Annotated in this window: 58 protein-coding genes and 1 tRNA gene; 24 read left to right on the plus strand and 35 right to left on the minus strand. The window is 41.0% G+C overall.

All coding sequences use genetic code 11. The features are described from left to right. Positions 1–643: 643 nt before the first annotated feature. Together AN395_RS17125 and AN395_RS17130 are read left to right on the plus strand one after the other, a co-directional pair. Positions 644–1,837: a hypothetical protein gene (locus AN395_RS17125; protein ID WP_054983734.1), complete on the plus strand. Its 1,194-nt coding sequence runs from the start codon at positions 644–646 to the stop codon at positions 1,835–1,837. Further along, positions 1,837–2,301: a hypothetical protein gene (locus AN395_RS17130; RefSeq protein ID WP_054983735.1), complete on the plus strand. Its 465-nt coding sequence runs from the start codon at positions 1,837–1,839 to the stop codon at positions 2,299–2,301. Before AN395_RS17125 ends, AN395_RS17130 begins: the two co-directional genes overlap by 1 nt. A gap of 25 nt (positions 2,302–2,326) precedes the next feature. Here AN395_RS17130 and AN395_RS17135 read toward each other — a convergent pair whose 3' ends face one another. Further along, complete coding sequence (locus tag AN395_RS17135) at positions 2,327–4,414, minus strand: bifunctional diguanylate cyclase/phosphodiesterase (protein WP_054983736.1); 2,088 nt, start codon at positions 4,412–4,414, stop codon at positions 2,327–2,329. A gap of 260 nt (positions 4,415–4,674) precedes the next feature. On the opposite strand from AN395_RS17135, the gene AN395_RS17140 reads away from it, so the two are divergent. From AN395_RS17140 to AN395_RS17175, 8 genes are all read left to right on the plus strand, one after another. Continuing rightward, positions 4,675–5,607, plus strand: coding sequence for a hypothetical protein (locus AN395_RS17140; protein WP_004589136.1), 933 nt, complete (start codon positions 4,675–4,677; stop codon positions 5,605–5,607). Between the two features lie 22 nt (positions 5,608–5,629). After that, positions 5,630–6,529: a DUF350 domain-containing protein gene (locus AN395_RS17145; RefSeq protein ID WP_004589137.1), complete on the plus strand. Its 900-nt coding sequence runs from the start codon at positions 5,630–5,632 to the stop codon at positions 6,527–6,529. Between the two features lie 3 nt (positions 6,530–6,532). Continuing rightward, a complete protein-coding gene (locus AN395_RS17150) occupies positions 6,533–8,254 on the plus strand; it encodes a polyamine aminopropyltransferase (protein ID WP_054983737.1) in 1,722 nt (573 codons plus the stop codon). 80 nt (positions 8,255–8,334) lie between these two features. After that, positions 8,335–8,748 carry a YjfI family protein gene (locus tag AN395_RS17155; RefSeq protein WP_004589139.1) on the plus strand — a complete coding sequence of 138 codons (414 nt, stop codon included), beginning with the start codon at positions 8,335–8,337 and terminating at the stop codon, positions 8,746–8,748. Positions 8,749–8,772: 24 nt separating this feature from the next. Continuing rightward, a complete protein-coding gene (locus AN395_RS17160; RefSeq protein WP_029772224.1) occupies positions 8,773–9,465 on the plus strand; it encodes a PspA/IM30 family protein in 693 nt (230 codons plus the stop codon). A gap of 73 nt (positions 9,466–9,538) precedes the next feature. Then, complete coding sequence (locus AN395_RS17165) at positions 9,539–10,177, plus strand: DUF4178 domain-containing protein (RefSeq protein ID WP_054983738.1); 639 nt, start codon at positions 9,539–9,541, stop codon at positions 10,175–10,177. Beyond that, positions 10,174–10,497 carry a hypothetical protein gene (locus tag AN395_RS17170; protein WP_029772225.1) on the plus strand — a complete coding sequence of 108 codons (324 nt, stop codon included), beginning with the start codon at positions 10,174–10,176 and terminating at the stop codon, positions 10,495–10,497. Before AN395_RS17165 ends, AN395_RS17170 begins: the two co-directional genes overlap by 4 nt. Positions 10,498–10,512: 15 nt before the next feature. Next, on the plus strand, positions 10,513–10,698 hold the full coding sequence (locus tag AN395_RS17175; RefSeq protein ID WP_024032117.1) for a hypothetical protein: 186 nt from the start codon (positions 10,513–10,515) through the stop codon (positions 10,696–10,698). A 20-nt stretch (positions 10,699–10,718) separates the two neighbouring features. Here the strand turns inward: AN395_RS17175 and AN395_RS17180 are convergent, their stop codons facing one another. The 5 genes from AN395_RS17180 to AN395_RS17200 all read right to left on the minus strand — a co-directional run bounded on the left by AN395_RS17180 (position 10,719) and on the right by AN395_RS17200 (position 13,805). After that, entirely contained in the window at positions 10,719–11,123 is a 405-nt protein-coding gene (locus AN395_RS17180) for a hypothetical protein (RefSeq protein ID WP_029772226.1), read from the minus strand. 10 nt (positions 11,124–11,133) lie between these two features. Continuing rightward, positions 11,134–11,658: a hypothetical protein gene (locus AN395_RS17185; RefSeq protein WP_004589145.1), complete on the minus strand. Its 525-nt coding sequence runs from the start codon at positions 11,656–11,658 to the stop codon at positions 11,134–11,136. 107 nt (positions 11,659–11,765) lie between these two features. Then, positions 11,766–13,142, minus strand: coding sequence for a lyase family protein (locus tag AN395_RS17190; protein WP_054983739.1), 1,377 nt, complete (start codon positions 13,140–13,142; stop codon positions 11,766–11,768). Between the two features lie 10 nt (positions 13,143–13,152). Further along, positions 13,153–13,518, minus strand: coding sequence for a hypothetical protein (locus AN395_RS17195; protein WP_004589147.1), 366 nt, complete (start codon positions 13,516–13,518; stop codon positions 13,153–13,155). Positions 13,519–13,619: 101 nt separating this feature from the next. Continuing rightward, positions 13,620–13,805, minus strand: coding sequence for a hypothetical protein (locus AN395_RS17200; RefSeq protein ID WP_004589148.1), 186 nt, complete (start codon positions 13,803–13,805; stop codon positions 13,620–13,622). 200 nt (positions 13,806–14,005) lie between these two features. Here AN395_RS17200 and AN395_RS17205 point away from each other — a divergent pair, with 200 nt between their 5' ends. After that, entirely contained in the window at positions 14,006–14,596 is a 591-nt protein-coding gene (locus tag AN395_RS17205; protein ID WP_054983740.1) for a DUF938 domain-containing protein, read from the plus strand. Here AN395_RS17205 and AN395_RS17210 read toward each other — a convergent pair. The 10 genes from AN395_RS17210 to xerD all read right to left on the minus strand — a co-directional run bounded on the left by AN395_RS17210 (position 14,573) and on the right by xerD (position 26,752). Continuing rightward, positions 14,573–15,712 carry a GNAT family N-acetyltransferase gene (locus AN395_RS17210; RefSeq protein WP_054983741.1) on the minus strand — a complete coding sequence of 380 codons (1,140 nt, stop codon included), beginning with the start codon at positions 15,710–15,712 and terminating at the stop codon, positions 14,573–14,575. The genes AN395_RS17205 and AN395_RS17210 overlap by 24 nt on opposite strands. An 86-nt stretch (positions 15,713–15,798) precedes the next feature. Next, complete coding sequence (locus AN395_RS17215) at positions 15,799–18,519, minus strand: ATP-binding protein (protein ID WP_054983742.1); 2,721 nt, start codon at positions 18,517–18,519, stop codon at positions 15,799–15,801. 132 nt (positions 18,520–18,651) lie between these two features. After that, positions 18,652–19,140, minus strand: coding sequence for an RNA-binding protein (locus tag AN395_RS17220; RefSeq protein ID WP_039972466.1), 489 nt, complete (start codon positions 19,138–19,140; stop codon positions 18,652–18,654). Positions 19,141–19,416: 276 nt separating this feature from the next. After that, positions 19,417–19,509, minus strand: a tRNA-Ser gene (locus AN395_RS17225). A 128-nt stretch (positions 19,510–19,637) separates the two neighbouring features. After that, entirely contained in the window at positions 19,638–19,820 is a 183-nt protein-coding gene (locus tag AN395_RS17230; RefSeq protein WP_024031585.1) for a hypothetical protein, read from the minus strand. A 396-nt stretch (positions 19,821–20,216) separates the two neighbouring features. Beyond that, the gene (gene lysS, locus AN395_RS17235; protein WP_004588007.1) at positions 20,217–21,752 is read right to left on the minus strand and encodes a lysine--tRNA ligase; all 1,536 of its coding nucleotides are present in this window, start codon (positions 21,750–21,752) and stop codon (positions 20,217–20,219) included. 26 nt (positions 21,753–21,778) lie between these two features. Then, positions 21,779–22,877, minus strand: a protein-coding gene (gene prfB, locus AN395_RS17240; protein WP_096041210.1) for a peptide chain release factor 2 whose coding sequence is annotated in 2 segments (ribosomal slippage) — positions 21,779–22,801 and positions 22,803–22,877 — 1,098 coding nt in all. Because the reading frame shifts where the segments join, the coding sequence is not laid out codon by codon here. Between the two features lie 144 nt (positions 22,878–23,021). Then, complete coding sequence (gene recJ, locus AN395_RS17245; RefSeq protein ID WP_054983767.1) at positions 23,022–24,743, minus strand: single-stranded-DNA-specific exonuclease RecJ; 1,722 nt, start codon at positions 24,741–24,743, stop codon at positions 23,022–23,024. A 293-nt stretch (positions 24,744–25,036) separates the two neighbouring features. Further along, on the minus strand, positions 25,037–25,765 hold the full coding sequence (dsbC, locus tag AN395_RS17250; RefSeq protein WP_054983743.1) for a bifunctional protein-disulfide isomerase/oxidoreductase DsbC: 729 nt from the start codon (positions 25,763–25,765) through the stop codon (positions 25,037–25,039). A 60-nt stretch (positions 25,766–25,825) separates the two neighbouring features. Further along, a complete protein-coding gene (gene xerD / locus AN395_RS17255) occupies positions 25,826–26,752 on the minus strand; it encodes a site-specific tyrosine recombinase XerD (RefSeq protein ID WP_054983744.1) in 927 nt (308 codons plus the stop codon). A gap of 106 nt (positions 26,753–26,858) precedes the next feature. On the opposite strand from xerD, the gene fldB reads away from it, so the two are divergent. After that, on the plus strand, positions 26,859–27,380 hold the full coding sequence (gene fldB / locus AN395_RS17260; protein WP_004588002.1) for a flavodoxin FldB: 522 nt from the start codon (positions 26,859–26,861) through the stop codon (positions 27,378–27,380). Between the two features lie 34 nt (positions 27,381–27,414). Here fldB and AN395_RS17265 read toward each other — a convergent pair whose 3' ends face one another. Next, on the minus strand, positions 27,415–28,362 hold the full coding sequence (locus tag AN395_RS17265; RefSeq protein ID WP_054983745.1) for a DMT family transporter: 948 nt from the start codon (positions 28,360–28,362) through the stop codon (positions 27,415–27,417). Between the two features lie 192 nt (positions 28,363–28,554). Between AN395_RS17265 and AN395_RS17270 the strand changes: the two genes are divergently transcribed. Next, positions 28,555–29,469 (plus strand): LysR substrate-binding domain-containing protein, encoded by a 915-nt coding sequence (locus tag AN395_RS17270; RefSeq protein ID WP_054983746.1) that lies wholly within the window; start codon positions 28,555–28,557, stop codon positions 29,467–29,469. Positions 29,470–29,471: 2 nt separating this feature from the next. Here the strand turns inward: AN395_RS17270 and AN395_RS17275 are convergent, their stop codons facing one another. The 3 genes from AN395_RS17275 to AN395_RS17285 all read right to left on the minus strand — a co-directional run bounded on the left by AN395_RS17275 (position 29,472) and on the right by AN395_RS17285 (position 32,956). Further along, the gene (locus AN395_RS17275; protein ID WP_054983747.1) at positions 29,472–29,918 is read right to left on the minus strand and encodes a DUF2147 domain-containing protein; all 447 of its coding nucleotides are present in this window, start codon (positions 29,916–29,918) and stop codon (positions 29,472–29,474) included. Positions 29,919–30,095: 177 nt separating this feature from the next. After that, positions 30,096–32,102, minus strand: a complete 2,007-nt coding sequence (locus tag AN395_RS17280) for an alpha-amylase family protein (protein WP_054983748.1) — start codon at positions 32,100–32,102, stop codon at positions 30,096–30,098. Positions 32,103–32,257: 155 nt separating this feature from the next. Continuing rightward, complete coding sequence (locus tag AN395_RS17285) at positions 32,258–32,956, minus strand: tRNA1(Val) (adenine(37)-N6)-methyltransferase (protein WP_054983749.1); 699 nt, start codon at positions 32,954–32,956, stop codon at positions 32,258–32,260. Positions 32,957–33,032: 76 nt separating this feature from the next. Here AN395_RS17285 and srmB point away from each other — a divergent pair, with 76 nt between their 5' ends. The 3 genes from srmB (at position 33,033) to AN395_RS17300 (ending at position 35,470) form a co-directional block, all read left to right on the plus strand. Then, positions 33,033–34,262 carry an ATP-dependent RNA helicase SrmB gene (srmB, locus tag AN395_RS17290; protein ID WP_004587997.1) on the plus strand — a complete coding sequence of 410 codons (1,230 nt, stop codon included), beginning with the start codon at positions 33,033–33,035 and terminating at the stop codon, positions 34,260–34,262. 227 nt (positions 34,263–34,489) lie between these two features. Beyond that, complete coding sequence (locus AN395_RS17295) at positions 34,490–34,810, plus strand: BON domain-containing protein (RefSeq protein ID WP_054983750.1); 321 nt, start codon at positions 34,490–34,492, stop codon at positions 34,808–34,810. Between the two features lie 438 nt (positions 34,811–35,248). Next, positions 35,249–35,470, plus strand: a complete 222-nt coding sequence (locus AN395_RS17300) for a PDZ domain-containing protein (protein WP_054983751.1) — start codon at positions 35,249–35,251, stop codon at positions 35,468–35,470. A gap of 148 nt (positions 35,471–35,618) precedes the next feature. Here AN395_RS17300 and AN395_RS17305 read toward each other — a convergent pair whose 3' ends face one another. Both AN395_RS17305 and yaaA read right to left on the minus strand, forming a co-directional pair. Next, positions 35,619–36,575 (minus strand): mechanosensitive ion channel family protein, encoded by a 957-nt coding sequence (locus AN395_RS17305; RefSeq protein WP_029774207.1) that lies wholly within the window; start codon positions 36,573–36,575, stop codon positions 35,619–35,621. 123 nt (positions 36,576–36,698) lie between these two features. Beyond that, positions 36,699–37,478 carry a peroxide stress protein YaaA gene (yaaA, locus tag AN395_RS17310; protein ID WP_054983752.1) on the minus strand — a complete coding sequence of 260 codons (780 nt, stop codon included), beginning with the start codon at positions 37,476–37,478 and terminating at the stop codon, positions 36,699–36,701. Between the two features lie 254 nt (positions 37,479–37,732). On the opposite strand from yaaA, the gene tal reads away from it, so the two are divergent. Further along, positions 37,733–38,683, plus strand: coding sequence for a transaldolase (gene tal, locus AN395_RS17315; protein WP_054983753.1), 951 nt, complete (start codon positions 37,733–37,735; stop codon positions 38,681–38,683). 304 nt (positions 38,684–38,987) lie between these two features. Then, positions 38,988–39,176, plus strand: coding sequence for a DUF3545 family protein (locus AN395_RS17320; protein ID WP_004587992.1), 189 nt, complete (start codon positions 38,988–38,990; stop codon positions 39,174–39,176). A 180-nt stretch (positions 39,177–39,356) separates the two neighbouring features. On the opposite strand, the gene ung is transcribed toward AN395_RS17320, so the two are convergent. The 8 genes from ung to AN395_RS17360 all read right to left on the minus strand — a co-directional run bounded on the left by ung (position 39,357) and on the right by AN395_RS17360 (position 47,072). Further along, positions 39,357–40,019 carry a uracil-DNA glycosylase gene (gene ung / locus AN395_RS17325; RefSeq protein ID WP_054983754.1) on the minus strand — a complete coding sequence of 221 codons (663 nt, stop codon included), beginning with the start codon at positions 40,017–40,019 and terminating at the stop codon, positions 39,357–39,359. Then, positions 40,016–40,876: a cobalamin-binding protein gene (locus AN395_RS17330; protein WP_054983755.1), complete on the minus strand. Its 861-nt coding sequence runs from the start codon at positions 40,874–40,876 to the stop codon at positions 40,016–40,018. Before AN395_RS17330 ends, ung begins: the two co-directional genes overlap by 4 nt. Beyond that, positions 40,876–41,475 carry a cob(I)yrinic acid a,c-diamide adenosyltransferase gene (gene cobO, locus AN395_RS17335; RefSeq protein WP_004587989.1) on the minus strand — a complete coding sequence of 200 codons (600 nt, stop codon included), beginning with the start codon at positions 41,473–41,475 and terminating at the stop codon, positions 40,876–40,878. The genes AN395_RS17330 and cobO overlap by 1 nt, the downstream gene beginning before the upstream one ends. Continuing rightward, positions 41,459–42,949, minus strand: coding sequence for a cobyric acid synthase (locus tag AN395_RS17340; protein WP_054983756.1), 1,491 nt, complete (start codon positions 42,947–42,949; stop codon positions 41,459–41,461). The genes cobO and AN395_RS17340 overlap by 17 nt, the downstream gene beginning before the upstream one ends. Before the next feature lie 5 nt (positions 42,950–42,954). Beyond that, on the minus strand, positions 42,955–43,959 hold the full coding sequence (locus tag AN395_RS17345; protein WP_024031567.1) for an iron ABC transporter permease: 1,005 nt from the start codon (positions 43,957–43,959) through the stop codon (positions 42,955–42,957). 4 nt (positions 43,960–43,963) lie between these two features. Then, positions 43,964–44,773, minus strand: coding sequence for an ABC transporter ATP-binding protein (locus AN395_RS17350; protein WP_024031566.1), 810 nt, complete (start codon positions 44,771–44,773; stop codon positions 43,964–43,966). Between the two features lie 298 nt (positions 44,774–45,071). After that, complete coding sequence (locus AN395_RS17355; RefSeq protein WP_054983757.1) at positions 45,072–46,004, minus strand: porin; 933 nt, start codon at positions 46,002–46,004, stop codon at positions 45,072–45,074. A gap of 198 nt (positions 46,005–46,202) precedes the next feature. After that, complete coding sequence (locus tag AN395_RS17360) at positions 46,203–47,072, minus strand: LysR family transcriptional regulator (RefSeq protein WP_004587984.1); 870 nt, start codon at positions 47,070–47,072, stop codon at positions 46,203–46,205. A gap of 90 nt (positions 47,073–47,162) precedes the next feature. Between AN395_RS17360 and AN395_RS17365 the strand changes: the two genes are divergently transcribed. Beyond that, the gene (locus AN395_RS17365; protein WP_004587983.1) at positions 47,163–47,537 is read left to right on the plus strand and encodes a DUF413 domain-containing protein; all 375 of its coding nucleotides are present in this window, start codon (positions 47,163–47,165) and stop codon (positions 47,535–47,537) included. Between the two features lie 87 nt (positions 47,538–47,624). Further along, positions 47,625–48,860 (plus strand): response regulator, encoded by a 1,236-nt coding sequence (locus AN395_RS17370; RefSeq protein ID WP_054983768.1) that lies wholly within the window; start codon positions 47,625–47,627, stop codon positions 48,858–48,860. 52 nt (positions 48,861–48,912) lie between these two features. Here AN395_RS17370 and rarD read toward each other — a convergent pair whose 3' ends face one another. Both rarD and AN395_RS17380 read right to left on the minus strand, forming a co-directional pair. After that, positions 48,913–49,830: an EamA family transporter RarD gene (rarD, locus tag AN395_RS17375; RefSeq protein ID WP_004587981.1), complete on the minus strand. Its 918-nt coding sequence runs from the start codon at positions 49,828–49,830 to the stop codon at positions 48,913–48,915. A 130-nt stretch (positions 49,831–49,960) separates the two neighbouring features. Beyond that, entirely contained in the window at positions 49,961–50,416 is a 456-nt protein-coding gene (locus AN395_RS17380; protein ID WP_024031562.1) for a thioesterase family protein, read from the minus strand. A gap of 134 nt (positions 50,417–50,550) precedes the next feature. Here AN395_RS17380 and recQ point away from each other — a divergent pair, with 134 nt between their 5' ends. The 4 genes from recQ to AN395_RS17400 all read left to right on the plus strand — a co-directional run bounded on the left by recQ (position 50,551) and on the right by AN395_RS17400 (position 55,165). Continuing rightward, complete coding sequence (gene recQ / locus AN395_RS17385; protein WP_054983758.1) at positions 50,551–52,374, plus strand: DNA helicase RecQ; 1,824 nt, start codon at positions 50,551–50,553, stop codon at positions 52,372–52,374. 7 nt (positions 52,375–52,381) lie between these two features. After that, positions 52,382–52,666 carry a DUF3630 family protein gene (locus tag AN395_RS17390; protein WP_024031560.1) on the plus strand — a complete coding sequence of 95 codons (285 nt, stop codon included), beginning with the start codon at positions 52,382–52,384 and terminating at the stop codon, positions 52,664–52,666. A gap of 146 nt (positions 52,667–52,812) precedes the next feature. Further along, the gene (locus AN395_RS17395) at positions 52,813–54,522 is read left to right on the plus strand and encodes a POTRA domain-containing protein (protein ID WP_024031559.1); all 1,710 of its coding nucleotides are present in this window, start codon (positions 52,813–52,815) and stop codon (positions 54,520–54,522) included. A gap of 70 nt (positions 54,523–54,592) precedes the next feature. Further along, positions 54,593–55,165, plus strand: coding sequence for a mechanosensitive ion channel domain-containing protein (locus AN395_RS17400; RefSeq protein WP_024031558.1), 573 nt, complete (start codon positions 54,593–54,595; stop codon positions 55,163–55,165). Between the two features lie 74 nt (positions 55,166–55,239). Here AN395_RS17400 and AN395_RS17405 read toward each other — a convergent pair whose 3' ends face one another. Genes AN395_RS17405 through AN395_RS17415 form a run of 3 tightly spaced genes read right to left on the minus strand, consistent with a single transcriptional unit; the run spans position 55,240 to position 57,629 of the window. Next, on the minus strand, positions 55,240–56,298 hold the full coding sequence (locus tag AN395_RS17405) for a succinylglutamate desuccinylase/aspartoacylase family protein (RefSeq protein WP_024031557.1): 1,059 nt from the start codon (positions 56,296–56,298) through the stop codon (positions 55,240–55,242). After that, entirely contained in the window at positions 56,285–57,190 is a 906-nt protein-coding gene (rimK, locus tag AN395_RS17410; protein ID WP_004587974.1) for a 30S ribosomal protein S6--L-glutamate ligase, read from the minus strand. The genes AN395_RS17405 and rimK overlap by 14 nt, the downstream gene beginning before the upstream one ends. Before the next feature lie 10 nt (positions 57,191–57,200). After that, entirely contained in the window at positions 57,201–57,629 is a 429-nt protein-coding gene (locus AN395_RS17415; protein WP_029772373.1) for a RimK/LysX family protein, read from the minus strand. Between the last annotated feature and the right edge of the window lie 42 nt (positions 57,630–57,671).

Here is a 57,671-nt window from a genome sequence, read left to right on the forward strand (position 1 = left end):
AACAGCGCCGATGAGAGTGTAGCATTTGCTATGTGAAAGTAGGACATTGCCAGGCTCCAAATAAGAGAAACCCGTTACAGCGCTGTAACGGGTTTTTTGCTGTCTGGAGTTTAATAAATAACCAGACCCATGCCGCAATTAATATTCACATCTAAACTTATTACGTAGGTCGAGCGAGCGTAGCGACTCCCGACGCAATAATAATGTGCATTTGCTATGTGACTCTCTACCGCTGTGGGCACCATGACATCGCCAAGCTCCCAATACAAGAAAGCCCGACTCGAAAGAGCCGGGCTTTTTTACGTCTGCAGAAAAGTGAAAATACATTCCAGAGATTATTCGCACAGTCTCTACCACCACCGTAGCGTGGGTTGAGTATCACGAAACCCGCGGATGAAACACACACCACAGAACTCAAAATAGATCACTTAATTAAGCGAATTGGTATTACAGTACACGCAAGTCTCTTAACTTAACTAATCTATTAAGATGTATAAAAATAATAGCTTATAGTTCAGACTATTTTGATCCACACTCTTTAACTTTGACTATAGTTATACCTCATAATAATTATTCTGCAGAATTATAAAATGTCGTTACTTTTTAATATTCAGCGCTTTTTTATATAGGTTGCTGGGTGTCTATGCGAAATAAAATATTTCAGATATTCGTTTTAATCGTCAGCCTACACCATTTACCGGCTAAATCAGGTGAGTTTGATTTTTCAGGCTACGCACGTGTTATTGGTGGTTATTTAGATGAAAAAGATGTCGAATATAGAGGCTACGATGACAGTATTAACTTTTCACCATCAAGTTTAATAGGTCTTCAAGCTGAGTATCAGTTTAATACAAACTGGTCAGTGACAGCACAAGGGTTATTTAGATCCGATAGCACAACGGTATCTGGTGAGAGTGGACTTGAATGGCTGTATTTAACTTATACGCCCACAACAAACCTACAGATAAAAATCGGTAAGCTGCGCACCCCATTTTTTACAATGAGCGACTTCTCTGATGTAGGGTTTGCATACCCATGGATCAATCCGCCACAACAAGTATACGACACGTACTTATTTAAAACATTTAATGGTATTGATGCTATTTACAAATTTGGCTCAGATGACTTTGATATCAGTATTGAAGGGTACTATGGCGAAGAGTCGGGAAGTATTGGCATAGGCCCTATTAAAACAGGTTTTGAGGTGGATAATTTAGTGGGTGTGATAGGGAAGTTGAATATTGAAAATATAGAATTTAGGGCTTCAAGGTATAACGGTAACATAGCGCTAGATCTTAAATCGATTAACCAACTACAAGATATTTTAGAGAATTTTAATTTTAGCCAAAGTGCAGCATCGCTGACAACGCAGGGCAGTGCGCATGCAGATCAATTTGGTGTTATTTATGATAATTTAGATTATTTTTTTAGAGGTGAGTGGGTAAAGATTAAAACACAGTTAGATATAATTCCGATTATACAAAGCTATTACTTAACCGTAGGCTATAACGATGCACCTTTTACTTATCATTTAACCTTTGCAGACAGCGATGTAGAAATTAATGCCAATCAGAATGAAATCCCTATTGGTGCTAATGTAGAGCTTGATCAGCTGGCACAGGCTTATAACAGCGTGTTTGCAGAGTCGGCGCCTGACTCACTAAAAACATGGACACTCGGTATACGATGGGATGTGCTACCTAATCTGGCATTAAAGGCGGAAGTATCTGCTTTAGAGGGCGATGAGGTTAGTAATTCTTTTTTTGTTATCCCTGAGGATGTTAGCTTTAATAGAAAAACGAATCTTTACCTTATTGGCTTAGATTGGGTATTTTGATGATGTACTCTAAGTTAACTTACGTGATTAGACATATAATACTGCTGTGTATTTTTACTTGGTCATTATTGTTTATCAGCGTACAAGCCTACGCGGATAATAGCCATACCACTAAAGTGATCATTGTTGTTAATACGGCCAATAAAAACTTAGCTTTGAGTAAGCAGCAAATTCGCCATATTTATATGGGCGGCGCGATGAGTCGTCAATTTAAAGCAGTAAATTTACCCGCCGGAAACCCGTTACGAATCGATTTTAATACGAAATTGGTTGGCTTAACCGAATCGAGAATTCAGGCTTATTGGGCTCAGATGAGATTTACAGGGCGTAGCAAGCCACCCGTAGAATTTAGCTCGACTAAAGAAATTATTGCGTATTTATTGAAAGAAGAAAATGCAGTTGCTTATTTACCTGCTGATACAAAAATTCCGGACGAGCTAACTGTTGTAACGCTAACGCCTTAATTTATGGTTAACTAGTAGCGCTGACTTATTTTAAAATTAGCGCTTTAAATGCCTCTTTTGCTTGGGCTTTAGCTGCTGGAATGTGTGCTATGGTTACAGGCTTTGCAAAATAATACCCTTGCATTTCATCACTGCCATTTTTAATTAGGTAGTTAGCCTGGCTGGCTGTTTCTATACCCTCACTACATACTTTTAAACCTAAGCGTTTACTTAAATCGAGTATGGCCTTTAATACCGCCGCATCCTTTTCTGAGCTGTCAAATTGATTAACGAACATACGGTCAATTTTGATGGTATCGATATCTATTTTTGTAAGGTAGCTTAGCGATGAATAACCCGTTCCAAAATCATCAAGGGCTATAGACCCGCCCATTTGTTTTATTTGGTTAAAGAATTCATTGGAGTTTTCAAAATTATCGAGATAGCTTGATTCGGTTATTTCAAACTGGATATTTGCAATGTCGACGTTGTATTTAACCAATTTATTTTTTACAACATCAATAAAGTGATTATCTTTAAGATCATGGCTCGATAGATTTAAAGAAACGAGTACATGGTTACCTATAGTTTGCTTTAGTGTGGGTAAATCTTGAAATACCCTGGAGACAACCCACTGCGTGATTGCTTTTATTTTACCTGCTTGCTCTGCAATGGGTATAAATTCGCCTGGTGAAATAAAGCCAAGCTCTTCACTTTGCCATCTAATAAGGGCTTCAAGGCCATTAGCCTCACCATTGGCAGCTATTTTTAACTGATACACAACTTCAAACTCATTTTGCGCAATTGCATGACTAATTAAATAAGCCACTTGAGCCATTCGCTTGCTGTTTTCTAACATTTTTCTATGGAAAACAGTGTACGACCCTTTACCTTTTTCTTTTGAGGCATACATTGCGATGTCTGCATTACTAATCAATGTATTAATGTCAAACTCTGCCTCTTTAGCGTGGGCAATACCAATACTTACCCCAGTAGGTATATCCCACTGGTTAATAGTAAAAGGCGTTTGCATTGAGCTGATAATTTGCTCCGCGATATTAATAACGTCGGTGTAATTATTTATATTACGCAGCATTATTAAAAACTCATCACCCCCTAAGCGTGCAATAACATCGTTTTCGCGTAAGTGCTTTTTAATATTACTGGCTACCGCCTTTAAAAGTAGGTCGCCCGTTTCATGGCCAAGTGTATCGTTAACACCTTTAAAGCTATCTACGTCAAAAAACATAATTGCTATATCTTGATGATTATTTTTACAGCGTGTTAATTCTTCTTTTAGTAAGGCCATAATAAACATACGATTAGGTAAGCCAGTTAATATATCGAAGTTAGCTAAGTGCTCCATTGATTGTTTTTGCTTTAAAAGTTGTGCGGTGTTTTTTTGATTAGTGAGCACTTGGGAATTAATAGTGTTAAGTAAGTTATTAATATCTTTGCCAAGTTGCGATACTTCATCGTTGCCTGAGCCCTGGTATTGGAGTTGATAGTTAGTTGTTTTTTCTACTTTTTGTGTGAATTTAGAAAGTTTTAATAGCGGGCTTAATAAATGTTGGTATATCCAAAAAGAGATGATGATGGTGATCACAATACTAAAAATAACGATAGGGGCTGCACTATAAAATAAGCTCGCTTTGCTTTCATTGAGGGGCTTATTAAAATCCTGAACAATTAATAGGTAGCCTATAGGGAACTGCTCCTCACCAATTGTTTTTAAGGCAACTAAGCCTTGGTTAGTAACACTGACGGTACGGGGCAAGCTTTGCGGTTTGATGCCCTTTAGCTGTGGAGAAAAATCCTCGAACTTTAAGTAATTAGGGTGCACGTAGGACTGTATTAGCTGCCAATTACTATCAAATACATTTACAAACTTTATGTGCTCGTACCTATCTAACCCCAAAAGCTCAGTTGTAATAGAAAATAAATCTATCTCTTGCGACATAACACGTAACAAATTATCTGAAATATTTGATGACATAGCATCGAGGTTTTCTTCAACTGATTGGCGGTATAAATCCTCGTGCTCATTAATAGCTAAATAAAAAACAAAACTAGCGCTTAGTACGATTAGACAAGTCGTAATAATAATAAATTTGTTACGAATACTATGAAACATTTAGCCAAATCCCTTCTTACTGTCATGCTCTTTCACTAAAAGAGTTATTACTTATTGTTGTTATTTATTAATAGAAGGCTTACGCGTAGCGCTGATGTTACTTACTAAATTTGTAAGTAAAAGAATGTGTTTAAATTCATAGAGTAACTATAGCTGGTTATTTTATTTTAGGCAGACTTACTTTGTTGCAATTTCATTCTTGGCTTAATAAGTGACCTGTGTAAGACTAATGCGGTTATTTATTAAATCAGGTGACATGAATGTCGAATATAAAAGCTTGGAAACTTATGAGCCTGTTTTGTTTGTTTGCAGTGCTTATGGGTTGTCAATCTAAAGAAGAGCAACTACAACAAACAATTCAAGAGTCTATTAAAAAGGCAGATGTTGAGCTTGCACAGCTTGGTACCGCGCTTGATAATGGGACTATACGTAATGCTGTATTGCTTAAAGAATATGGCAAACTCCTTAAACAGCAACAGCCAGAACTTAGTCAGGTTGTTGATGTAATTACCCTTGATGCTACAAGGCAGGGTGCCCTTTACAGTGGTTTAACACAACGACTTAAAGATATTAAAGGCACTTATTTAATCCCTCCTTACGAAGATACGCTACACAGTATTGATTTACTACGTGAGGCGGCTAAGCCTACGCTGTTTTCTGATGCGTTAACGGACCCGATTAATATGCTAGCCGATATGTCTAAGGGCAGCCTTGCGCGCGTTGGTGCTATTAGTAAAGAGGCAGAGGGCGCAGGCGAGGGTAATCAATTGGTGGGCAACCCTAATTACGGTAACTGGCAAACTAATAGTAATGGTATTAGCTTTTGGCAGTGGTATGGCATGTACCGTATTTTAGGCGATGTATTTGACCGTGTTGAATACGGACGTTGGAGCAGCCGCCGTAAATATAGCTATTACAACGATTACGGCCGCTATCGTTACTCAAGCCCTAAACAAATTAAAACGCAAAGTGCTTTAGAAACGCGTACGCGTCAATCGTACCAACGCCAAGGCAAACAGTTTACTAGCCCTTATGCGAGCAAAAAAACGGGTGCCTCGGGTTTAAGCCGCAGTAGTTATACACCGCCTAAAAGCCGCAGTAGTTACTCGCGTTCGAGTAGTTATAGCAACAGCTCTGGATCGGTACGCAATAGCGGTAGCAGAACCTCTCGTGGCGTGAGCCGTGGTAAGTAAAGAATAAGTTGGAGTTAGAAATATGTACGAATTTAATGGAATAACTACGTGGTCGCTACAAGCTTTGGCGATTGATTTTGCAATTATCGTGTTGTTATTTGTAAGCCTGAAATACATTAAGGGCTGGGTTTCAAACCTTCATGCAAATGACGAAATAACAGAACGCGATAACTTTGCTTTTGGTATTAGCTTTGCGGCAGGCTTAGTTGCACTTGCCATTGTATTAACGGGTGTGAGTAGTGGCGCCTTTGCTGCGTCGTTACAACAAGAAGCCCTGCAAATGCTAGGCTATGGTGTATTAGCCATTGTACTGATTAAATTAGGCCACTTTTTTCAAGACAAGGTCGCGCTTCGCAAAGTCAGCCTGCACGACGAAATTGTAAAAGGTAATGTAACAGCCTCTATTATCGACTTTGGTCATGTAGTGAGTGTGGCTATTGTGATTCGCTCTGCACTTTTATGGGTAGCAACAGAGGGTTGGCACGGGCTGCCTATCGTTATTGCTGCCTTTATTATTGGCAGTGTTGCACTACTGCTTGTAAGCCAATACCGCGTACAATTATTTAAGCGTACCAATAAAAGCGGTGATTGTTTACAACAAGCCATTATTGATGGCAATTTAGCTGTAGGTATACGCTACGCAGGCTTTTTAGTAGGAAGTGCCTTAGCTATTACAGCGGCATCAGGTATTGCACCGTATGCGGCCGATAACATTAATGCTAGCCTGCTTTATTGGGCTATTAGCGCGATTGTAAGTTTAGTGGCATTCATCATTTTGCATTTAATCACCATCAAAATAATTTTATCAGGTTGTGATATTTCAGATGAAGTTAACCGTCAGAAAAATGTAGGTGTAGGTGCTATTTCTGCTGCAGTGTCGTTTGCTGTCGGTATTACTATGGCAACCTTACTAGGCGCATAATCAGTGTCATCAACTACAACTAGCCCAAGTAAATCACGTTTACTTGGGCACGATATTTTACTAATAACTGTTATGGCCGTACTCGCTGGGTGCGGCCTTATTTATGAATACTTACTTTCGCATTACGCAGGGCGGGTACTGGGCTCTGTAGAGAGTGCTATCTATGCCATGATTGGCACAATGATAGTTGCCATGGGCTTAGGCGCATTTTTAGCCCGTTGGTTTAAAGATGCCTTTACCGCCTTTGCTTGGCTTGAAAGTATTATTGCCCTGGTTGGCATGGGCTGTATTCTGGCAATAGCCGGTGTAATTGCTGTAAGTTATTCACTTCCTCATTTGTTTTCTAGTATTTTTAATTTACCTCCAGATGTTGTGCTCAATGGCTATGTATTTCAAAAGCTGCAAGAGTGGTCACGCTTTTTACCTTATGTGTTTGGTTTAGTACTGGGTTTATTTATTGGTATGGAAATACCGCTTATTGCACGTATTCGCCAACATGTGTACGGGCGTTTTTTAGAAAACAATGCAGGCACTATTTATGGTGCCGATTATATTGGCGCGGGTATTGGTGCGGCTATTTGGGTAAGCATTATGCTGGCGATGCCTATAATGCAAGCTGCAGCGTGGACAGCTCTTTTTAATATACTGGCAGGGCTCGCCTTTTTATGGCGCTACCATGCTCATGTGCGCTTTGCTAAGGCACTTCTGATCTGCCATATAGTGTTACTGGCACTGTTTGGGTTTATTTTAGTGATGGGAAGTAGCTGGATGAACAGCTTAAGTAATGTACTTTATAAAGATAAAGTTATTTACTCACAAGCAACTAAATACCAGCATGTAGTATTAACCGAGCGCTTAAGTAAAAACCAGCCAGCGCCTATTACCGACTTGTATTTAAATGGGCGTTTACAGTTCTCGAGTATTGATGAGCAAATATATCATTCAATGCTGGTGTATCCGGCAATGCTCGCATCAAACCGGCACGATAGCGTATTAATTATTGGTGGTGGCGACGGGCTTGCCCTTAGAGATGTTTTAAAGTGGCCAGTGAACGACGTAACGTTAATTGATTTAGATGCACAGCTGCTTAATTTATTTGGCCATAAAGACGGTGATTTTACAGCGCCTGAGTCTATAAGTAAGCGGTTATTAGCGCTAAATAAACAATCGATGTTAGACCCACGCGCCAATATTATTGTGGGAGATGCGTTTTTAGAGGTTGAAAGGCTCCTTGATCAAGGTAAGCAATTTGACACTATTTTAATTGACTTGCCGGACCCTAATCATCCCGATTTAAACAAAATGTACAGCGACTATTTTTATAACCATGTACGTCAATTGTTAGCTCCCGATGGCGCAATGGCTGTGCAATCAACCTCGCCTTATCATGCCAAAAAAGCATTTTTAAGTATTGCTAAAACGGTAAAAGCGGCGGGTTTTGATTATGTTGAGCAGTACCAGCAAAATATTCCTTCGTTTGGGCAATGGGGGTGGACAATAGCCACTAAAATGGGTCAACCAGCCAGTGGGCGAATTAAAAATATAAGCGCTATGCCGGTGCCATCAAGGTGGGTAAGTAAAGAATATTTATTAGCCAGCTTTGTATTTCCTAACCAGTATTTTGAACAAGTTAAAAGTATTGAGGTCAATAGGTTAGGTTCGGGTCAGCTATATGATTACTACCGTAATGCGTGGCAGATAGAAAGCGAATTGTATAAAAATTAATAAAACATGGTTGACATAATATGTCGACCGTGCGAATCTTAACTCAGACATAATATGTCAAACAGCAAAAAGGCAGAGACATGGAATTAAATGAACTTTCAATAAAATTAGCTTCTTTTGAAACAGAAGGCGCTAACTTTGAGTCTTTCTTGATTGCCAACCCTGGTGAGCAAGATGTTTTACAAGTCATAGTTGATGGAAACGATGAGCTTCCAATTTTTGTTACGCAAACACAAGAGCAGTTGTTATGTATTAGCTACTTGTTTGGCGAAGATGAAGTAAAAAGTGAATTACGCAACGAGTTAAACGAAACACTACTACGTTTAAACGTGCCAATTCCACTGAGTGCATTTGCTAAAATCGATAACAAATACGCGATTTTTGGTGCACTGTCGGTAAATTCATCATTAGATGATATTACCCACGAACTAGTGACACTAGCTGACAACGCTATTGACGCACTAGAAGCCGTGACCTTGTATTTAAACGATTAGTAACTAGTTAGTGGAGTTAAGATTATGAGTATATTAAAAAAATTATTTACAGCAGTACGTGGCGGCGCGCGTGAAGCGGGCGAAGCAATTGTAGATGCAAACGGCATTCGTATTTTTGAACAAGAAATAGCAGATGCGCAAAATGCACTTAATCGTGCTAAAAAGAGCCTTACAGAAGTAATGGCTAAAGAAATGCAAACTAAGCGTAAAATTAGCGCAGTTGATGCATCAATTGCTGAGCACGAAGCATATGCAGGCCAAGCACTTGAAAAAGGTAACGAAGCCTTAGCATTAGAAATTGCCGAAAAAATTGGTGACTTTGAAGCTGAAAAAGCTGAAAACGAGCAAGTATTAGCAGGTTTTAGCAATCATATTGTAGCGCTTAAACAACAAGTTAAAGACGCTGAAAAGTCGATTAAAGAAAATCAACGTCAGCTTACTATGGTTAAAACCACAGAAAGCGTACAGCAAGCTACTATGGCTGTTAACAGCACGCTTAATACTAATAGCTCGTCTATGACATCGGCTCGTCAGTCGCTTGAGCGTATTAAACAGCGCCAGCAAGATCGTAGCGACCAGTTAGGCGCTGCTAAGCAACTTGAGTCAGATACAAATGGCGACGATTTAAAAGCAAAAATGGCTGAAGCCGGTATTGGCGATACAAGCCCAAAAAGTGCTGATATTTTAGCGCGCATTAAAGCCAAGCAAAACGGCTAATAGTTCGTACATTTATAATAAAAGGTAATTAAGCGTGGCTTAGTTACCTTTTTTGCTTAAGGGATGCCTCATTATGTTTAATTTTTTCAAATCTAAAAAAGAGCCAGAACGTCAGCTTAACCATGCAAGTGAGCTTAAAAAAGGTGACATGTTTAGCGTTATCGATTCATTTGCGTATCCGTCGTGGTTAAAAGGGCAAACGCTGCGAGTTATTGATATTCAAACCTATCAATATCAGCACAGTAGTGATACTGAGTTTGTGCTAGAGACGAACAGCGGACAGGTGGTATTTTTACAAATTGAGCAAGATGATGGCGAGCAGTGGGCTAATTTTTCAATCAAAATTCAGCGTGACGACGTAGAGCAAATATTTGGGCTAGACGAATTTTCACGTATTTTTGATGAAGAGTCGTTAACTCATATACAGGTACAAAATACGCCAGAGCAGTTTATGCAGTTTTTAGCTAAAAGCTATCAGCAAAGTGAATCGCCTTATGTGTGCTATTTCCATAACAAAGATTTTCGTGGCCAGTCATTACCGCGCTATGAGCAAGAGGGTGGCGAACCTTGTGAAATGATTTGCTTAGCATCGCCAGACGAAAGGCATGGCTTAAATATTGAAATATGGGATGGCGGTGAGACCGAAGTGTCACTAACGCTAACACGCCCAATTACCGATATAGTCGACTTGTTTCCAGGAGATGCGAAGTGAGTGATGCTAAAGACAAGTGGTTACGTCAAGAGCAAGCCGTGCGTGCCACACAAATGGCATTTGATTTAAGCAGCGAAGTACAAAAGTCGATAAAAAAGCAGGCCATTGACCAAGAGCTTACGCCCTCAGATATGATCCGTAAAATTTTAGGCTTAGATGTAAAGTCTAAAAAAACACGTCAGCGCCTATCGTTTAATCTAAACGATGATGAAATAGCCCAACTTGCAACGCGGTTTAATGTCCAAAGTGATGATAAGCGAGCCGTAAAGCAACAAGTAGCAGAGTTATTAATTGCTCATACTAAAAAAAACACTAAGTAGTTAATTTAGATTTATATGAATATTATTTTAATTGCTTACTTAATTATTTTTGCTTTGTTTGGCACAGCTGCAAGTTACTTTGTGCGATTTATATATGCGTACTGGGTAAAAAAAGAAATGCCAATGAAATACATTGTTAAAGCAGGAATTAGTGTGGTGCTGGTGGTGGTTATTTCAGCGTTAATACCTTTTATAGGTTAACGCTGAAATTGGCGTTTGCGCTATTTTATATCAAATGCCTGGCATTGCTGATTAATACACAGGGTTTGTACCTCAAGTACCGGTGAGCAATCGGTTAAACCTTGCGCTTTGTTTTGCGCTTTTTGTTGTTGTGTAATTTTTTGGGCAACTTCTTCGGCGTGCTCTTGAGAGGTATTAAGAGTTGAATACACAACATACTTACTTGGCCCACCACATGCTCGTGCACCTACTTCGAGTACCTTACATTGAAAGCTCGCGGTGCAACTATTATCACTAACAATGTTATTAAGATCGTAGTTCAAGTCAGACAAATTCTGATTTTGCTCAGTACTTGATGATGTGCTTGCACAGCCGCTAAGTAATAGCATAGCGCTGGTGGCAACACTCACAATTGATAATTTAATTGCTGATGGTAAACAACTCATAACCTTGTCCTTAAAATACACTTACCGCTGAACCTTCAAGTTTAACACATTTATTTTCAACACACTGCGTGCTTGGCGAAGTTAAATGCTGGCACGTGCTCATCATTTCATTTTGTGTGTTGTAGGCTTTTTCAAGCGTTGTTATTTGCTTTGCAAGCGAACTGACTTGCCCCTCTTTAGCTGATTTTGTTGAGTAAACAACATAATCACTTGGTCCGCCGCAAGCTTTGCTTCCTACAGGCATAACCTTACATTGTGCAGAGGTATCGCACTGTGTATTGGCAATTAACGTATTAAGCTCGCTTTTTGCGGTTTTAATGTCGTTAAGTGATACTGCTTTTAAAGCGGTTTTTATGGGTTGTGATGCATCAGTAGGGGTTTTGTGCTTGTTTTCACTGCTGGTTTGTTGAGGTACTTCTTTATGCGGTACTTCTTTAAGCTCGTTCACCGAGTTAGTTGGTGCATCTTGCGATGTTGTTTCGAGGCATGCAGTTAAACAAAGTGGTAAAAGTAGGGCTAACAGTGGAGTACGCATAACAAACCTTGATAGTGATGAATTATTCATCACTATCATACACGGTGCATTTTTAACGGCAATAAAAACTATATTATCAAGTAATTAAAGCCGTTTTAGATTTACCTTTATAAACCGCCTTGGGTAAGTTTAGTGGGGTTAAGCAGTGTTTCTAATTCACTGCGTGGAAGGTCGGTTTCTTGCTCTGCGACATCAATTATTGGGCGGGCTTCTTTGTAGGCTTGCTTCGCTATTTTGGCTGCTTTTTCGTAACCGATCACCGGATTAAGCGCTGTCACTAAAATTGGATTTTTGGCCAGTGCTTTATCAATATTGGGCTGGTTTACTTTAAAACTCGCAATGGCTTTATCTGCCAATGCTTGGGCGCTATTAGCAAGTAGCTCAATGCTTTGTAAAATATTGTGCGCAATAACAGGTAGCATTACGTTTAGCTCAAAATTACCCGCTTGGCCTGCCACAGTGATGGTTGCATCGTTACCTATAACTTGAGCGCTTACCATGGCTGCCGCTTCTGGGATCACCGGGTTTACTTTACCCGGCATAATCGACGAGCCAGGTTGCAGTGCTTCAAGCTCTATTTCGCCAATCCCGGCAAGTGGGCCTGAGTTCATCCAGCGTAAGTCATTGGCTATTTTCATTTGTGCTACAGCGAGTACTTTTAACTGACCTGAGAGCGCTACAATGGCATCTTGCGAGCCAATATTGTAAAAAAAGTTACTGCTTGGCTTAAAACTTATACCCACATTTGCGCTTAAGTTTTTAGCAAACTTTGAGGCAAATTCGCCATCAGCATTAATACCCGTGCCAACAGCAGTCCCGCCTTGGGCAAGCTCACATACTCGCTCTAAGCTATGGCGAATGCCTGAGGCTGCATTATTTACTTGTGATTGCCACGCGCTTAGCGTTTGCTCAAACGTAACGGGCATGGCATCCATTAAATGCGTACGGCCTGTTTTAACTATTTTGCCAACGTCTGCCTTTTTTTGCTCTAAACTCTGCGATAGTTTTTCAAGGGATGGCAGTAATTCATAAACTACGTTAATAGCACTACTTAGTGCAATGGCTGTAGGCACAACATCGTTAGAGCTTTGCCCCATATTTACATCATCGTTGGGGTGAACTGGCTCATTACCAATGCGGGTTGCAAGCGTTGCGATAACTTCATTAGCGTTCATGTTCGAGCTGGTGCCTGAGCCAGTTTGGAAAATATCAACCGGGAAGTGCTCGTAATGCTCGCCATCAATAATTTGTTGGCATGCTTGCTCAATAGCGTTGGCTTTACTTTTACTTAAGTGATTTAGCTCAAAGTTACTTTGTGCTGCAGCTTGTTTAATGTATGCAAGCGCTGTTACAAACTGTTTTGGCATAGTTAAGCCGCTAATAGCAAAGTTGTTAACTGCACGCTGGGTTTGCGCTTGGTATAGCGCATCACTAGGGACCTGTAATTCACCCATGCTGTCGGATTCGGTTCTAAAATTGCTCATAAGTCGCTCCTTAAAAAGGGTTAAATTCGTGACTGAGTACGCGAGCTTCGCGCTCAAGTTTTAAAAATTTTTCAGTATCGTTATGTGCATAGTAAAAGCGTTTTAATGCCAATAAGGGTTTATATAATTGCTCAAGGCACTGCTTACGAATGGCATTGTGTATTAGAGGGTCGCACATTTTATTGATAATTTCATGGTGAGTGCGTAATAAATACAACTCTTGTAGTAAGGGGTTACGCTGTTTTTCAAAGCTTTTAGCAACGTTTAAAGCGGTTTCTATGTAGTGAGCTACCACCATAGGCGCATGTAAGCCCGGGCGTAAGCAGTTACAAGCAAGTTCATGATGATAAGGCTGTAATGCCTGAAAGGGAGACATAAAAAAACCGATTCAAGTTAACGATAATAGTTATCATTACATTTAATCGGTTTCAGTGTAAACAGTTATTATAAAAATTATTTGCAGCGTTTAATTGAGTATCAATTATAGCCAAGAATGAATATTTGGTCTGTTTCATGTTTTTTTAGCGCCTGTTGATTTTGGTTACAGTGAGAAAGTAAGTCGATTACAGTGGCTCTACTATCACAGGTGCTACTTGGTTTTTCGGTGCTTTTTTCTGTCACTGAGACCACAGCGTCTACAGCGGTGTAAGGGGGAGTATGCATAATTTTATCCTCGTATTTAATATTGGTAATACACCCTACTTAGGGTTGATTTAATTAAAGCATAATACATACCATCGCCTTATTTTTATTTTAGTGCCATGAATTAACTCACTTTTATAAAGTATCTATAAAACTTTAATTGTTCAGTGCCATTTTTTTGCGTTAATGTTGTGCAATAAGTTTCAATATTGGTGCAGGTCATGATCAAACCTTTCTCACAAGCGTGTGAAAACAATAAGGGTCCTATTTTAGAAGTGCTTAAAACGGCTTTTAATAAGACAAAATCGGTACTCGAAATAGGCTCGGGTACGGGGCAGCATAGTGTGTTTTTTGCTGAGCAATTACCGCATTTACTGTGGTATACAAGTGATCGCCATATTAACCATGAGGGCATAAATTTATGGCTTAAGGAGGCAAATTTAACTAATTTACACGGCCCTCTTGAGCTTGATTTGAACTATGCATGGCCGGTAAATAACGTAGATGCCATTTACACAGCAAATACGTTTCATATTGTAAGTTGGCAGTTGGTTGAGCAATTTTTTAAAGGGGTTTCAATGCACTTAGCAAGCCAGGGAGTAGTGTGTATTTATGGCCCTTTCAAATACCAAGGGCAGTTTACAAGTGCAAGTAATGAAGAGTTCGATCGCTTTTTAACGCAGCGTGACCCATTTAGCGGTATTCGTGATTTTGAGGCCATAGAGCAATTAGCAAGGCATGCTGGCCTTACACTCATAAGTGATACAGCTATGCCAGCGAACAATCAGTTATTGGTTTTTAAACGGCAGTAAATCAGCGCACTGCGTTTTATAAATTGTCATATGCTGGCGTTCTCGCTTTAGGTAGTCGTTTATTGCTGCTCTAAAGTCGGGTTCAACAATATAGTGGCTGGAGTAGGTAAAAACAGGCTCAAACCCACGAGGTATTTTATGCTCACCTTGAGCGCCTGAGTGAAAGCAATGTAAGTTATGCTTAATCGCAAATTCAATCCCTTGGTAGTAACACAGCTCAAAATGAAGAGAGTCTATTTCTTCGCTGGCGCCCCAATAGCGGCCATACAAGGTGTTTTCACCTTGTAAGCTGAGCGTTGCTGCCACTATTTTGTTGTCTTTTTTGGCAAGCATAATAATTAGCTGATCGCCCATTAGCGCCTGTAATAAAGTAAAAAACTCAATATTTAAATACCCTAAATGCCCAGAACGTTTTAAATAAGTACGCTGATAAAACTCACAAAATAGCTGCATTGTTTCAGGGTTTAGGTGCGAGCCTTGCAGCCATTCAATGGTAATATTTTGCTGTGCTATTTTAGCTCGCTCTTTTTTTAGCGTTTTTCGTTTGCGTGCGGTGAGTGTATTTAAAAAATCGTCAAAGGTTTTAAAGCCTTTATTAAACCATTGAAACTGCACGCCTACGCGCTGCATTATATCGTCAGTACACAGGGCCTGAGCTTGAACCTTTGGGCAAAAGTTAACATGCCAGCCAGACCAACCTTGCTCCACACTCGTTAAATTTAATTGCTTTTTTATGTACTCGTATACGCTTTGTGTATTCGTATGTGCAATGGCAATACGCTGGCCTTCAATGGGGCTAAAGGGCACACCGCTTAGCCATTTAGGGTAATAGGCTAATCCGTGTTGCTCGTAGGCTTCTGCCCATGCCCAATCAAAAACATACTCTCCGTAAGAGTGGCTTTTTAAATACCCAGGTGCGAGTGCGACTAATTTGTCAGCTTCATAAACCGCTAAGTGCTGAGGTTGCCAGCCTGTCTCTTTGTTTACACAGTGGCTTTGCTCTAATGCATATAAAAATGCATGGCGGGTAAAAGGTTCATTACCGAATAAACGAGTCCATTCGTGTACGTCTATTTGGTTAATATCACTAAACCATTGATGGGTAAAAGTGGCCATTACTGCTTACCTTGGGCTGCTTTATAGTGGGTGGTGGCGTTTTAAACTAAGTTAACACAAGCGCATTTATTTAGCGCATTATTGTATTAGGGCTCTTCAATTTCGGCGTATTGGGCTAAGCACGCGGTTAGCTTAACCAGTTCTAGCGGTTTTGCAAGATGCTGATTAAAACCAACGGCTTGAGCATGGGCTTTATCCTCAGGCATAACATCGGCGGTCAGCGCAATAATAGGCAGCTCTACCTCACTTTTAAATTGCCTAATTAGGGCGGTGGCTCTGTAACCATCCATTATTGGCATTTGGCAGTCCATTAAAATTAAGTCAAAGTGTTGCTCTTTTGCTATATCTACTGCCGCTTCGCCATTTTCGACAATATGGGCAACAATACCTAATGAGCCTAGCATGGCTTTAATTACCATTTGGTTTACCGGGTTATCTTCTGCTACTAGCACTTTTAAAGCCGCCAATTTAGTACCCGAGTATACAAGCTCGGCTTGCTCTTGTACTGGGCTGGTGCGAAGCTCAACGTCAAATTTAAACGTAGAGCCAACGTTTGGTTCGCTCTGTAATGTGACGTTACCGCCCATTAATTTACTGAGCTCTTTTACGACAGTTAAGCCCAGGCCTGTGCCACCGTATCGCCTTGATGTTGAGTCGTCTGCTTGGGTAAAGGCACTAAATAGCTTGGACTGCTGGGTAGGCTTTATGCCAATACCCGTATCTGTAACGGTTACGGTAATTTTAACTTTGTCAGTACTGATAAACTCTCCGCCAAAGTCTACATTTACTTTGCCTTGCTCTGTAAATTTTATTGCGTTGCTGCAAAGGTTTAGCACTACTTGCTCAAAGCGTAAAGGGTCGCCTACATACCAAGTATCTACCGGAAGATGACTGCTAACCTGCCAGCCAATGCCTTTATTGGCTGCACTGGCTTCAAACATTGTGTTAATACGCTTTATAATTGCATGTAGGTCAAACGCTGTGCTTTCTAGCTTGAGCTTATGTGATTCAATTTTTGAAATATCGAGTATGTCGTTAATCAGGTTTAGTAAGCTTTTAGATGAAGAGTTTATTTTGTCTAAGTAACCAATAAGAGTGTGTGCGTTGTCTTCTTTGCGCGCTAATGATGAAAAGCCAATAACTGCATTTAATGGTGTGCGTATTTCATGGCTCATATTGGCTAAAAATCGGCTTTTAGCCTGATTAGCTAAGTCAGATTGCTTTTTAGCTTGCGCAAGCGAATGGGTGCGCTCTGCGACTTTTCGGGTAAGGGCAATTTGTTGCTGATTAAAAAGCAGTAAAACAATTAAAATTAAAGCGCATACCACCAATTGCAAGGCCATTAAATACAGTGTTAATTGGTTATTATGGGGGGCAAGGTATTTTTCTTTTAAGGCTAAATGTGCGTTCCATATTTGCCCACCAAAGCTGAGCTTTAGTTTCATAACACGGCTGCCCTGAGCGATATTTAAACTTTTGCCGTAGTTACTATAAAAAGCGGGCTTATTTACATCTTCATAAAACGCAATAGAAAACATCTCTGATTGTTGCTCGTTAATCGCTTGCTCAATAATATTACGCACTAAAAACACACCTGTTGCGTACCCCTTTATAGTAGCTTTTTGCTGTTGTTGTTCGTACACGGGGGCAAATAGCAGATAAGCGGGCTCAGGCTCAGCTGTTTGCACTAACTGAATAATTTTAGTGCTGACAGGCTGATACCTAATTGCAGGGTCTACTAGCGATGCTTTTCTGTCTGGGTTTGAGTACACATTAAAACCAACCGCTTTTTGGTTGCCATTAAAAGGGGCAATGTATTTAACGATGACCATAGGATCGTCTGGTTCAAGGGGCTCCCCGACAATTTCAAAGTCTAGGTGGTATATATCGGCAACTTCTTGGGTAAACGAAGCTCGCTCACTTTGCGCTATTTTTTGATTCCACGAAAGCGCTTTAATAAACGAATGCTGTGCCAGTAACTCGCTGGCGTAGGCGTAAAAGTCTTGTTGGTTTAAATCAGGGTTAGATTGTACTTGGCTGGCTAAGCTTTGCACCGCTATTAAACTTTGGTTGATGTAGCGATATAAGCTATTTTCAATAATGTGAGCTTCTCGCTCGGCGACTTTAACGGTATTTTGTCTGTTTTCTTGGTTATAAAGCTGAGTAGTTACTGCAACAGATACAAATAAAATACTACATACCGCTAACGTAGGCAGCGGCGATATAGGCCTATTTTGCCCCTTAAACTGAGTAAGCACCAATAGCAGAGGAGTGGCAATAATTACGCCTAATGAGTCTCCTAGCCACCAAAATAACACATTTTGCCAATGATCTTTAATATCGTATGCGGAGTTAAATTGGCTCAGCGCAAACACCCCAAAATTTGCTGAAATTAAACTAACCGCAATGCCCACAACAAAAATAAAATAAATGATACTTGCGCGTTTTTTAAAATACAGCGGGTGCCCAAGCCAATATTTAAGTAAACCAGCCCCCACCATTGCCTGCAATACAATGCCAATAGCAATATACATGGCTTGGCTGAAGGTATTGCCAACTAACACCATATCGTGAGCTGTGCTGTCAAAAATATTAAAGTTAAAAGCAAAGGCTGCTATAAAAAGCGCTGGAATGAAGCGCCACCACCACATATAGCATCCAACTAAGGCAATGCCTGCAGGCAACCATACCGGGATAATTTGAGTATTAAAGGCGAGTTTAGTGAGTGAAATACCAATTAAAAAGTACGCTAATGAAAAAATTATGTAAAAGATAACTGAATGATATTTTGAGTTAAAATTTTTCACATAGCTCCCTGACTTTTTAAAAGTACTTAATTTTAAATATCAGTATAGCGAACAGTATGTTATTTGCGGTATTTTTTAATATATGTTGTAAAAGGTGTACCTTGCGCAATGTGTAAACTGCTTATTTAGCAGTTAAGGTTGTTTGCTCAGCTGCTGTTTCTGCTGCTGTAAAATAGAGATTTGTTGCTCTACAGCGCTAATTAAGGCGTTATAGCGATTTTGAATCGCCGTAGTTTTAGTGGCTATCGCATCGGCTATTGATTCGGCGCCCATTCTATTAGCTTGATCTTGAGTAACATAGCTGGCTTGTTGTTTGGCGTCAGCTAAGTCTTCTTTATAATTTTTGATAGTAAGCTGGTGGCGTTTAATTTCACGATCAATTTTTTTAATCTCAATGTAGTTATCTACAGAGGCACCAGGCATTGCGGGTGAGTTTGCATTATTGCCGTACTTATCGGCAACTAGTGGCTGTTTTAGCTTAATAACTTCTGCATTGTCAGCACAGGGTGTTTGGCTAAATGTAGCGACTCCTTTAATTGTGCATTTATAAACCGTAATGTCTTGGGCTGCGTGTGTACTTAAAGCCACAAGGCCTATTAAAGGTGCAATTAAACGAAACATAATTAAACTTACGTTAGTGGAGTTGTTATTAATAATGCCGTAACTACCCAGTGTATTCAATGAGTTTTGATTCACCTACTTTAATAAGAAATGGTGGAGAAGGAGGGATTAGCTTAATTACATCCATGTAATTAATTGCTTCGCAACGCCTGCGGCGGCTTAAAGTGTTCCAGACATTTTATCGAACCCTAGCGAGGATTCTCACCCTCCTTGGATACATGGGTTGTTAAATTTTAGGCACAAAAAAACCGCAACTAAGCGGTTTTTAATAAGAAATGGTGGAGAAGGAGGGATTCGAACCCTCGATAGAGCTACAAACTCTATACTCCCTTAGCAGGGGAGCTCCTTCGGCCACTCGGACACCTCTCCGTCTTGTGGGGCGTATAATAAAGATTTCAGAAAATATGTCAAACACTTTTATGCCAAAAATGACTATCTGGTTACAGAACGCACATAAGTCAGCTTTAATTGTATAATTGGTTTGAAAAGTAAACGATTTAAATGTTTTTGTCTTGTGGGTTAACGCCCATTAAAGGCACTAAATCATCTTTGAGCTGCGCTAAATATTGCTCTTGGTAACCTAATTGCTGAAACTCAGCAATACAGGCTCGGTAATAAGCTTGTCGCTTTTGCTCTGTGGTGTCAGTTTCTGGCGATTCTTCAACTCGGTTGTCTTTCATATTATATTCTAAGTCCATTTGAGAATTCATATTTAGAGTGCTATTTTAACCCAGCTCAAAATTTTGGCGTATTTTAGCTAAGTTTTTTACATAAATACAACATAATGTTTAAAAAACAGTCATAAAATTACGTTATAGCACTGTTATTAAGGTCATTTAAAACAAGGCTACATTAAATAACCCAATCTGAATTAACTATTAATAAGCACTAATAACTAGCTTTAAAATTTAGTTTAGTACTAATTAATTAAAAAGCGAACAATCTTACCCTCTCTTTCGTCTGTTTTTATAAAGCAATTTACTCTCCAACTTTTTCTGCATTGGCGCTTATTTTTATACTCACACAAAAACGCCGCTAAAATTTAGCGGCGTTTATCACATTTATTTTGTTAAAGCTTAGTCAGCTTGTGGGCGCATATGCGGGAACAAAATAACATCTTTAATGGTTGGTGAATCAGTAAATAACATTACTAAGCGGTCAATACCAATACCTTCACCGGCAGTAGGCGGTAAGCCGTACTCTAGTGCGCGTATGTAGTCTTCATCGTAATGCATTGCTTCATCATCGCCGGCGTCTTTTTCTTCAACTTGGCGAGTAAAACGCTCTGCTTGATCTTGCGCATCATTAAGCTCCGAGAAGCCATTTGCAAGCTCACGTCCGCCAACAAAAAACTCAAAGCGGTCGGTAACAAATGGGTTTTCGTCGTTACGGCGCGCAAGTGGCGATACTTCCCACGGGTAGCCTGTAATAAATGTAGGTTGGATAAGCATGTGCTCAGCAGTCTCTTCAAATATTTCACATAAAAACTTACCTGGGCCCCATACACAATTTTCAGGAATTTTAACGTGCACTTGTTTAGCGTACGCTTTTAATTCTTCAAAGTGGTTTTCTGGGTCATTAAATACCGCAGCATCAAACTCAGGGTTATATTTTAAGATAGCATCAGCCATGCTTAGGCGCTCAAACGGTTGGCCAAAGTCGTACTCTACTGAGTCGATAACTTCGCCGTTTTCATCTTTAGTGGTATTAACTACAATTGGGCTACCTAAAACGTTTGTTGCAACTGTACGTAGCATGTCTTCGGTAATGTTCATCAGGTCGATGTAATCAGCGTATGCTTGGTAAAATTCAATCATAGTGAATTCTGGGTTGTGACGCGTTGATAACCCTTCGTTACGGAAGTTACGGTTAATTTCAAATACGCGGTCAAAACCACCTACTACTAAACGCTTAAGGTAAAGCTCAGGCGCTATACGTAAGTACATGTCTATATCAAGTGCGTTATGGTGAGTCACAAATGGACGCGCAGACGCACCGCCAGGAATAACCTGTAGCATTGGCGTTTCTACTTCCATAAAGTCGCGCTCTGCTAAAAAGCGACGAATACCTTCAACTACTTGTGATCGAATGCGGAAAGTTTCGCGCGTCGCTTCGTTAGTAATTAAATCAACATAACGTTGACGGTACTTGGTTTCTTGATCTGATAAACCATGAAACTTCTCTGGTAATGGGCGTAGTGACTTAGTAAGTAGTTCGTACTCGGTCATTTCTACGTATAAATCGCCTTTACCTGATTTATTAAGCGCACCTTTAACACCAATAATATCGCCAATATCTAGTTGGCCATATTTTGCTTTTAAGTCTTTTTGCACATCTTTAGATGCGTAAGCTTGTACACGGCCTTTCATGTCTTGAATGGCCATAAAAGGACCACGCTTAGCTAAAATACGGCCAGCAATTGATACAACGTGCTTAAGCTCTACTAATTCTTCTTTACTCTTATCACCAAACTCAGCCTGTAAATCAGCCGTGTAATGTTCACGACGGAACTGATTAGGATGACCGTTGGCTGGGCAATTTTCGCGAATAGCGTCTAATTTGCCGCGACGCTCAGCGATTAACTTATTTTCGTCTTGGATTTGATCAGTCATTTTTTAGCTCTTTTTTAGCTTGGTGGTTATAGGCCAGATTTTAGGCTGGCTTCAATAAATTTGTCTAGGTTGCCGTCAAGTACCGATTGCGTATTACGGTTTTCAACGCCAGTTCGTAAATCTTTAATGCGTGCATCATCAAGTACGTAAGAACGAATTTGGCTTCCCCAGCCAATATCCGACTTTGCGTCTTCTTGCGATTGCTTTTCAGCATTTTGCTGCTGAAGTTCAAGCTCAAATAATTTTGCTTTTAACTGCTTCATTGCTTGGGCTTTATTTTTGTGTTGTGAACGCTCGTTTTGACACTGAACAACCGTGTTGGTAGGTACGTGAGTAATACGTACTGCCGATTCGGTGGTATTAACGTGCTGACCACCCGCGCCCGATGCACGGTAAACGTCTATACGTAAGTCAGCCGGATTAATATCAATTTCAATATTGTCATCTACTTCTGGGTAAACAAAGGCAGAGGCAAACGAGGTATGACGACGACCACTTGAATCAAATGGGCTTTTACGGACTAAACGGTGTACACCTGTTTCTGTGCGCAGCCAACCATATGCGTATTCGCCTACAAAGCGCACTGTTGCACCTTTAATACCGGCTACATCGCCATCGGTTGCTTCTACTAGCTCAACTTTAAAGCCTTTAGCTTCGCCCCAGCGTAAATACATGCGTAATAACATGTTACACCAGTCTTGTGCTTCAGTACCGCCAGACCCAGACTGTAAATCAAGGTAAGCATCGTTTGCATCGTGAGAGCCCGAAAACATACGGCGAAACTCTAAACCCTCAAGCTGTTTATTTAAGCCTTCAAGTTCAGTTTGCGCTTCAACAAACGTGTCTTCATCTTCTGCTTCTACTGCAAGCTCTAATAAACCTTCTACGTCATCAGCACCTGCTACTAAGTTGTCGATTGTTTCAACAACGGCTTCTAAGGCTGATTTTTCACGACCAAGTGCTTGTGCGCGCTCAGGTTCATTCCATACGGCTGAATCTTCAAGTTCGGCGTTTACTTCTTCTAGGCGCTCTTGTTTGTGAGCGTAGTCAAAGGTACCCCCGAAGCAGTTCAGTACGTTCGCGAATTTCCTTGATTTGATTAATCACAGGATTCACTTCAAACATGTACATTACTCCAAAATGGCTAGATTATTGCGCGCTAAAATTAGCACTAAACGCAATAAATTATCGTCAAATGATAAAAACGCCCGATTTTAACAAAAAACCGCGCGCTTTATTAGCCTTTTATGCATGCATTGTGCATATTTTTTAATGCACTTTTTCAAGCTCGCGAACAATTAATTGCAGGCTAAACTTACCTCTAAATTCGTTTATGTCGAGCTGATAAGCCACTTTGACATAACGGGCTTCGGTGTCGGGCCATGCTTTTACATCTATTCCAAATGCAATGGCGTCAACTAAGCGCCCAGATTGATGTTTAAGCACCAGCTTTAAGTGTTTTTCGCCTACTATACGCTGCTGAATAACTTCAAAGGTGTGCTCAAATACCGGCTCAGGAAATTGCTGCCCCCATGGGCCTGATTGCTTTAATAGCTGAGCAAAGTCCATTGTAAAGCACTCGTTTGGCAGCTCGCCATCGGTAAATACAATGCAGCGTTTACTTTCTTCGCTTAACTGCGCGCTTACAGCTGCATCAAACGCGTTTTTAAAGTCATTAAAATTTTGCTCATCAATACTTAGCCCTGCCGCCATGGCGTGGCCGCCAAATTTATTAATTAAGTGCGGGTCGGCGGTATTTAGCCCTTCGAGTAAATCGCGCATGTGTAGCCCTTCAATAGAGCGGCACGAGCCTTTTATTTCACCGTTTTCGCCACCGGCAAAAATAACGGTTGGGCGGTGGTATTTTTCTTTTAAGCGACCCGCCAAAATACCAATAACACCTTGGTGCCAATCTTCTTGGTATAAACAAATGGCATCGGGAATGTTATCGTCACTAAACGCGAGCCTATCAAGCACTGCTTGTGCCTCGGCTTGCATGCCCTGCTCTATTTCGCGCCGTGCATGGTTTAAGCTATCTAACTCGCTGGCAATCCGCCTTGCTTGGTTTATATCGGTACTTAATAAGCACGCTATGCCCAAACTCATGTCATCTAGTCGCCCTGCTGCGTTTAAACGCGGGGCCAACGAAAAACCAAAGTCACTGGCGCTTAAACGCGCTGCATTACGATTAGCCACTTCAATAAGCGCAGTAATACCTGGGCGTGTTTTACCGCTGCGAATACGCGCCAACCCTTGGTGTACTAAAGTGCGGTTATTTGCATCAAGCGCAACTACATCGGCCACGGTGCCAAGGGCAACTATATCAAGCAAGTCGGCTAAATTTGGCATAGCATGGCGTTCAAAATAACCTTGCTCTCGTAACGTGCTTCTAAGGGCTATAAGCAAGTAAAAGGCAACGCCGACACCCGCAATTGATTTTGAAGGAAAACGGCAATCATGACGGTTTGGGTTAACAATTGCATCGGCATTAGGGAGCTGCTCCCCTTGCAAGTGGTGATCAGTAACCAGTACTTTAATGCCCACTTTTTTTAGTATGTCTATGCCTGCAATACATGAAATACCGTTATCTACCGTAATGACCAGCTCTGGTTTTATATCAACAATTTGCTCAGCAAGCGCAGGGCTTAAACCATAGCCTAAGCTAAACCTGTCCGGTACAAGGTAGTCTAAGTTATTAAAGCCAAACATTGCCAAGCCTTGCATTAAGGTGGCTGTACTGGTTGCGCCATCGGCATCGAAGTCGCCAACAATTAAAATGCGGCTTTGCGCATTCAGCGCATCAATTAATAGCTCGGTGGCTTTGTCGATGTCTTTAAACAGTTTAAAGTCGATTAGCGTGGCTGCACTATTATTTAGCTCGTGTGCATTTTGCACGTTACGCGTGGCATAAATTTGCTTAATAACAGGGTGCAGATCGCTTGGCAGGTAAGAATCGTCTACATTTTCGCGCGCAATGATCAGTTTTTTCATGCTGGTTTTTAACTTATGGTGTTCATAATAAAAAGACAAAAAAAGGCCATAAAGGCCTTTTTAAACCAATTCGCTTAATTAAGTGATCTATTTTGAGGCTGAAAAAACGTGTTGATAACTAAGCAAAAAATCCGCTATTTAGTTGTTCTCGGCAATAGCTCCTGCATTGCTCTATCTTCTGCATCCATGCTGTCGTAAATAAGCATTTTTTAACGCCAGTAAAACACGTTTAGCCCCGCAAAATGATAAAGTATTATCGCGGATTGGTATTAAACAGGTACTCAGATTTTTAATTAACCTGCTTTGTTCGCCTCAAGCGCTGCACTTAATGCCGCGGCTGGCTGGTAGCCAGGGATCATTGTACCGTCTTCTAAAATAATGGCTGGCGTGCCGCTAATACCAAAGCTTTGGCCTAGCTGGTAATGCTCAGCTACTGGTGCGCTACAACCGGCAACAACTGTTGTGTCTTCGCCTGATTTAGCTTCTGTTAGTGCTTCTTGTTGGTCGCGTGCACACCATACATTCATTAAATCGGCGTAGCCCGAACCTTGCAGTCCACCACGCGGAAATGCTAAATAACGAACAGTAATGCCTGCATCAAGCAAGTCGTCTAGTTCGCGGTGTAATTTACGACAATAGCCACAGCTAATATCGGTAAATACCGTAATTTGGTGTTTTTCGTTGGGCGCTTTATAAACAATCATTGAATCTTGGTATTCTTTAATACCTTCAACACGTACACCATTTAACGCTTGCTCGGTTAAGTTGCTGCGGTTGTTTAAATCAATTAACGTGCCTTGCATTAAAAACTGGCCGTCTGGGCTGGCGTAAAGTACACCTTTATTTGTAATAAGCTCTTTTAAACCGGCAACAGGGCTTGGGTTTATTTGCTTAACTGTTACACCTAACGTGGCAAATTTAGTAACAATAGGATCATTAGCATCTGGCGTTGTGGCTACGCCGTTTGCAAATGCACTAATACTTGTGCACAACATTGCACCTGCTAACATTAATTTTTTCATAATTTTCTCTATCTAATAATACGTACTAAATTGACCGCTAAGCTGATATTAAATTTCATATTACGCGCGCGGATGATGCTCTGAGTGTACCGATTTTAATCGCTCATTGGCAACATGGGTATAAATTTGTGTAGTCGATAAGTCGCTGTGCCCTAACATCATCTGCACCACTCTTAAGTCGGCACCATGATTAAGTAAATGTGTTGCAAAGGCATGACGCAATGTATGCGGCGATAAATCTGACTCAATAGACGCCAAAATAGCATAGTGTTTAATACGATGCCAAAAGGTTTGTCGGGTCATACCTACACCGCGTTTTGAAGGAAACACAAAATCGGTGGCGTGTTTTATCATTTGTGCACGCCCCCCTTTTAAAAACTGCTCAAGCCAGTACATGGCTTCTTCGCCTAAAGGTACTAAGCGCTCTTTGTTGCCCTTACCTTTTACAAACACAACCGACTGGCGCAAGTTAATTTGCTCCATACGCAGCCCTACAAGCTCGGTTACACGCAAGCCCGTAGCATAAAGTAGCTCTAGCATGGCTTTATCGCGCAGCCCCATTGGTTCTTCAATATTGGGCGCACTTAATAATGCCTCTACCTCGGCTTCTGAGAGCGTTTTAGGTAACGATTGACCCGCTTTTGGTTGCGCAATGTTTTCAAGCGGTGAGCTTGCGATATGTTTTTCACGTACAAAATACTGATAAAACCGCTTTAAAGCACTTATGCTGCGTGCCGTGCTACGTGGTTTTAACCCTAAATCTACGCGATACGCTAGGTAGCTTTCTATATCTAAGCTGGTTACCGTCATTAAGCTTTCGCCTTTTAAAAACTGACAAAACTTATCTAGGTCACTGCGATACGCGCTAAGGGTGTTTTCGCTTACACCTTGCTCTAAGTACAAGCTATCTAAAAAGGTTTCTAAAAAGTCGCTGTTGCTGTTTAGCTCGGTATTTGGTTCAGGTAAATCGTCAGGTAGCGTTGTCACGTTGTGATCTCATGTTGGTAATACCCACGGTAGAAGGTATCAATTAAAAATACCTTACGGTAAACTGCGCCCTATCATAACAGGCAATTACACAGTGATAAATACGATGCAGATTGGTTTATTTTTTGGCTCTACTACATGCTACACAGAGATGGCAGCAGAAAAAATTCGCGACCTTATTGGCGCCGATGTAGTGACCTTACACAATATTAAAGACGAACCACTTAAAAATGCAGAGCAGTACGACTTTATCATCTTTGGTATTTCAACATGGGATTTTGGAGAAATACAAGAAGACTGGGAGTCTAAGTGGGACGACATTAAAGATGTAAACCTAAATGGTAAAACCATTGCTTTATTTGGCATGGGCGACCAACAAGGTTACGGACAATGGTTTCAAGACGCCCTTGGTATGCTTCACGATGAAATAAATACCCAGTCGTTTACGCAACTTGGTTTTTGGCCAAACGATGAAAACTACGAGTTTGAAGCGTCAAAAGCACTTACCCCCGATGGCAAACACTTTGTTGGCCTAGCGCTTGATGAAGACAGCCAATACGAGCTAAGCGATGAGCGCATAGCCAGCTGGGTTGAACAAATAATGACAGAGTATAGCGAAACACTATAACGAGTTTGGCCTAAACCATGTTTAGGCCAACGCATTACAAATAACTAAGTTTTTTAGCGCACTTTTTTTCACGTATTTTTGCTTTCCTTTGCAATAGCCAATTAGGCGCAAAGGTATTAATAATACATGCCAGTACAATAAGCGCTGAGCCTATTACTTGCGATAAACTTAATGTTGTATCGTAAAAAATTAGCTGAAATAACAACGCAAATAATAAGTTAGAATAAATAAGCGGCGCTAGCTGCGAGTTAGAACTGGCTAATCGGTACGCCTTTCCTCTAAAAAACTGCGTTGCAGCGGTCGAAAACCCAATTAATGCCACCATCAGTAATAAACTGTAATTGCTTATATCGATTGCAAAACCTTGGTAAAATAGCTCACCTTCGCTGGTAAACATTAATACTGGCACCATAAAAATGGCAGCCAGCGTAAAACTCCAACCGTTAATAACCATCATCGGAAGGTTAATTTTACTGGCTCGAAACAAGGTGATTTGCGAGCAGGCATTAAAAATACCAGCCCCTAAACCAATTAATAAGCTCCAGCGCCATTGTATGCCGTCGCTATGAATATTTTGAATAATCACACCCGCAAACATCAGCGCCATTGTAGGTAGCAATAACCAATTTAATTTAGTTTTAAAAAGCACCCGTTCTATTAGCGGTATAAATAACGGCCCAGTGCTAAATAAAATAACCGCCTCCACCAGCGTTAAAGTATTTAGCGCCACTAAAAAGCAGTTTTGGCACAGCACTATAAAAATTGCGCGAATAGCAAAGGTTCGCCATGCTGATTTATTAGGTAGCTGCCATTTAATACCTGCCGCCAATGCCAGCATAATAATCGCGGGTAAAAACACCCGTAAAAAAACCACTTCGCTGGTGCTAAAGTAATCGGTAAGTAACTTGGCTATAAAGCTATTTAACGCCAAGGTAAATGTAGAGAGCAGCATAAACACACTAGCACGAGAATTTAACGTCACCGCAGTTATCCTTTGAATAAAAAATGAATGTAAAAAGCAAAATTAAAGGCTTAATTTTTTTAATCTATTTATTATTTTTCAAAAAATTGGCATTGGCTTTTATGGCGCTAATTTTACGTGTACTTTATAAATTTAAAAGCGAATAATATTAAACTAACCTGTAAGTAAAACTTAACTGTTAATAAGTAACCTATGATCAAATCAGCGCCGTTAAAATCTCTCTATACGTTTATAGCTGTTGCCGAAACTGGCAGCATGGTGCTCGCGGCTGAGCAGCTAAGTATTAGTCACTCGGCGGTAAGTCAGTCTATTAAAGCGTTAGAGTTACAACTTAATACACCGCTTTTTAATCGCATTGGTCGCCGCGTTGAGCTCAACCCTGTGGGTGAGCGCTATTACAAACGCATAGCCCCGGCCATGGCTGAAATTTTAGCAGCCAGCCAAGAGGCTAGTAACACAGCGAATGAGCCAACTTATTTAACACTCAATATGGTTAACTCACTAGCACTGCACTGGTGGATCCCTAGGGTGGCCGATTTTCAGCGCATTTCGCCAAATAGTGACATTCGTATTTCTAACTTGGTGGGAGAATTTGATTTAGAGCGCGAAGGGATTGATGCAGCGATTATTCATGGCCAGCCCGATAAGTGGCAAAAATATCACTGTGAAAAACTAGCCGACGATCAGTTAATTTTAGTCTGTAACCCACAGCTTTTAGTTGGCTTAAATAAAGATGAGTTAACCGCGCAAAATTTGCTGCAGCGTTTTAAAGCAATCTACGTTACCAACCCACGTAGGCAAAACGATTGGCAAACGTGGTGCGAGGCTAATAATTTAGCGCAGCCTAAGCAGCATAATAACTTAACCTTTAATATTTCAGTGCAAGCAACACAAGCCGCGATGCGCCAGCTTGGCGTTTTGGTCACCCACAAACAATTTGTACGCGACGATATAAAGCACGGCATGCTCACGCAAATTGGCCAAAGCATTGTAAATCCGCATCAGCAGTTTTATTTTGCAACGAGCCACGCCATGCTTAATCACCCACAGGTAAGCGCATTACGAGCATGGCTTAAACGCGAGTTTTTAAAAACAGCAAACGAGTAGTGCTACTCCACACGTTGCCAATATTGGTTACGGTAAAAAAAGCCTATATAGCCACGTACTTCCAATGTTTTACCGTCGTTTTGTGGCGTTAGTTGCACGGTATAAGTTTTACCATTTGTAGGGTCAAGTATTTCACCATCGCCCCACACGCCATCATCTTCTGGTTTTACATCAGTGATTATGGTCATCCCTAAAATAGGCTGATTTTTTAATGCCCCATCACACTCTTTACAAATACCGGTTTGTTTAGCTGGGTCTAAAATAGCCTCAACTTTACCACTGAGCACCTTATCGTTTTGAGTAATGCGTACGTACGATTTAGCCTCGTTGGTGTCTTCATCTATGGTTTTCCAAAGCCCAACAGGAGTCATGTTTGCAAGCGCACCTTGGCTTATAAATAAAGCCGCAGCGAGTGTTGTTAGTAACGGTAGTTTGTTTAACTTTTTCATTGTGTTGCCTAAATTAAAAATGGCGAATAAAACGATAATACCAGCTGATTTATAAACGCACTATTAAATTAAACTGCTATTTAGGTACATATAAAAGTAAAAAACCAAGTGCGCGTTAACCCACTTGGTTTTAAATTGGCTGATAGTTTTTTAACGTACGCGTTTTAAAGTACGTATTTAAAAGTCACGTACCTCTACACTTGAGCTGTTAAATTCAAACATATTAATTTTGCCACACTGTGCCATATGGTTAGTACTTGTATAGGGGGTATTTGCTTGGCTTATATCGCCTTCCCACTCTTGGCCATTTTTTATAAATGCTTTTAATTCAAACCATCCGTTAACAGCTTTACTGCAATCCATATCAACATCCAGCATCCAATAGTGTTCGCCCCATATATTAAGGGGTGTAACACCAAAGCCATCTACTGCTACCGATTTTTGGGCGCCATATTCACTTGGCCAAACATTTGTAGTCCAATCCATGGCAGTACCTTGCGCTTCACTGTTTTGGCCTTGTTCAATTCCATACCAATCTAGGTAGTTATCGTTTGCTTTCCAAGGTGTTGTGGTGTTGTTTTTTAGATTGTTATGGCGAATTGGCATAGCACATTCAACATTTGTTGTTTGGCAGTTTCTAGCAAGGTTTGTATTTGCATAGTTGTGGTCTATACCACCGCGTACAAACATGTCTTGTCCGCTTTGTGTTTGAGCATTAATAAAAATAACGGTTCTTTGCCAGTCGCTATTATTAGGCACTGTCCCTTGAGTTAATTTAGCATTTTTATGAATTGCTATTGCATCCCATGGCGCTACATTTAAATTGATGGTGCCGTTGCTATTAACTGTTATTACTTCACCGCTACAACTAGTAGCATTACCCAAAAGCTCGCCTTTTAACACATTACAGTACTGTCCAGGCGCCATATCTGTTTGAATTGTTGTATTAAGCGTTGAGTCTTCTTTATTAATTGCCATATGACCAGAGCTACCACGTCCAAATGCAATCTGGTTATGGGTGTTATCCCACCAATTTGTTACTACCCAGTTGTCGGCTGTGTTATTTCTAAAAGCGACACCACCCGCAATATAAGACCAACGATGCTCACACTTCCAGTTACTTGCAAAACATTCTAAATTACCATTATTGTGCACCGGTACACTTGGCCCACCCGCATCTGTATCGCCGTGAAAATCATAACTCGACATTACTTTTGGATACCCATACGGATACGCCAACATAAATACGTTGGCTAGGTCGTATAAACGGCCATCTTCAAAGGTAATTACATTACCTGCACCACCATGGCCGCGCTGATTGTCGTGGTTATCTACAAATACCACAGCTGATGAACTTGGCATAAAGCCCCAGCCTTCACCAAAATTACTTAACCATGCAAGCGAGCCATTTCTAAAGGTATTACCAAGCTGCGTACTGTATTTAAACTCGGTAACTAGCCCTGTACTTAAATACTCTGAGGCAGCAACCGCTTCAGTACCTTGATCTATCACCTCATGAAACACCACTGGCGAGCCATTTATTTTTGCCATTAAACTTTGAATATCACTTGCAGCAACATGCTTAGCAGCATCAAACCTAAAACCTTTAACACCCATAGCTTGAAGGTCATTAATATATGCCGCTAATGTATTTTGCACATAATTTGAAGAAGTATTTAAATCGGCCAGCCCTACTAGCTCACAGTTTTGCACGCGATAACGGTTATTACCGTAATCTTCTGGGTTAATAGAACAACTTTCGTGAAAATCTTGTGGGCTATAAATAGGGTATTGTTTATTACCAAAAGTGTTACCAGCAGTGCCCGTACCACTGCCGGCTGCCATATGGTTTATTAATGTATCAACATATATATCGACGCCTGCGGCGTTACAGCGATTAACCATATCTATAAATTGCGAACGGTTACCGCCTCGGCTTTGTAGTTGGTAGCTCACAGGTTGATAGCGAGTCCACCATTGGCTACCTGTAATATGCTCGTTAGGCGGAGACACCTGTACAGCAGCGTACCCTTTTGGTCCTAAAAACTGCTCACATTCTCGGGCTACATCTTGCCAATTCCATTCAAATAAATGCACAAATGTTGTAGGTGCAGCCGATACTAAACTTGGTAAGGTTAAACCTAAGCTAAAACCTGCAGTGGTGATCATTTTATTCAGTTTCATAGTGTGTGTTTCCAGTGTTGGGCGAGTTAAACAACATACTCGACGTTATTTACAAGTGGTTAACACTAGTTTGAGAGTTGCTCAAATAAAAACTGAATACGTATGCATAATGGGTAAACTATCCTTTATTACTAGATAATTACCTGCCTTAAAACTTACATCTTCAAGTAAAACGCTTTACATAACGCAATATAATCATCGCTGTAGCGGTTGTTGTCATCTTTTATGCATAGGGAGGTAAGCTCTGGCAAAGTGTCTACTAAGCTAAAGCGCATTAAACTGCGGCTAAATGCTTTACTTGGTGTGGTTTTTACTTGGCAATGCGCGTTTAAATAAAGCCCGCTTTGTTTTGCCAATTCAACGAATAAGCCCACCTCTGTGGTGGGTAAAATTACGTTAAAGCACGATTGCTCATGACTTAAACGCATATAGGCATGTATTAGTTCGTCAAAACTTAAACCATCGGTATGGCGTGCGGTGTTACGGGCATCGCTTAGCCCTTTTAAACTACGGTTAAAATAAGGGGGGTTAGAAATCACAACATCAAATGGCGCCGCCTGTTTAAACGCTTGTATAGTGGTGTGCTTTACTGTGATATTTGGCCACGGGCTAGAGGCTATATTTTGCTGCGCTTGCTTGTAAGCAGCTTCATCAATTTCAACAGCGGTTATGCTAAGTGCTGGTTGGCGCTGTTTACACATAAGCGCAAGTAAACCGGTGCCTGTGCCTATATCGAGTAATGTATTGGCACCTTTTAAATACGCCCATGCGCCAAGTAAAATGCCATCGGTTGAGACCTTCATAGCACAGCTATCGTGCTCAACCTTAAATTGTTTAAACGTAAACCCTGACATTTTTTCACCTTTTCATTCACCAACTGGCGTATAGCGCGTATAATTGCAGGTAATTGTCCCTTATTTTAGACACTCTATGCAATTTTCTGAATTTGATCTTGATACTAAACTACTCAACGCCATTGATAAAATGGGCTACGAGACACCAACCAGCATTCAACAACAAGCTATTCCTGAAGCGCTGCAAGGTCGCGATATTTTAGCATCAGCACCTACTGGCACAGGTAAAACGGCGGCATTTTTAATTCCGGCTATTCAATACTTAATGGATTTTCCGCGTCGCGACCCAGGTTTTGCACGTGTGTTAATAATGACCCCAACCCGTGAACTGGCTTATCAAATTCATGAGCAATGTGAACTGCTTGCTAAAGGCACTCACCTTAAAATTGGTGTAGTAACAGGTGGTATAAACTACGGCACCCATAAAGAAATTTTTGAAAACAATAACGATATTTTAATCGCCACACCAGGGCGTTTAATGGAATATCTTGAAACCGAAAATTTCCATGCTGAAAACGTAGAAATGCTTATTCTTGATGAAGCCGACCGCATGTTAGACATGGGCTTTAGAAAAGAAATGCTGCGCATATGTGACGAAGCTAAAAACCGTCGTCAGTGCTTTTTATTCTCTGCGACGTTAGAAGGCGATAGCGTTGAGTTATTTGCTGAGCGTATTTTAAACGACCCAGCTTTACTTGAAGCCGAATCGTCACGCAAAGAAAAAGCTAAAATTCATCAATGGGTTCACCTTGCTGATGACTACCACCACAAGCTTGAGCTGTTGGTTAATACCCTAAACGGCCCAGATGTAAGTAAAGCCATTGTGTTTGTAAAAACCCGTGAGCGCCTAGAAACGCTAATTGGTGAGCTAACTAACAATGGCGTAAAAGCCGCGTGGCTGCGTGGCGAAATGCCGCAAGATAAGCGCATGAAAGCGATGGAAAATTTCCACAGTGGCAAAACGCGCATATTAATAGCAACCGATGTTGCGGCTCGCGGTATTGATGTTTCTGACATTAGCCACGTAATTAACTTTGATATGCCGCGCACTGCCGATGTCTATGTACACCGTATAGGCCGTACTGGCCGTGCGGGTAAAAAAGGGATTGCTATATCATTAGTTGAAGCGCACGACATTGGCATTTTATACAAGGTTGAGCGATACACAGAGCAAAAACTTAAGCGCCGTATAATTAAAGGGCTTGAGCCACAGCATAAAGAAGCTAAGCCACCCGCTAAAAAGCGTAAAGATCCGGTAAAAATGAAAGCTAAGAAAAAAGCCAAAGCTAAAATTAAAAAGAAATAACACCATAAATAAACAAGCCGGCAGTTGCCGGCTTTTTTGTACCCGTTACAAATGTAACCCAAGCATGTAACTCATTCCCATTAAAATGTAATTATTGCCTACCTGAATTCTCACTTAATAAAATAACCTTATATTTCAACAAATTAAAACTGGCATCGAAATTGTAACTGAGAAAGTAACTCAGCTAAGAATAGCTGCACGATTAACCGTAATGTAAGGATGAAGTTATGAACCGCTTTAAGTTAACTATCGCTTTAGTATCATTTTGTTGTTTATTTTTATTAGCTTGCGCTACAAAAGTAAGTGCAGCAACTAACTTAGCCGTAGTAAGCAGTGTGGCTACTCAACCTAACTTACAACAAACTATCACCAATACGTTACGCACTAACCCAAACTTAGCATTAAACGATATTCGCGTGCAGGTTGAAGACGGTGAAGTTGACCTATACGGTGAAGCGCAAACAGGTTTTCAGCGTGCACTTGCGCAAAAGTTTTTAGAAAATATGGATGGCGTTAAAATTATCCGTAATAAAATTAGTGTTATCTGATACCGCATTACAACATTTGTTTATATAACTTATTCCTCTGCGTGGCTTGTTTCTCCAACACAAGCCGCGCTTTTTTATGCTTAACAGCACACTTTAGTATCTAAACTTCTAGCTTTAGCCCCCCTATTAAAAAATAGAGCAAACACTGAGCCGTCCTTTCCCACTCTTTTAAATTAGTGACTTACTACAGCTTTGATAAAAGAATGCTATAACAAGGCTGTAAAGTTCATCTAATCAGCGCATTTTTAATACCGTTGGCAATCTACAAGTGTTTGCTAATCAACCTCACCATGGATAACAGTTAATAATATATGGCTTAACGCATGCAAATACCCCATCACTTACACAAGGAAGCTAATACATGAAACGGTTTATTTACTACTGCTAATCCCTCTTATTGGCCATGCAGAGGAAGCTATATTTGGCTTTGCTGCAGATGTGTCTGTATCCGGCTTTTTTAGCCCAGAAATTAGTGAACGAGATATTATAAAAGCCTTTGCTGATTTGGCAGGATTAAAAGTAGGCGACAAGGTAATAGAGTTAGATGGCAGCCCTATTCCAGCCTGCTCTGCTGAGTTTACAAAAAAATCGATGACAAAAAGCAGTGGTGAAACGCTTTTACTACTAATCAAAAGCTCGATGGCGGCGAAAAGCAAATAAGTATTAACTTAAAATAAATTTATTAAAAGTATGTAGTTAAATTTAACCCGACTTAGCGCTTTGAAATTACTAGCAGCGCACTTTTTATGTAAAAATGCGCTGCTAGTGGGTAACTATTACTGGGCTAGTTTAAAGCAGTATTAGTCGCTCATTCGCTTTGATTTGAACCCGTATTACTCCCGCCTTGTTGTTTGGGTGACTGTTGGTTTATTTTATCGCTTATCATGGCATCGAGCTTTTCACCGCCTTTAATGCCAAAATCTAACGTACGTATTGGGAATGGAATACTTATATCTGCAGCATCAAGCGCTTGTTTAACAGCGACTACGCCTTTATGGCGTACTGTCATAAAGTCTGGCTCGCCTGGGTATTTTATCCAAAACCACACCAGTAAATTAATACTACTGTCGCCAAAACCTTCTGCGTACACAGCGGTTTCATCTTTACGTATTACAAAGTCAAACTCGTTAATTTTATCAACGATAACTTCTTTGGCTTTTTCAATGTCGTCGCCGTATGAAATACCCACCGGTACCTCTATACGCCTAACGCCTAACGTGGTGTAATTCTTTAACACGTTTCTAAATAATACCTTGTTAGGTACCAGTATTAACTGCCCGTAAAAGCTCTCTATTAGCGTGTTACGCAGGTTTATAGAATGTACAGAGCCAAATACATCGTCGGTTTCAATTACATCACCCGCTTTAAATGGCTTGCGTATTCCCATAGCAATACCGGCAATTAAGTTCTCGGTCATGTCTTGAAAAGCAAAGCCAATGGCTAAACCTACAATACCCGCACCCGCTAGTAACGATGTGACTGTGCCTTTTAACCCCATAAAATCTAAAGCGATAAATAGGCCCACACATAACACAATAACCTTAAAAATAGACGCCATTAAATCTGCAATTTGCTTAGAGTCGAGTGAGCGCCTTAATAGGTTTTTCATTAGCTGGCCGGCAAAGCGCGCTATTATTGAAAATACAATGGCTATTACCACTGCCACAATAAAGTTTGGGATGTGGCTTATTACTACATCAAACCACCCTCCAAGTTTTTCTTCGATGAGTTTTTCGGCTTCGGCTACTGAAGGTATGCTGATCATATTTTTACACCTATCTATTTTTTATCTCATTAATAGTAGGTGAAGTTAGCAAGTTTAGCGCCAGCATAAAAAAAGCCATGCAATGCATGGCTTTTTAACTCATTGTTTGCTGAGTACAAACGCTTAGTTTTGCTCCTCGCGCATAAATACTGGCTCAAGCTCTTTTGCTGTTGCTTCAGGGCTAAAGTAATAACCCGCCACAGTAAACTCTTTTAATTGGCTAAGCTGTGTTACCTGGTTTTCTATAATGTAACGGGCCATCATGCCGCGCGCTTTTTTAGCGTAAAAGCTAATTACCTTATATTGACCATTTTTGCAGTCTTTAAAATGCGGGGTAATAATTTGCGCATTGAGTGCTTTTTTATCTACTGCTTTAAAGTACTCGTTTGAAGCAAGATTAACGAGATATTGTGCGTCTTGCGCTTTTAATTCCTCGTTTAATTTATTCGCAATAATGCTACCCCAAAATTCATACAAATTTTTCCCGCGAGGGTTATCAAGCCTAGTGCCCATTTCTAGGCGGTAAGCTTGCATTAAATCAAGCGGCTTTAATAAGCCGTATAAACCTGAAAGTATTCGTAAATGGCTTTGCGCATAATCGAGGTTAGCGGCAGTGAGTGTTGCGGCATCTAAACCACCGTACACATCGCCGTTAAAGGCTAGTACCGCTTGTTTAGCATTACTTTGTGTAAATGGTTGCGACCATTCGCTAAAGCGCGCAGCGTTAAGCCCTGCAAGCTTATCGCTAATTTTCATTAGGCTGCCAATTTGCGCTGGAGTTAGTTCACGGCATACTTTCATGAGCTCTTCGCTGTGCTCTAGTAATTCAGGTTGAGTGAACTTATCTGTTGCGGGTGGCGTTTCGTAATCAAGATTTTTTGCTGGTGAAATAACAGTGATCATAGTTAGCTATTGACTTGTAATTTATTTAATGTCAATTTCAACATTAAATGAGACGAAAAGCACGTTTTGTTTATAAAATACCATTGAAAATTAATCGCAATGGCCTAAATCCTACCTTAATAAATCATGCATCGTCGTTTTTCTATTGATAAGGACATAAGACCTATCAAGCATTGTCACACTGTTGCAGTATTGAATACTTATATTAAGGTAGTTTAGATTTTCTTTTAACTTGCTTGGAATGAGGAAGGCAAATGACTAGCGCTCTACAAAGGCTAAAACAACATTCATCTATCGTAGCCGACACTGGCGATATTGAAGCGATCAAAAAGCATCAACCAGAAGATGCAACCACAAACCCGTCGCTTTTATTAAAAGCGAGCGAGATTGAAGCTTACAAGCCTTATTTAGATAAAGCTTGGAGCTATGCAAAAGAAACAGAGCAAGATGCAGCTAAACAGCTTGAACTTGCATGTGACTACTTTGCCGTATTAATTGGTAAAGAAATTAGCGAAATTGTACCTGGTTATATTTCTACTGAAGTAGATGCTCGTTTATCATTCGACACCCAAGCAACTATTGATAAAGCACATACCCTGCTTAGCCTTTATGAAAAAGAAGGTGTAAGCAAAGACAAAATTTTAATCAAAGTTGCGTCTACATGGGAAGGCATTAAAGCGGCCGAACAGCTAGAAAAAGAAGGGACTAAATGTAACCTGACTTTATTATTTAGCGATGCTCAAGCGCGTGCATGTGCTGATGCAAACGTATTTTTAATCTCGCCATTTGTTGGCCGTATTTTAGATTGGCACGTAGCAAATGGTATGGAAAAACCAACCGATCCGCTACAAGATCCAGGTGTTCAATCTGTACGTAGCATTTTTGAGTTTTATAAACGCCATGATTACAAAACCGTTGTTATGGGCGCAAGCTTCCGTAACACTGGCGAAATTATTGCGCTTACAGGTTGTGACAAGCTAACAATTAGCCCTAACCTACTAGAAGACTTAGGCAATTTAGAAGGCGCAGAAGAATACTTACTACAAAGTGATATTCCTAAAGAGCCAAAGCCTGCCCCTCTTACTGAGTCACAGTTCCGTTGGTTACATAACCAAGATGCAATGGCAACTGAAAAACTAGCTGAAGGTATCCGCTCATTCGCAGATGCACAAGAGCAGTTAGAAGCACGTTTTAAAGCAATGTAATACGCGCTAATTATGTATTAAACGCCGCACCTGCGGCGTTTTTTTATGCCCTTAATATAATCCGCACTGATTTATACTAACCTGCCACAGCATGTACCATTGCCTACACAGCTAAATAGCTCACTTTTAGTATTTTTTATTTATTTTTTCTATCTAAAAATAGCGCGGTCAATAAAGCTAGTTAGTATTAAACTTCATCAATGCATCACATACCTGTAACAAATTCGTCACTTTTTTATTCTATTTTAGCTAGGCCTGTGGTATAGGTATTCTCGAGGTTCACTAAAATCAATAGGAGATAGTCATGGATAGCCTAAACGATATATTAGAGATATTAGAAGGTCCTGATACAACAAGAAAAACCTCTCAAAAGAATAAAAAAAGAAAGTGGCGCGAGATTGAGGCCATAAAAGACAAACAACGGTTACGTAAAGAACTACAGGAGTTAGACTTTTTTACAGACAGCATTGAAATTGATGAGCTAGATTTTTAATTTCAAACTCATTGCGCTCAATTAGGCAATTTATTTTGCGGCAGGAAAACCGTATCGATAGTAAAGCTAACGCCAGGTTTTACCCCTTCAAAGTAATTGATAATTATTGCGCATGGGCATTAGTACACAATAACTAAGCAAAAGGCTTTCATGATACGAAAGCCTTTTTTAATATATCAATTAAACCTGCCAGTTAATGGGCGTATCGCCTTGGGCTTGTAATAACTTATTTGTTTGTGAAAAGTGCTTACAGCCAAAAAAACCACGATGCGCAGAAAGCGGCGATGGGTGCGGCCCTTTTAAAATATGATGGCGAGCGCTGTTAATATTTTTACCTTTTTTTTGCGCATGAGCGCCCCATAAAATAAACACCACTCCTTTGCAGTGTGCATTTATATGGGCTATCACGTTATCGGTAAATTGCTCCCACCCTAAATGCTTATGCGAGTGCGCTTGGCCTTGCTCAACCGTGAGTACTGTATTGAGTAAAAACACGCCCTGCTCTGCCCAGCTTTGTAAGTAGCCATGGTCTGGTATTTCAAAACCGGGAATATCCGTTGCCAATTCTTTGTACATATTTTTTAACGACGGCGGTAACTTTTTAACCTCTGGCAACACAGAAAAACATAAGCCATGGGCTTGGCCTTCTCCGTGATATGGGTCTTGGCCTAAAATAACCACGCGAATATTGTTAAGGGCTGTCGCTTCAAAGGCGCTAAATACTTGCTCTTTGGGTGGGTACACAGCAACACCTTCGACACGGCGTTTTGCTACATAATCTAATGTTTGCTGCATATAAGGTTGCTGTAATTCATATTCTAAAAAGGCTGGCCAATCGCTCATTGTATACTCTTAATTTGTTTGCGTGATGCATCTATTTTATCACACATATTTGCCAGTCCATCTAGCATGCGCGGTGTAAAACGATGTAATAAATCGGCATTTACACGTATAAATTGGTTATGTTTTACAGCGGGGACTTCTGGCCATTTTTGCCAATTAATTTTAGGTTGTGGCTTATCGGCTTGTTCATCAGGAATAATAATAACCTGTGGTTTTTTAATCACCACGTTTTCAATACTTATTTGCGGGTAGTCGGTTGGGCTGTGTGCAAATACATTGCTTACATGACATGTTTCAATAAGCTGGTTTATCCATGTATTTTCACTTACCGTCATCATTGGCTCTGGCCATAATTGATAAAAACCAGTTAATATTTTTTTGCTTTGCTGCTGCTTTTTAATTTTTTTGAGCTTAGTAATAAATGCGTTTGCTACTTGCTTGCTTTGCTCAATACGCCCTGTAAATTTTCCAAAAGCAATCAGCTCGTTTGCAACTTCTTCTATTTTTTTGGGATCACTTAAATGTATTTTTATACCAAGGCGTTTAATTTGTTCTAAATCTTCACTTTGATTACCGCTTTTCCAACCAATCACTAAATCGGGTTTTAGCGCTAATAATTTTTCAAGAGAAATACCATAGTAACCACCAATGCGTTCAATACTTTTAGCTTCATTTGGGTAATCAGCGTAATCAACAGTGCCAACAATATTACTTCCCGCACCTATAGCAAATAGGTTTTCTACTATATGCGGTGCAAGTGCTACAACGCGCAGTTTATCTGGCGCAGCTGTATCACTGGCCACGGCACTGCCCCCAGAACACAATAACAGCAGTGCAGTAAAAAACGCTTTATACATTAGTAATCAAACCCTTCTAGTGCTTTTATACCCGAGTCGAAGGCGTGTTTAACATTGCGCACTTCGCTTACTGTATCGGCAAGGTCTGTTAACGTGCGGTGCGCTGCGCGACCTGTAATAATAACCGATTGCATGGGAGGGCGATTATTTAGCGCGTTTACTACCTCATCTAAATCAATATAACCGTAAGTCACCATGTAGGTAAGCTCATCTAGTAATACTAAATCAATACTGCTATCAGCAAGCATACGCTTTGACTCTTGCCATGTTGCTTGCGCGGCTGCGGTGTCGGCTTCTTTGTTTTGCGTATCCCATGTAAAACCGGTATTCATAACGGCAAATTCAACCCCTGCGCCTTGTAATAAGTTACGCTCTCCACACTCCCATGTGCCTTTAATGAACTGACAAACAGCGGCTTTTTTACCATGCCCTACGCAGCGAGCAACCACACCAAAGCCTGAGGTGGATTTACCTTTACCATTACCCGTAATTACCTGAAATATCCCTTTAACATCTTGCGCAGCAGCCACGCGTGCATCTACCTGCTCTTTTACTTTTTGTTGGCGCTGCTGGTGCTTATCGTTATTTGTATCCGTCATTATTATCTCCTTCATAAATCGATATAATGTGTTGTATGTTCAAATGCGCCTCGCACATAGTGGCTAAGCGCTCAAGTTGTTGCTCGCGGTGCGATACAATACTCACAGGTTGTATGGTTGCATCGCTTTTTACCCACTTTAAAATTTGCAGTGTGGCAGCGGGTTCATCAAACAAGCCGTGTAAATAAGTACCAGCAATGGCATTGTCGTCACTAATAAAGCCATCGTTTTCAAATCCATGAGGGTGCGCGTTAAACGTTAAAAATGGCTTATTAAGTGCTGCGCCTTCACTAATGCCGGCATGAATTTCGTAGCCGCTACACGGTGTTTGCAAATCATTTAACTGCATAGCCGCCGTTACTTTAGTGAGTACTTTTTGGGTGCTAAGTGTGGTTTCAAAATCGCATAGGGCAAGCCCCGTTACTTGCTTTAATGACGACTCGACTCCGTTGGGATCATTTATGGTATACCCCAACATTTGCATACCGCCACACACACCCAATACTTTACCGCCATAACGTATGTGGCGCTTTATTTGCGTATCCCAGCCTTCATTTTTTACAAAACTTAAATCGCCCAGCACGTTTTTACTGCCAGGAATAATAATCAGATCAACCGGTGGGATCGCGTGTGTGTGGCGTACATAATTTATATTAATATTTGGGTGCAGCCGCAATGCATCAAAATCGGTATGGTTACTAATATGCGGCAATAAAAGCACGGCTATATTAATGGTGGCAGTCGTCACCTTATTATCTATTGCTACAGCATCTTCGGCATCAAGTGCTAAATCATGCAAATAAGGCAGCACTCCAAGCACTGGTTTTTTTGTGTAGCGCTCAAGCCAATCTAGCCCACTTTGTAGCAAGCTTATATCGCCTCTAAAGCGGTTTATAACAAAGCCTTTTACGCGCGCTTGCTCGGATTCGCTTAATAACGCAAGTGTGCCCACTAAATGCGCAAACACACCGCCTTTGTCTATATCGGCAATAATAATGACAGGGCAATCTACCGCTTCTGCGTAACCCATATTGGCAATGTCGTTCTCGCGTAGGTTTATTTCTGCGGGGCTGCCTGCGCCCTCAACCAATAATAAATCAAACTGCTTTGCTAGGCGTTTATGCGAGGCAAGCACGGCATCCATCGCAACCTGTTTATAGTTATGATAAGCCCCTGCCTCCATATTACTAATGGCTTTTCCATGTACAATGACTTGTGCTCCCGTATCACTATTGGGTTTGAGCAATATGGGGTTAAAGTCGTTTTGAGGCTCTACTTTAGCGGCTATAGCTTGCAAAGCTTGCGCACGGCCTATTTCGCCCCCCTCTTTTGTAACCGCGCTATTAAGCGCCATATTTTGCGGTTTAAAAGGCGCGACCTTTATACCTCGCTTTACAAAAACTCTGCAAAGCGCAGCGACTAAGGTGCTTTTTCCGGCATCTGAGGTAGTGCCTTGAATCATTAAGGTTTTCATCAGCACTATGCCTTTGTTTTTCTAAAAAAGAGTAAGCTTAAAAAAAATACGCTACCCATGGCTGCTGTGATCACCCCTACAGGGAGCTCTTGGTTTTTAAGTAATGAGCGCGAAAGCACATCGACCCACACCATAAACGTGCCGCCCACTAAACTGGTAATTAGTAAGCCAGCAGTACTGCCCTGAGATATAAAAAAGCGCACTATGTGCGGCACCATTAAACCTACAAAACCAATACCGCCACATAGGGCCACCAGCACGGCCGTTATTAACGAGCTCAATACCAACATTAAAATTCTAAAACGGTGCACACGGACCCCAAGCGTTATCGCGCTTTCATCGCCAAGAAGCAGCGCATTTAACTGCCTTTTAAAGCTCAGCATAAAGCTAATACACACCACTATAACCACGCATGGCAACCATAACGTGGCCCATTGTGCGCGGGCAAAGCTACCTAACGTCCAAAACAAAATACCAGCCACTGCTTGCGGGTCACTCCAATACAGCAATAAACTTGTAAATGCGCTAAATAAAAATGACAGCGCCACCCCCGCTAACAACATAGACTCTACTTGCGTGCTTTTTTGCCGCCCAGCAATAAGTATCAATAAGCCCATTGCTAAAAAGCTCCCTAATAAGGCAGCAGCCGATAACATAAACCCTGCACTAATACCCGCAACAGCCATGAGCAGTACTACCCCAAACGACGCGCCTGACGATATGCCAAATAAATACGGATCAGCGAGCGGGTTACGGGTGACCGTTTGTAAAATAAGCCCTGCAATAGCCAAACCTGCACCCGCCATAAAGGCAAGTAAGGTACGAGGTAACCTAAGCTCATAAATAATACGCGCGTTAAACGAGCCCTCTCCTGCAGATAAAACCCCTGTGAGCACATCACTTAACGGCGTATCTGCGGCGCCAAAACTCAGTGCGCTAAAAAGGCTGCTCAGTGCAATTAACACGGCTGCTATAAATATTGTCCACTGGTTTATTTTTGTTATATCCATTTAATTAATAGCCATAAAAGTAAGTAATATGAGGAATAGTTTGGCCATTTTCTGTGCGTTGAGGGTGGCTAGTTACGCGCGCACATACCCCAAAAACATCCGCTAGCATGTCCTCACTAAGTACCTGCGCAGGCGAGCCTGTATGTGTTATTTTACCTTTATTAATAACCACCAGCTCATCGCACATAGCGGCTGCTAAATTTAAATCATGAAATGAGGCAAACACAGTAACCCCTAGCGATTTTGCCAATTCCATCACTTGTATTTGGTATTTAACATCTAAATGGCTGGTTGGCTCATCCATGATGAGCAATTGCGGTTGCTGCACTATAGCTCGGGCAATCAATGCACGTTGCTTTTCGCCCCCCGAAAGCGATTCAAAATTTTGCTTACACTGTTGCTCAAGCCCTACGGTTTTTATTGCCTGTGTAATTTTTTGTTTGTCGCTGTGGGTGGTGGCGCTAAATAAAGATTTATGAGGTGTAAGCCCAAGGGCAACCACATCAAATAATGTTAGGTTAAATTGCGCGGGCGTTTCTTGTAGAACTACAGCAACATATTTTGCGTAGTCTTCACTTTTAAGCTGCCAAATATCCTGCTGATTAAAGGTAACGTTACCAGCGGTGGGTTTATTAAAGCGATACAAACAGCGCAGTAAGCTCGACTTACCCGCCCCATTTGGGCCAATTAACCCAATAAACTTACCCTTAGCTATGTGTAAATTAATATTGTTTAAAATGGCGTGATCATCGACTTCCCACGACACATTTTGAACGTTTAATAAGGGTGTATTTGGCGCTAATGTAGTTTGCAAAAGTGAGTCCTTGGAAAGCGTGCACTCACTAACACACAGCTAAAAGACTAGTGCATCAATAAAAATGAGTTTACCCGCTCGTTAAAAAAGTATACCAATCTAGAATTTCTCATGCTGATTGATATGTCTCATTTGTATCTGACTTGAAGCGTGGTGCTAATTACAGTTACGGGAATAGTTGAGGAATTTCACCCCATTCCAAATGAGGGTCTATTATGGGCGGGTAAGTAAATAATTTAAAGCAAAAAAAACCGCGCTCATTAGAGCGCGGTCAATAAAGGGAGTGTTTAAGCAACGCTTAAAACTTGTATTCCATACCTAGGCCAACGTAGTCTTGGTCAACATTGTTGTCCATATCAAAGCTTGAGTAAAAACCAAATACTTTAATGTTTTTATTAAACTTATGATCAACACCTACAGAAACTGCCGTTTTGTCGTCGCTGTCATCAAAGTCCATTGCTTGGTATTGCACTTTAAACGTGTTTTTACCCATGCTGTAGGCTGCGTTTAATAAATAGCCGTCAGCTTCTGCGCTACCGTCTACTTTTTCTTGAGTTTGGTACATAGCGCCTAATTTAAAGCTCTCTACTTTACCTTGAATTGACGCACGCACTACATCGTAGCCATTTACTTCGCTATCGGCTGCAACCGAGGCGTATACCGCACTCTTTTTAAGTGCAGAGTCACCGTAGGTAACCGCCATTGAATAACCGTTATCTGCATCTACGTCATCTTCGGCAATAAATGTAGCAAGTACTTTAAAGCCTTCGTAGCTTTTAGATGTATAAGTGATTGAATCACCTAGGCGGTTTTCACCTTTAAAGACATTTTTAATATCGCCTTCAAGGTCATTAAATAAATCTAACTTACCTTGCGATTGTTTAAGCGCTGTATCGTTACGACCCACAACAACTTGACCATATGCACCTTTTAAACCTACATACTGGTTACGTGCAGAAATATTGTCGTCGTTATCACCTTTAGAGTCAGCATCAGATACATCAACTTGAAACTCAAACTTATAAACCGCTTCTAATCCATCAGTAATCTTTTCAGACCCTTTTAGTCCAAAGCGAGATGCATTACTTTTAATTTCAGTGAAAGACCCTTCGCCATCATCAGACGATTGCACAGTAACATTCGCTTTACCGTATACATCAACGTCTGCAAACGCGCTAAAAGATAAACCACTTACTAGTGCAACACATAAGCTCGATTTTACAAAATTCATGTTATTTCCTCGATAATCACAAGACTAATTTTTAAAACAGCTGCAGTTTGTCACCGTTAAATGACAGATATATTACAAAGGAAACATTTTTGTCTTTTTATTTTAATAAAAGTGTCTAAATTCTGAAAACAAACCGACATGAATATTTAATAAACAAAATTGTACCTATTCAACCTCATTAAAAATCATAGTCGGTATTTAGTGTTCATCAACAGGCTGATAAGCATTTATTTTAGGTAATAAGTTAATCAGGGTTTCTATTAGCTCTTTTTGTTCGTTGTCTCTGTGGTAGGCCACAAAAATATCACGCGAAGTATGTTCTACATCTTTTACATGAAACAGCTCACCCTTTTCTAGGTGAGATTCAACAAGTACCTCGGGGATAAACGCACTGCCGCCACACTGAAGAATTAAATCAAGGGCAATACGCCCCGTACTGGTTCTAAAATAAGGCGGCGTTTTACCGGTAAATTGGCGCGCATGCCATAGCGAAAACGTAGTGCCCCAATCAACATATACATATTGGTTATCAAAAAAGTTCTCGTTAGTGGCCGTGTCATAGCCACTAACCGGAATAATTGGCAGCTCGCAAATTCGCTCTACCACAAGCTCGTCTACTTTAGGGGGGTCAAATAAAATGGCTAAATCAAGCGTACGCTCTAATAATAACCGCGTGCTTTCTTGTTGGGCTTTAACCTCTGCGACCAACGACACCCCAGGCATAGCCGACACAATATTAGTAATGCCAAATTGTAAAAACGCATCCCATATATTAGGCGTACCCGCTAAACTTATTTGCTTGTGCATGTTATCGGCAAGTGCCACATCGACTTTGGCACGCTGCATGCCGGTGATGATCATTTTAGCGTGCGGAAGCAATCGCTCTCCTGGCGCCGTTAATTGAATATTGTTACGCTGGCGAATAAACAAGTTTACACCCAATCCCTGCTCTAACTGGCGAATTCGAAAGCTTACTGCCGATTGAGTGATATACAGGTTTTCAGCCGCTTTACCAAAGTGACGCGTGCGCACAACCTCTACAAATGTTTTTAATAAATCTATATCCAATTTTTTATCCTCACGATAAAAATAACTTGTTTAATAAATTGTCAAACTTGCATCATACTCCAGCAATAAACAGGGTATGAGGATACAGTTATGAGCAACGATATTTCACTACTTCGCCAAGCGTTTGTTAGCCAACGTCAATTTTATGATGATCAAAACTTTCCTCGCGGGTTTAGCCGCAGCGGAAACTTCACCTTATTAGAAGCCAGCATATTAGAGCAACACGGCGTTGTACTAAAAGGCCTTTATAATAAAACTTTAGCACCCCAAAATACGCTACAAGAGCAATTTGTTGACGTAGTTTGTGGCAGTAAAGAACCTACAAACCCAATCGAAAAAGCCTGGGTTAAATATTTAAAACTAACAACCTGTAAAACCAAGTTTCATACACTTTTTGGCCGTTCAAAAATGTCAGGGCCGGTACCAATAAGCCAAGACGATTATAGCGAATCAGATAGCGTATAAGCCTCTAAGATATTTGCTTTTTTGCGTTTTAACAGTTACAACTTGTATAAGCAAATACTTTTGCAAAATATCAAACAAGGTTGTTACGTGACGCGAAAAATACTCATAGTTGAAGATACGCCTACTATAGCGCGTGTGCAAAAGCATATCGCGCTTAAAGCAGGTTACGAAGTAGATATAGCCGAATCTTTAGCGGCAACAAAAGAGCTAATAAAACACAATAGCTACTTTTGCGCTGTTGTTGATTTTATCCTTCCCGATGCTCCTGCGGGTGAGGCGGTTCCGTATACTATTAATGCCGACATTCCCACCATCGTAATGACAGGCAATATAGATAAACAAACTCGCGACACGGTAGAAAAATACCCAATAATTGATTACATAATCAAAGAAAACAAACAAGCTTACCAATACCTAGAAAAACAACTAAGCCGTTTACCACGTAACGAGAACGTAAAAGTGTTGGTCGTCGACGACTCAACCTCTACCCGTAGATACATTTGTAGTTTACTAAAGCGCCATAAGTATCAAATACTCGAAGCTAAGGACGGCAAAGACGCGCTAGAAGTACTTGAAAGCCAAAAAGACGTGTCTGTTATTATTACCGATAACGAAATGCCAAACATGAATGGTGATGAGCTATGCGCCGAAATTCGCCGGCTTTACAGTAATGATGAAAAAGCCATTATCGGTATTTCAGGTGCTGACTCGTCAGCATTATCGAGCCTATTTTTAAAAAATGGTGCCAACGACTACCTCCATAAACCCTTTAACAGCGAAGAGTTTTACTGCCGACTAAGTCAAAACGTCGACATGCTTGAGCAAATAGCAACAATTAAACGCCAAGCAAATACTGACTACTTAACAAACCTGCCTAATCGACGCTACTTTTTTGAAGAGTCGAGCAAGTCTCTCAAGTATTTAAAAAAATCGAATCAAGATGGCGCACTCGCCATGCTTGATATAGACCATTTTAAATCGATTAACGATACATACGGTCACGATTCAGGCGATGAGGTTCTCAAAGGGTTGGCGGTGTGTTTTAAAAAGTACTTTGAAAAGCAGCTAGTCGCTCGTTTAGGCGGTGAAGAATTTGCCGTTTACTTTACTGATGCAACCACAGCGCAAGCGCTAAAACGCCTTGAAGGGTTTAGGCAATTTATAGAGCTTAATAGCCAAGAGTTTAGCCAAGAAAAAATTAAATTTACAATTTCTATTGGTTTTGCAAGCGGCCCTATTTATCAAATAGATGAGTTACTTAAACAGGCCGATTTAAAGCTGTATGATGCAAAAGAAACCGGCCGTAATAAAGTAATAAGCTAAACCTTAACGCTGCTTTATAGCAACTTGCTTAAACTATTATTGCGCATAGGTATTAAACTTCGGCGGCGGTTACAGCCGCTTTTTTACGCTTACGCGATTGATGATAAGAGTCCCAGGTAAATATAGCCAGCGCACTCCAAATACAGGCAAACGTAATCACCCGCTCTGCATCAAATACTTCATCGTAAAACACCACAGCAAGCATAAACATTAAACTTGGTCCTATGTACTGAAAAAAGCCCAATGTTGTGTACTGCAAACGCTTGGCCGCTCCGGTAAAGCAAAGCAGCGGCAACGTAGTAATAATACCGGCACTAATTAACAGCGCATTGGTATGCCAATCGTTTAGGGCTAAGTCGGAAGTAGGTGTTGGTGCCATTACCCACCAGTAAATTAATGCAACCGGCAGTAAAATTAGGGCCTCGAGTAAAATGCCTGGCAGCGCTTCAACAGGCAACTTTTTACGCAGTAAGCCATAAATAGCAAAAGACGTGGCAAGCGAAAACGCCACCACCGGAAACGAGCCAAAACTGACCAATTGCAATACTACGCCCGCAAAGGCTAAAAACACTGCAAACCCTTGTAACTTTCGCAGCCGCTCGCCTAAAAATAGCATACCCAACAGCACATTAAGTAATGGGTTTATGTAATACCCTAAACTGGCATCGAGCATATGGTTATTATTAACCGCCCAAATAAATAACCCCCAATTAAAGCCTAATATAGAAGAGGTAAGTACTAACATTAAAATAATTTTTGGCTGGGCAACTATGCGCTTAACCTTATCCCAGTATTTAAGCACACTGACCACAAGCACTAAAAAAACCACAGACCAGACAACACGGTGAGTTAAAATTTCAAAAGCAGAAACATGCTGTATTTGTTTGAAATAAATAGGCGCTAAGCCCCACATTAAAAAAGCTAAACAGGCAAAAATACCGCCTTTACGCTGCTCGTTTGCAATCGACATACATACTACTTATTCATACTAAAAGACCGACAGTTTATACCAATTCGCGCTATTAAGTGATTTATTTTGCGGTAACTAAAGCTCAGCGCAAGGCAAAGCTTTTTATTTTAGCCGTACGTAATTAGCAGCTTTAACCTACTAAATACGTACCTGTACCAAAGGCGATTTGGATTGCCTTTTCATTGTGTAGCTCCATTCTACATACACACACTTTATTACCAGAGCGGATCAAAGTAGCACTGGCTGTAAATGCTTCCCCTTTGCCAGGGCGCAAATAATCTGTGCGCAAATCAATAGTGCCTAAGGTAGCCAGCTTTTGCTGTACGCTAGGGATATCAAGGTCGGTTAATTTATCAATAACACTGGCTGCTGCAAGCATGCCGCCCACATTATCGAGCACCGCCGATATAATACCGCCATGAAGAATTTTTTGTGCAGGATTGCCTATAAATACATCCTGCCAGGGAAAGGTAATTTTAGCTTGCTCAGGGCTGAGCGACTCTACCGAGATATTTAAAAACTGATTAAATGGCATGCCATTTACAAACAGTGCGCCAACTTGTTCAATTAACATTTCTTTATTCATTATTATTCTCTATGTTTAAATTAACACTGGTACGATGAGTTAAGCATACCTGAAGCAAAACCACGAGGCACTAATTAAATCATTTACCTCTAAGCTAAAGACATCCTATAAAAAAACCACTAAAATAGCCGCCGATGAATACTCTAACCCCTACACCTAGCACATTGGTCCGCAAGCCCGACACGGTTCTTAAACAAGTGTTTGGCTACAGCGAGTTTCGTGATGGCCAAAAAGCGGTGATCGACGCGGCCATTAATGGCCAAGACTCTTTGGTACTACTGCCTACAGGCGGCGGTAAATCAGTGTGTTACCAAGTACCAGCGTTAGTGCTTGAAGGGGTTACTGTGGTAATTTCACCGCTTATCTCGCTCATGCAAGACCAAGTAACGCAACTGCAAGCATTAGGTGTTAAAGCCGCTTACATTAATAATAGCCTGGCTCGCGAAGAGCAACAATTGGTGTACCAACAATTGCACCAAGGGCTAATAAAATTACTGTATGTTGCCCCTGAAAAAGTGCTTCAGCATGAATTTACCGAGCGACTCAGCCATTTAAATATTAGCTTATTTGCAATTGACGAAGCACATTGTGTATCGCATTGGGGGCATGACTTTAGACCTCATTACTTTAGATTAAATGAGCTTAAGCAGCGCTTTTCCCATGTACCTATGATGGCACTGACCGCCACGGCCGATAAAGCGACCCGTTTTGATATAGTTGAGCAATTAAAATTACAACAGCCCTATATACATACCGGCAGCTTCGACAGACCGAATATTCGTTACACCATCGAAGAAAAGTTCAAGCCAATGGCGCAACTACTGCGCTATTTAAAAGAGCAAAAAAATCAAAGTGGCATTATTTACTGCACTAGCCGTAAACGCGTTGATGACATTGCCGAAAAACTCGCGGATGCAGGTTTAAATGCCGCCGCGTACCATGCCGGCATGAGCAACGAGCAACGCCAATTTGTGCAAACCGGATTTGCCCGCGATGATATTCAAATAGTCGTTGCGACCGTTGCCTTTGGTATGGGCATAAATAAACCAAATGTGCGTTTTGTTCTGCATTACGATATTCCAAAAAGTATTGAAGCCTACTATCAAGAAACCGGCCGCGCTGGGCGTGATGGTTTAGCCGCAGAAGCCATTATGTATTTTGATCCCGCCGATATAGGCCGCGTTAGGCGCTTTTTTGAAGACATAGACGATGAACAACGCCGCCGCGTAGAAGAACAACGCTTTAATGCCATGGCCAGTTTTGCCGAGGCGCAAACATGCCGCCGGCAAATACTATTAAACTACTTTAGCGAGTATAAACGCGAGCAATGTGGTAACTGCGATATTTGCATTAACCCACCAAAAAGCTTTGATGGCACATTAGTAGCGCAACAAGCGCTTTCGTGTGTGTATCGAGCTGGGCAGCGTTTTGGCTTAGGCTATATTGTAGAATTATTACGCGGGGCTAATACCAGCCGCATACGCGACAACAACCACCACGAACTCAGCACCTATGGCATAGGCAAAGACAAAAGCAGTGAATTTTGGCTCAGTATATTACGCCAACTTATACACCAAGGCTTGTTAAGCCAAGATATTACCCAAGGTGCCTCGCTGCGCTTAACCGAAGCAGCACGCGCTGTACTTAAAAGTGAATACGCTCTACAGCTTGCCGAGCCGCGCTTACAAGCTAAGCACGTATACCAAGATAAACTGGCGCAGTTTAACTACGACAAAAAACTATTTGCCCGCTTACGGGCTCTGCGTAAAGAACTCGCTGATGCCGATGATGTACCGCCGTACGTTGTATTTAACGATAAAACCTTAGCCGAAATGGCGCAATTAATGCCCACCAACGACAGCGAATTTTTAAAGGTATCGGGCGTTGGCTTTACCAAACTCAATAAATATGGCGGCGAATTTTTAACGGCCATTCGTAATTACCTTGCTAGCAATTAAGTAAACTATGACCCAAATTGAATACAATCACGCCCATAAATGCATTGTTATAAGCCCGGTAGAAGCCCCACACGATGAAGACTTTGAGCTGTGGAGCACACTGTTTTTACACGCCGATGAAATAACAATTATTGACTACGCAGTGGGTGCTGACCGTCATCAATTGCGCTTTAGCTATCAACAGCAAACCTTTAATTTAAATTTTGAACACTACAGCGAAAGTATTTGGATTAATGGCGAAGGCCAAGAAGCCGAGCATTTATTAGCAGCCCTTGCTTTTTACTTAAGCTAAAACACTTCGCATATGCACTAATTAACAAAGGTGCGTAACGGTAACAATTAATTAGTTTCAAAATCCATACCTTTTACTTACATTGTAATAACAATGATGTAAGCTGATATTACGACTCATATTTGCAGTAGTATTGAAGAGGTTGAATGGTGAATAGAAAATGGATTGCACACTGTTGTATAAGCTTAGCCCTTGTAAGCTTTAGTGCGCCTAAAGCCTTTGCACAACAACCACCCAATAAAACTAACACCTGCTCCGCTGTGCAAACTCACTCAGACAAAAGCAATAATTTACGCCGTGAGGTTGAAGATAAAACCACACTGATTAATAGTCGCAGCGACGCCCAAATAACCTCAATTACCCTTAAACAACTTAACGTTTTTAATACCGAGTTGGAGGAGGAAAATAACGCGCTTTTTCGTTTTGCCAACCGCGCGCATATTCAAACCGAGCCAGACGTTATTAGTAATATTCTGTTATTTAAACAAGGCGATAATTACAATGCCAGAAAGCTCGCTGAGTCAGAGCGTTTATTACGCCAACAAAACTATTTATATGATGCGCAAATAAGCGCGGTTGAAAACTGCGACGGCAACGTAGATGTAACGGTGGTAACTCGCGATTTATGGACCTTACTACCCGAAATAAGCTTTAGTCGCAGCGGTGGCGAAAATAAATCGAGTATTGGCTTTCGCGAATCAAATTTACTGGGTTGGGGCAAGCGTTTATCGTTTTCACGCACTACCGACAGCGATCGTAATGGTTATTTATTTGTTTATGACGATCCTAATATATTATCTAGCCGGTATCGCGGGCGCTTAGAGTATGCCGACAACAGTGACGGAAAACGCCACTTATTAGAGCTAACCTATCCGTTTTACGCCATAGATACACCTTATAGCTATGGTATTAAAAGCTTTTCTGAACAGCGAGAAGAGTCGTTGTATCGCCGTGGTGATGAATACAGTGAGTTTGATCAAACAACCGATTTTTTTAGCGCTTTTTTAGGCCACTCTAAAGCATTATCTGATAGCTGGACACAGCGCTTAACGCTTGGCTATGTAAACCAAAAAGACAGCTTTGCAGAAATAGAAACAACCTTTGCTCCCTTGGCCAAAAACAGACAACTGAGTTACCCCTATGTGAGTGGTCATTGGTTTGAAGACAGTTATATAAAAGTGCGTAATTTTGACAGTATTTCGCGCACCGAAGATTTAAATTTAGGGTGGAATATTAAAGCCCTATTAGGCTACTCAGATGAATCTCTAAGTAATGATGACAGCAGAGCCGTATATTCGTTAAAAGCTAAAAAAGCACACTTTACTACCGACAGAACGCTGTGGCGTTTTAGTGCTCAAGTGGATGGTTATTGGAATAAAGAGCAAAAACAACTAGAAAACTTTTTAGCCACCAGCGAAGTGCAGTACTACTTAAATACCAGCGAAAACCAATCTTGGTTTGTTAAAGCCCGTGCCCAGTATGCTAAAAACCTAACCGCCGATAAGCAGCTAACACTTGGCGGCGAAACGGGCCTTCGCGGCTATCCTATGGATTACCAGCATGGCGACCGAAGCTTTTTAGTCAGCTTAGAAAAACGCTATTACTGGGAATACGATTTACTGCAGCTATTTAAAGTCGGTGCAGCGGGCTTTGTTGATGTTGGCCGCGCTTGGTTTAACGATGAAGACAACGGCGAGAACGATCATGTTTTAAAAAATGTTGGTGTGGGTTTGCGTTTAGCACCTAGCAGAGCAAACTCTGGCACCATGATCCACCTTGATATTGCCGCCCCGCTTGATAGCTACGACGATGTTGATTCGGTGCAGTGGCTCGTAAGTGTTAAAAACACCTTTTAAATAGCGAGCAATAAACGAAAGCGTTACACTAGCGCTTTAAATTTTCCTAAAAACAGTACGGGATCACACTTTGGAATTGTTTGCGCTTTTAGAGCTAATGGGTACGCAATATAAATTGATTGTTACCCTTATGGCCATTTTACTTTTTCCTCTTTTATTAAAAGTCACTAAAAAGTTGCTCGAAAAAACCATAAAAGGAAAAGTAGATGTTCATCGTAAATTTAGAGCTGAGCTGTTATTAAAAATAATACTCGCGTTTGTAGTGCTGTGCTTAGTGCTTATATTTTGGGGTATAGAGCTGCGCGGGCTATTAGTTTTGGGCTCATCATTATTTGCTATGCTCGGGGTCGCTTTATTTGCCGCTTGGTCGCTGCTTAGTAACCTTACCGCTTTTTTACTCATGTTTATTCAAAATGGTTTTCATGTGGGAAATTGGGTGCGTATTGTTGATGGCGCAAACCATATAGAAGGGCGCATTGTCGAATTAGGTTTAATGAACGTGCTACTTGAGCATGTGGATGGGCACCGAGTTGTTTACCCTAATAACCTGTTTGTGACACGCCCGGTTATGGTATTAAATAAAGAACCTAAGCCTACAAAGGCACCGGTAATAAAACGGATTATTGGCCCTAAAAAGACATAGTTTTAAAAGTCATATCCGCAAAAAAGCCGCAGTAAGGCAAACCTCACTGCGGCTTTTTACTAGCTAACATAATGCTAATTATTTAGCTCAGCTGTTTTAAGCTCTTCATCTAAATCATTTATTTCGTCAATAAAATGCTCTAACTGCTGCTCTACTAAGCTGTTATCATTTGCAAAGTAAGCAAGGTGGAATACCGCATCCCCTTCGTTTACTAGTGGCATAGTTTGCTGGCCTATCACAATACCGCCCTTAGGCGCTAAAAGCTCAAGCTCGGCATCACCTAATGGGCTACTTATGTACGCCAGCACTTGGCCTTTTTCTACGTGTTCACCTAGCGATACTTGCGCACGCACAATGCCATCTACCTCAGCGCGTATCCAACTTGTAGACCCTGCAATAATAGGATCGGGCAGTTTTTTAGGACGCTTGCCGCGGATCATTTTTAAATGCCGCATCACATAATCCACACCCTGCACACCTGCTGCAATGGCAATAGGGTCAAAGCGTAAGGCTTCACCGGCTTCGTAAGTAATAACCGGTATACCTAAATTAGCGGCTTCACTACGTAATGAGCCATTACGAAGGGATGCATTTATAACCGCTGGCGTACCGAATGCTTTAGCCATATCAGCGGTTGCTTCATCATCTAAGTTAGCGCGTATTTGCGGCAAGTTAGTTCGGTGAATAGCCCCCGTATGTAGATCAATAATGTGGGTACAATGTACCGCCACCTGATTAAAAAACATATGTGCCATACGCCCCGCTAGCGATCCACGCTCAGAGCCCGGAAAGCTGCGGTTCATATCACGTCTATCGGGTAAATAACGTGATTTATGAATAAAGCCAAACACATTAACAATCGGCACAGCAATTATGGTTCCGCGCAGTTGGCTTGCATCTATTTTAGAGAGCAGCTGGCGAACAACTTCTACACCATTTAGCTCATCACCATGAATAGCGGCACACACCATCAGCACTGGGCCTTCCATTACACCATTAACCACCTCAATAGGAATATTAAGCGGTGAATGGGTGTAAAGTTTAGCAGCCTCTAAGGCAAGGGTTTTACGCTCGCCCACGCCTACACTTTCACCTAATAAGGTAAAAGGACGATTAATTTTAACCTTTGCCACGGGTTGCGGTTCCTTTAATAGCTGCATTTTTTTCGATGAAATCAATCACCATACCGGCAATATCTTTACCTGTTGCTACTTCAATACCCTCAAGGCCTGGAGAAGAGTTTACTTCCATTACCAACGGCCCACGAGATGAGCGAAGTAAATCAACGCCCGCTACATTTAAGCCCATTGCTTTTGCTGCAGCAACGGCGGTTTTACGCTCTTCTGGGGTAATGCGTACCAATGTAGCGCTACCACCACGGTGAAGGTTTGAGCGAAACTCGCCTTCTTGCGCTTGGCGCTTCATGGCCGCTATTACTTTATCGCCAAGTACAAAACAACGAATGTCGGCTCCGCCGGCTTCTTTAATGTATTCTTGAACCATAATATTGGCTTTTAAACCCATAAATGCTTCAATAACACTTTCAGCCGCTTTACGTGTTTCAGCAAGTACAACACCAATGCCTTGTGTGCCTTCAAGTAATTTAATAACAACCGGAGCACCGCCTACCATTTCTAGTAAATCTTTAACGTCATCTGGTTTGCTGGCAAAACCGGTTACCGGCATGCCTACCCCTTTACGTGATAACAGCTGAAGTGAGCGTAATTTATCGCGCGAACGAGAAATAGCCACCGATTCGTTAACAGGATAAACCCCCATCATTTCGAACTGACGTAAAACAGAGCAACCATAAAATGTCACCGATGCACCAATACGCGGAACAATGGCGTCAAAATCTTTTAAATTTTCACCACGGTAGTGAATTTCTGGCTGTTCTGAGTTTATATTCATATAGCAACGAAGCGCATCAATCACCTTTACCTCATGACCGCGTGCCTCTGCCGCTTCAATTAAGCGGCGCGTTGAATACAAATTTCTGTTGCGAGATAAAATACCAATTTTCATAGTTAAAACCTTAACTATCTAATAAATGAGATAAAGCCGGATCAACGACTATACGATTTTCCATGGCTGTACGCCCTAGTAACATTCTAAACTTCATTGTTGCTCTACTCGTTAAAGTAACTTCTATTGGCCAGCTGTGCTGCCCTGCATGCAATGTTGTTTCTATAAAGTAGCGTAACTCTTTTTGCCCACTTGAGCTGGTTACCGCCTTAATTTTTTTAACCTTTGCAGTGCACGCAACCTGAGTGTGTTCGTCATCTTGCAATGGTTGGACTATAAATTTTACCCACTTTTCTTCGCCTTCTTCGTACTCTTCAATGTTAATTGCATGAATACATGAAGTGCGGGCGCCAGTATCAACTTTTGCTTTTATCTTTTCGATGCCAAGCTCGGGTAAACTTAACCACTCACGCCAACCAACAGTTAACTTTGCTGTCATAAATGTGCCCTTAATAAAAAAGTGACTTATACGCTACGGCGC

Source organism: Pseudoalteromonas sp. P1-30, from assembly GCF_001400005.1.
In the GTDB taxonomy this organism is placed as follows: domain Bacteria; phylum Pseudomonadota; class Gammaproteobacteria; order Enterobacterales; family Alteromonadaceae; genus Pseudoalteromonas; species Pseudoalteromonas atlantica.

Bases quoted from the DNA above. Each gene is read 5' to 3' on its own strand.
- AN395_RS17125 (WP_054983734.1), top strand. From the start codon at position 644: ATGCGAAATAAAATATTTCAGATATTCGTTTTAATCGTCAGCCTACAC.
- AN395_RS17130 (WP_054983735.1), top strand. From the start codon at position 1,837: ATGATGTACTCTAAGTTAACTTACGTGATTAGACATATAATACTGCTG.
- AN395_RS17135 (WP_054983736.1), bottom strand. From the start codon at position 4,414: ATGTTTCATAGTATTCGTAACAAATTTATTATTATTACGACTTGTCTA.
- AN395_RS17140 (WP_004589136.1), top strand. From the start codon at position 4,675: ATGTCGAATATAAAAGCTTGGAAACTTATGAGCCTGTTTTGTTTGTTT.
- AN395_RS17145 (WP_004589137.1), top strand. From the start codon at position 5,630: ATGTACGAATTTAATGGAATAACTACGTGGTCGCTACAAGCTTTGGCG.
- AN395_RS17155 (WP_004589139.1), top strand. From the start codon at position 8,335: ATGGAATTAAATGAACTTTCAATAAAATTAGCTTCTTTTGAAACAGAA.
- AN395_RS17160 (WP_029772224.1), top strand. From the start codon at position 8,773: ATGAGTATATTAAAAAAATTATTTACAGCAGTACGTGGCGGCGCGCGT.
- AN395_RS17165 (WP_054983738.1), top strand. From the start codon at position 9,539: ATGTTTAATTTTTTCAAATCTAAAAAAGAGCCAGAACGTCAGCTTAAC.
- AN395_RS17175 (WP_024032117.1), top strand. From the start codon at position 10,513: ATGAATATTATTTTAATTGCTTACTTAATTATTTTTGCTTTGTTTGGC.
- AN395_RS17180 (WP_029772226.1), bottom strand. From the start codon at position 11,123: ATGAGTTGTTTACCATCAGCAATTAAATTATCAATTGTGAGTGTTGCC.
- AN395_RS17185 (WP_004589145.1), bottom strand. From the start codon at position 11,658: ATGCGTACTCCACTGTTAGCCCTACTTTTACCACTTTGTTTAACTGCA.
- AN395_RS17190 (WP_054983739.1), bottom strand. From the start codon at position 13,142: ATGAGCAATTTTAGAACCGAATCCGACAGCATGGGTGAATTACAGGTC.
- AN395_RS17195 (WP_004589147.1), bottom strand. From the start codon at position 13,518: ATGTCTCCCTTTCAGGCATTACAGCCTTATCATCATGAACTTGCTTGT.
- AN395_RS17200 (WP_004589148.1), bottom strand. From the start codon at position 13,805: ATGCATACTCCCCCTTACACCGCTGTAGACGCTGTGGTCTCAGTGACA.
- AN395_RS17205 (WP_054983740.1), top strand. From the start codon at position 14,006: ATGATCAAACCTTTCTCACAAGCGTGTGAAAACAATAAGGGTCCTATT.
- AN395_RS17210 (WP_054983741.1), bottom strand. From the start codon at position 15,712: ATGGCCACTTTTACCCATCAATGGTTTAGTGATATTAACCAAATAGAC.
- AN395_RS17220 (WP_039972466.1), bottom strand. From the start codon at position 19,140: ATGTTTCGTTTAATTGCACCTTTAATAGGCCTTGTGGCTTTAAGTACA.
- AN395_RS17230 (WP_024031585.1), bottom strand. From the start codon at position 19,820: ATGAAAGACAACCGAGTTGAAGAATCGCCAGAAACTGACACCACAGAG.
- lysS (WP_004588007.1), bottom strand. From the start codon at position 21,752: ATGACTGATCAAATCCAAGACGAAAATAAGTTAATCGCTGAGCGTCGC.
- recJ (WP_054983767.1), bottom strand. From the start codon at position 24,743: ATGAAAAAACTGATCATTGCGCGCGAAAATGTAGACGATTCTTACCTG.
- dsbC (WP_054983743.1), bottom strand. From the start codon at position 25,765: ATGAAAAAATTAATGTTAGCAGGTGCAATGTTGTGCACAAGTATTAGT.
- fldB (WP_004588002.1), top strand. From the start codon at position 26,859: ATGCAGATTGGTTTATTTTTTGGCTCTACTACATGCTACACAGAGATG.
- AN395_RS17270 (WP_054983746.1), top strand. From the start codon at position 28,555: ATGATCAAATCAGCGCCGTTAAAATCTCTCTATACGTTTATAGCTGTT.
- AN395_RS17275 (WP_054983747.1), bottom strand. From the start codon at position 29,918: ATGAAAAAGTTAAACAAACTACCGTTACTAACAACACTCGCTGCGGCT.
- AN395_RS17280 (WP_054983748.1), bottom strand. From the start codon at position 32,102: ATGAAACTGAATAAAATGATCACCACTGCAGGTTTTAGCTTAGGTTTA.
- AN395_RS17285 (WP_054983749.1), bottom strand. From the start codon at position 32,956: ATGTCAGGGTTTACGTTTAAACAATTTAAGGTTGAGCACGATAGCTGT.
- srmB (WP_004587997.1), top strand. From the start codon at position 33,033: ATGCAATTTTCTGAATTTGATCTTGATACTAAACTACTCAACGCCATT.
- AN395_RS17295 (WP_054983750.1), top strand. From the start codon at position 34,490: ATGAACCGCTTTAAGTTAACTATCGCTTTAGTATCATTTTGTTGTTTA.
- AN395_RS17305 (WP_029774207.1), bottom strand. From the start codon at position 36,575: ATGATCAGCATACCTTCAGTAGCCGAAGCCGAAAAACTCATCGAAGAA.
- yaaA (WP_054983752.1), bottom strand. From the start codon at position 37,478: ATGATCACTGTTATTTCACCAGCAAAAAATCTTGATTACGAAACGCCA.
- tal (WP_054983753.1), top strand. From the start codon at position 37,733: ATGACTAGCGCTCTACAAAGGCTAAAACAACATTCATCTATCGTAGCC.
- AN395_RS17320 (WP_004587992.1), top strand. From the start codon at position 38,988: ATGGATAGCCTAAACGATATATTAGAGATATTAGAAGGTCCTGATACA.
- ung (WP_054983754.1), bottom strand. From the start codon at position 40,019: ATGAGCGATTGGCCAGCCTTTTTAGAATATGAATTACAGCAACCTTAT.
- AN395_RS17330 (WP_054983755.1), bottom strand. From the start codon at position 40,876: ATGTATAAAGCGTTTTTTACTGCACTGCTGTTATTGTGTTCTGGGGGC.
- cobO (WP_004587989.1), bottom strand. From the start codon at position 41,475: ATGACGGATACAAATAACGATAAGCACCAGCAGCGCCAACAAAAAGTA.
- AN395_RS17340 (WP_054983756.1), bottom strand. From the start codon at position 42,949: ATGAAAACCTTAATGATTCAAGGCACTACCTCAGATGCCGGAAAAAGC.
- AN395_RS17345 (WP_024031567.1), bottom strand. From the start codon at position 43,959: ATGGATATAACAAAAATAAACCAGTGGACAATATTTATAGCAGCCGTG.
- AN395_RS17355 (WP_054983757.1), bottom strand. From the start codon at position 46,004: ATGAATTTTGTAAAATCGAGCTTATGTGTTGCACTAGTAAGTGGTTTA.
- AN395_RS17365 (WP_004587983.1), top strand. From the start codon at position 47,163: ATGAGCAACGATATTTCACTACTTCGCCAAGCGTTTGTTAGCCAACGT.
- rarD (WP_004587981.1), bottom strand. From the start codon at position 49,830: ATGTCGATTGCAAACGAGCAGCGTAAAGGCGGTATTTTTGCCTGTTTA.
- AN395_RS17380 (WP_024031562.1), bottom strand. From the start codon at position 50,416: ATGAATAAAGAAATGTTAATTGAACAAGTTGGCGCACTGTTTGTAAAT.
- recQ (WP_054983758.1), top strand. From the start codon at position 50,551: ATGAATACTCTAACCCCTACACCTAGCACATTGGTCCGCAAGCCCGAC.
- AN395_RS17390 (WP_024031560.1), top strand. From the start codon at position 52,382: ATGACCCAAATTGAATACAATCACGCCCATAAATGCATTGTTATAAGC.
- AN395_RS17395 (WP_024031559.1), top strand. From the start codon at position 52,813: ATGGTGAATAGAAAATGGATTGCACACTGTTGTATAAGCTTAGCCCTT.
- rimK (WP_004587974.1), bottom strand. From the start codon at position 57,190: ATGAAAATTGGTATTTTATCTCGCAACAGAAATTTGTATTCAACGCGC.
- AN395_RS17415 (WP_029772373.1), bottom strand. From the start codon at position 57,629: ATGACAGCAAAGTTAACTGTTGGTTGGCGTGAGTGGTTAAGTTTACCC.